Here is a 54,885-nt window from a genome sequence, read left to right on the forward strand (position 1 = left end):
GACGCCGCCGCGGCGGCGTCACGCGCCCGGGTCCTGCTCCGCCAGTACCCCTGGAGGTACGCGCCGACGAACATGCCGCCGAGCGCCCAGAGGATGGTGACGTTGCCGACGCCGAGGCTGGCGTACGCCGCGCCGGGACAGATGCCCGACAGGCCCCAGCCGACGCCGAAGACGGCGCCGCCGATCACGACGTTGCGGTCGAAGGGCTTCAGCCGCCGTTCGTACCGGTCGCCGGTCAGCGGCGCGGCGTCGCGGATCCGCGGCATCACCGCGAAGGCGACGCCGGAGACGACGGCCGCGCCGAACATCACGAACAGCAGCCCGAAGTCCTCGAACCTGAGGAAGTTCAGCACGACCTCCGGCCGCGCCATGTGGCTGAAGCCGAGCCCGAACCCGAAGATCAGGCCGCCGACGAGGATCAGCGGCATGAACAGGGGATGTCTCTCGTCGCTCACGCGTCGCTCCCTCCGGTCGCTCCCGTTCGCGCGGTTCGAGACGCGAGCGTCTCGCGGCTCACGTCCGTTCGCCGTTCGCCCTCCGAGGCGCTCACTCCGTTCGCGCCTCGCGTCTCGCACATCACGGACTCACCCCCAGCGCGGCGACGAGCTGTGCGGTCAGGATCGCGACCGCGAGGAACGTCGCCACGCCGACGAGCGACGTCTTCGACGCCGACCCGACGCCGCAGACGCCGTGCCCCGAGGTGCACCCCTTCCCGATTCGGGTTCCGATGCCGACGAGTATCCCGCCGAAGAACAGTCGCCACGGCTGGACGTCGGTCAGCCACAGGGTCACGCCCGCGAGCTCGTACGTCCGCCCGGTGGTTCCGGGCTGGTAGAGCGACGTCGTGATGACGCCCGACTGGACCGTCGCCGCGAACGCCGCGCCGCCGAGGACGATCCCGAGCGTGAACACGACGCGCCAGTCGCGAGAGCTCACGTACCGCCGGAACCGCGACTGCCCCGACACGTACGACAGCGTCGACTCGAGGAAGGTGCTCGCGCCGGCCGCGATCCCCGTCCCGACGTATATCACGACCGCGCCGAGGCCGACGAGCAGTCCGCCGACGGCGTACCGGCCGATCCCGTTCGGGAAGAGGTCGGCGGCCGCCTGTGCGACGAGTGGGTCAGGCATCGATGGCGGTCTCAGTCATCCGCGAGCGATTCCTGGCTCGCGGCGCAGTTGTTCGGGCCGAGTTCGAGGGTGAACGCCTCGTCGTCGTCGACGGCCTTCTGCCCGAGGTTCGTCGCGATGATGTCCTCGTAGTTGGCCGGCCGCGGCGGCATGTCCGAGAGGATGAGTTCGACGAACGCGTCCTCCTCCATCGTGAGCGCGTCCATCTCCTCGACGAGATCGCCGATCGGCGCGGTGTACGTGCCGTCGTCGGCCGGCACCGCGGCGTCGCTGAAGTGGGCGCCCCCGATCAGCGTGTCGTCGGGGAGCGGCAGGACGCGCTCCTGAAGCGATTCGTAGAGCGTCCGTGCCGCGTCCGGCGCGCCGTCGTCGCCCTCTTCGAGGTCCGGGCGAGCGACGCTCTCGATGAACAGCCCGTCGCCGGTCGCGAGCAGGCTCTCGTCGACGAGGTACGAGGTCATCCCGGTCGTGTGGCCGGGCGTGGCGACGGTCTCGATCACCGCGTCGCCGACCGCGAAGGTGTCGCCGTCCTCGGCCTGGGTCAGCTCGTCGGCGTAGGTGACGCCGCGGTCGACCGCGGCCGCGGGGATGACGCCCTCGACGCCCGCCTCGTCGAGGTCACGCACGCCCGAGATGTGGTCGGCGTGGACGTGGGTGTCGAACGCGTACCGCAGCTCGACGCCGAGGTCGTCGGCGTCGTCGAGGTAGCGGTCGGTGAACGCGCGGAGCGGGTCGATGACCGCCGCCTCGCCGTCGTCGTAGAGCAGGTACCCGAGACAGCCGGACGAGGGGCGCTGGTACTGCAGGAGCGTGCCGGCGCCGTCGTAGCCGGTGACTTCGACGGTCTCGTAGATACCGGCCCAGCCGTTCATGCCGTCTTCGAGGTGGTTCACGTCGTAGCCGCGCTCCGCGAGCTCCCCCGCGACGTACTCGCTGGCGCCGCCCTTCGCGCACAGGACGGTCACCTCGCGGTCCTCGGGGATCCGGTCGAGGACGTCCTCGTCGATCTCGTCGTCGAGGAACTCGTAGTACGGGACGTTGATGGAGGTGACGTTCTCGCCGTCGATGCGCCACTCCTCGTAGTCGGAGCCCATCCGCGTGTCGAGCAGCGTCAGGTCTTCGCCCGCGTCGATGCGTCCTTTCAGCGCTTCCGGTTCGATCGTCTCGACTTCGACATCCGGGGTCGGGAAATCGTCTGCGTCCATGTTGTACACCTCACTGTACCGGACGGGAATACAAAAGAGTTCGCATAGTAATTCAACAACCACACAATATAGAGTCGGGAGACAAACCGAAATAATGCGCTTCACACGTTTAGGAAGCGGCTCATGTGTCACCGCGGAATTATCGGCGTAACTGGTTGTTCGCGTCAAACACAAAAAACAACATTCTTTTAACGGTGGCGGGGGTATTGTGCAATAGCTCCAATACAGACCAACGGAGCAGATAACCAATGAGTGCCGAATACGATATCGCGGAGACGTTAGACGTGAAAGGCGCATCGTGTCCCATGCCGGTCGTGAAGACGAAGGGCGCGATCGACGAACTGGCCGAAGAGCAGGTCCTCGAAGTGCTGGCGACCGACCCGGGAAGCATGAGCGACATCGACGGCTGGGCCTCGGGTACCGCCGGCGTCGAACTCGTCGGTCAGGAGGAAGGCGACGACGTGTACAAACACTACGTCCGCAAGACGGAGTGACGATGAGTACCGACACATCGTCCCCGGACGGCGCGGACGCGGCGGCGGACGACGCCCCCTCCCGCGCCGAACTCGCCGCGCGCGTCGACGAACTGGAGGCGTCGCTCGCCGAGGCCACGGCCGAGGACGACGCGAAGAAGATGAGCATCATCGCCACGAAGGGGAGCCTCGACATGGCGTACCCGCCGCTGATCCTCGCCAGCACCGCCGCCGCCTTCGGCTACGACGTGACCGTCTTCCACACGTTCTGGGGGCTCGACATCCTGCATGAGGAGCGGTCGAAGAGCCTCAAGATGAGTTCCGTCGGCAACCCCAACATGCCGGTCCCGAACGTCGTCGGCGCGCTCCCCGGGATGGACCGCGTGACGACGCGGATGATGGAAAAGCGGATCGAGGACAACGACACCGCCTCGGTCCAGGAGCTCTTGGAGACGAGCCTCGACATGGGCGTCGAGTTCCAGGCCTGTCAGATGACCATCGAGTTGATGGGCTACGACGAGGACGACTTCTACGACGGCGTCACCACCGGCGTCGGCGCCGCGACGGCCCTGCAGGACATGGTCGAGGCCGACATCCAACTGCTCGTCTGATCTGCTCTCCGGACCGGCGTTCCGTCCCCCGATACCCGTCGTCCCCCTTTTGCGTCCCGCTCCCGCGTTCCGGTAGGCTCCGCTGAACCGAGTCGTCCGAATCGAGTTCGATCAGTCGGAGCCGAACCCGTACGCGGCCGGGTCGTGCATACGAGAACTGTCGCCGGAGCCTGCGCCCCCTCAGCGCTCTCCGTCGGCGCGCTCCCGACCGATCGCCTTGGAGACGGCGAGCACGTAGCCCAGCCCGTACTGGATCTCGGGGTCGCGGATGCTCCGTGCCAGTCCGAGCGCGCCGACCGGCTCGGGATCGCTCCGGTGGGCGGCGCCGACTCCGTCGAGCATCGTCTTCACGCCGTCGCGGGCGTCGTCGTCCGCGGCCGTCTGCGCGACCTCGCCGAGCGCGGCCCCGGTGCCGGCCAGCGAAGTCACCATCTCGTCGTCGAGGGCGGCCGTCGCGAGCGACCCGACCTGCGCCAGCTCCGCCAGCTCGTCCAACGCGCCGCTCCGCTGGAGCTCGGTCAGCGTCTCGAGCGCCTCGCGCAGTTCGTCGCCGTTCTCGCCGACCGCCGCGGCCAGCCCGACCGTCTCGTCGGTCGCGATCCCGTCCGCGGACTCCGCGAGGGTCGCGCCCGTCGCCGACAGCTCGCGGACCATCTCGTCGTCGAGCGCGTTCTCCCCGAGCGAGAGCACGTCGAGCAGCTCGTTGACGGCGTCGAGCCGCTCGACGAACTCGGCGACGGCCTCCGGGTTCTCCTCGATCGCCGCCTCGAGGTCGCTCCGCTCGGAGAACTGCTCTTCGGACATGGTCAGAGCAACCCCCGTGCGGTGAGCCAGTACGACTCGTTGTACGCCAGCTTCGACCAGTGGAGCTTCTGCGAGGGCGGCGCCGGCGACGGCGGGTTCTCGTAGTCGAACTCGACGAACGAGGCCGCGTCCATGCCCGTCTCGATGAAGCACAGCGTCTTGCCGTCGTAGGTGGCGGTCGCCGGCCGCCCGCGGACGTCGCTGGCGAGCCGCTCCCCGACGACCCCGGCCTGGTAGTGCGCCACGCTGCCGGCGTTCGGAACGCCGGTGGCCGCGGTGTCGCCGAGCGCGTAGACGTCGTCCGCGGCCTCGGCCTCGAGCGTGTGTTTATTCACGTCGACCCAGCCGTCGTCGCCGAGCCCAGCCTCCTCGATCAGGTCGACGCCGGCGTGCGGCGGGATCGACACGAGGAGGTCGTAGCCGAGCTCGGTCCCCTCCATCGAGGTGATCGTCCCCGCGTCGGGGTCGACCGACTCGGCGTTGAAGAACGTCTCCACGTCGATGCCGCGCTCGTCCATGATCGGCCTCGCCCACTCCGCGATGTGGGGGTTGCCGTGGACGCGCTGGATCGGGTACGTGTAGGTGACCTCGACGTCCTCGCGGAGCCCGCGCTTCCGGAACCAGTCGTCGATCATGAAGACGAACTCGAGGGGCGCCGCGGGGCACATGTGGGGCGTGCCGACGACGCTCAACACGATCTCGCCCTCGGTGAACGACAGCAGCTCGTCCCGGAGCTCGGTCGCGCCCGACTCGCTGTAGTAGTCGTGTCCGCCCTCCGCGAGGCCGGGGATCCGTTCGGGCTCCAGCGTCGACCCCGTCGCTAACACGAGGTAGTCGTACTCCATCGACGGGCCGTCGTCGAACCGGAGCCGCTTGGCGTCGGTGTCGACGTCGCTCACGCGGTCGATCCGGAGGTCGACCGCGTCGTCGACCAGCTCGTCGAGGCGCCGGCGGCCGTCCGCCGGCTCGCGCTGACCGAAGGGGACGTACAGCCACACCGGCTTATACACCTGCTCGGGGCCGTCGTTGACGAGGGTGACCTCCACGTCGCCGGCGTCGAGCTCCGGTTCGAGGCGGTCGGCGAGGTCGTTCGCGAGGACCGAACCGCCGGTCCCGCCGCCGACGATGACGATGCGTTCCGTCATGCTTTCTCCACGTAGAACGCGGCGTGGTCGTCGCGCTCTTCGACGGCGAGCAGCTCGTTCCCGGACTCCTCGGCCCACTCCGGGACGTCGGTGTGCGACTGCTCGTTGTCGCTCAAGAGCCGTATCACCGCGCCGGAGTCGACGCCCCGGATCGCGCCGATGAGGTCCATCAGAGGACCGGGGCAGGCGGCGCCTCTGGAATCGACGGTCTCGTCTGGTTCTATCTCCGTCATAGATGTGAGTTGGAGCCGGTTGGCATTAGTATTGCGCTTCAATTCCAAGTCCGTGAAAAACCGGTCGACAAGGCGCGCCGCGGACGACTCGTACGACGCGGACGCCCGCGTCAGATCACCTCGTGTCACCCGGCTTCACCCCGATTCGCCTCACCGCTCCGACGCCGCCGCCCACGCCGACGGGAGCCGCGCGTAGACGACGGCGTTGCCGACGAGCGCGTCGACGGGCACGTACTCGTCTGCGGCGTGGACGGTGTCGGTTCCGAGCGCGAACTCGACGGTCGGAATCCCGGCGTTTCGGAGCGTCTTCGCGTCCCCGCCGCCCGTCGCGCTCCGCCGGAAGACGGGCTCGCCCGTGACGTCGGCCGCCGTCGACGCCACCGCCTCGACCAGCGGGCTGCCGGAGGGCTCCGCGGTGCCGACGCTCCACGAGACGTCGGTGATCGTTATGCCCTCGCAGCCGGCGACGCAGGCCCGGATCCGGGAGAGCACGTCGGGCGTCGAGACGCCCGCGGTCAGGCGCACGTCGACCTCGGCCCGAGCCGACTCCGGGACGCTGTTTATCCCGTCGCCGCCCTCGAGGACGCCGAGGTTGATCGAGGGGTAGCGGAACAGCTCTCGGGCGGCCTCCTCGCCCATCGCCGGGGCGTAGTAGTCGACAGACTCCTCGACGATCGGCTCGACGTCGGCGCCGACGTCCAGCCGCTCGGAGCCGAAGCGGTCGCGCAGTTTCTCTACGGCGCCGTAGAGGCGGTCGATCGCGTTGACACCGAGGGTCGGCCGGGAGCCGTGAGCCCCCTCGCCGCTCGCCGCGAGCGTCAGCCAGATGCTGCCGCGGTCGGCGACCGTGACCGAGTGCCGGCCCGCCTCGCAGGTGGGCTCGCCGATCACGCAGGCGTCCGCGTCGAGGCGCCCGGCCTCCAACAACGCCGGCAGTCCCGCGTCGCCGCCGACCTCCTCGTCGCTCACGAGCGCGAACAGCAGGTCGACCGGCGGCTCGGCGTCGGTCACCGCGAACGCCCGGACCGCGAACAGCATCGACGCCACGGCGCCCTTCATATCGGTCGCGCCGCGGCCGTAGACGCGGTCGTCCGCGAGCTCGCCGAGCGGGTCGCGGGTCCACGCGCCGGCGTCGAACGGCACCGTGTCGAGGTGGCCGTTGTACAGCAGGGTCCGGTCGGACTCCCCGGCGACGCGAACGAGGAGGTTCGGCTTCGCCGGGTCGACCGCGAAGCGCTCGACATCGACCGGAAGGGGGTCGAGGAATCGCTCGATCGCGTCGACCACCGCTCGCGTGTCGCCCGGCGGGTTCGAACTGTCGACCGCGAGGAGGTCGAGCGCGAGGTCGGTCAGCTCGGCGCGGTCGTCTCGGACGTGCGCGACCGGCGGCGCGTCGCTCATCGGCGACCGAGCCCCCGACTCGGTTCGGATCCGTTCATCGGTCCGGACTGCTCACGCGTGCTCCTCGATCGCGGAGCGGAGGCGCGACTCGTCCTGCATTCCGACGAGGCGCTCGACCTGCTCCCCGTCGGCGAACAGCAGGAGCGTCGGGACGCCGCGGACGCCGTACTCGGCGGCGAGCCCCTGGTTCGCGTCGACGTCCACCTTCGCCACGGTCGCGTCGGTCTCGGCGGCGATCGACTCGACGACCGGTTCGAGCATCTGGCACGGGCCGCACCAGTCGGCGTAGAAGTCGACCAACACGACCGACCGCTCGGAGACGGTCTCGCTCAGTTCCGCCTTCCCGGCGACCGGAACGGGCTCGGAGGGACTCGTCGACTCCGTCTCGTCGGTCGCTTCCGTCCCGTCTCGGTTCCGAAGCTCCTCGAGCTTCCGTCGTCGGATCTCCTCGATCTCTTCGGCCATCGGCGCCACGTACGGTCCGTGCCGACTTAGATGTTTGCGTGATTAACACAATATTGGTCCGCTCGACCGAACCGCGCGCCGCGACGCTGCCGCGACGCCGCCCTTGCCGCCGGTCGGGGGCGGAGTCGGTCAGGCCTCCTCCGCGGTCGGCAGCGTGATCCGGAGGACGGTCCCGGTCGGCTCGTTCTCCAGCAGTTCGAACGTCCCGTCCGACGTCTCGACGGTCCAGTAGATTATCCAGAGCCCGAGCCCCTGCGTGTGGACGAGCGCCGTCTCCGCCGAGCCCTCGATCGCGTCCACCTCGTACCCCGGGATCCCCGCTCCGGTGTCGGCGACCTCCACGACCGCCGCTCCCGTCCGGTCGGTGCGGAGCGTGACGGTGACCGCGACGTCGGTCGGCGTGTGCTCGGCCGCGTTGCGGAGCGCCTCCTCGATCGCCGTCGGAAGCGCCGGGTGCGACGACACGCGCGGGTCGCCGTCGAACTCGGTCCCGATCGACACGTCCGGATACGCCGCCGCGACCGCGTCGATCCGCTCCTCCAAGAGCTCCCGGAGGCGGAACGTCTCGCGCTGGTCGGTGTTCCAGATCGAGACGATCTCCCGCGTGCGGTCGGTCGTCTCGAGGAGACCGTTCAGGTGCGTCCGCGCGGTTCGCACGTCCTCGGCCGTCTCCGGGCCGTGGTCGCGCCGTTCGATCCTGTCCAAGTTGCCGAGCGCGACGCAGAGCTCGTTGCGGAGGTTGTGCCGCAGCACGCGCTGGTTGATCGTCAGCAGCTTCGTCAGGTCGCGGGCCTCGCTGAGCCGCTCGTCGGCCTCGACCGCGTACAGCCCGCCCCGGATCCCGACCGCGGAGCCGAGCGCGGTCGCGAACGCGAGGAGGAAGGAGAGCTCCCCCTCCTGTCCCTCCACCGCCCATATCAGCCAGACGGCGAACGCGAGGAGGGCGAACGACCCGGCCACGGTGACCGCCAACCGCAGCGCCCGCCACTTCCCCGAGCGGGATATCGGCCGGTTCGGAAGCTTGTACGCCGTCGCGACCACCAAGAGGGCGATACCGCAGATCACGAACGCCTCCAGTCCCGTCCCGAGCCCCTCGCCCTCGGTCGCGAGGTGAGCGAGGCCAAGCCCGAAACAGAGCGCCCCCAGCGCGCAGACTCCGTGCTGCGGACGGATCCGAAGACGTGGGAGCGACACGGGTGGGTATACGAACAGTGGTATAAAGAATTTGGCCTGTCGGGCGGCGTACCCGCGAGCGACAGCGGATGAGTAAAAATCAGTCTAACGACACGTATCGGGCCAGACGCCACCGGGCCCCGGTGATCGGATCCCCGTCGTAGGCCGCCCGGGTCGCGCCTACCGGTCGGTCTCGTAGCCGTCGAGCCAGCCCGTCACGGCTCCCTTGAGCGCTCCGGTCGTACTCCCGAGATTCAGCAGCTGGTAGCCGTTCGCCGCCTTCTCGTCGACGTCGTCCGCGTCGAACCCGAGCCCGCCGAGGGGCACGTCCGCGGCGACGGCCTTCGACCGGACCGTCTCGACAGCCTCCCGGACCTCCGGATGGCCGATCTCGCCGGGATGGCCGAGCGAGACCGACAGGTCGAACGGCCCGACGAAGACGAAGCCGAGCTCCGGGACCGCGAGGATGTCGTCGAGGTTCGCGACGGCCGCCTCGGTCTCGATCGTCGCGCCGACGAGCGCCTCCGCGTCCTCGGTCGCGATGTAGCCGTCGGCGAGCCCCCAGCGGCGGGCCCGCGGCGAGCCCAGCCCGCGGTCCCCCGGCTCGCCGCCGTACTCGAACCGCGCCGACTTGACCGCCGCCCGCACCTCCTCCGGACCCTCGACGCGCGGGAGGAACACGTTCCGCACGCCCGGGTCGAGCGCCTTCCGGACGAGGGCCGGGTCGGTGCTCGGGAGCCGCACGAGCAGCTCCGTGTCGGTCGCCTCGGCCGCGCGGAGCAGGTCCTCGATCCGGCCCGCGTCCCACGGATCGGGGCCGCCGTGTTCGAGGTCCAGTCAGACGACGTCGAGGTCGAGGTCGCCGTCGAGCTCCACGAGCCGCGGGCTGTACGCGTTCTCGAGCGCGGCGAGCGCGACGTCGCCCTCGTCGAAGGCGGTCGCCAGATCGTTTGTCGACGGTGAGTCCGTCATCGCCCGTCGGTTCGCCTCGATTCGGCATACGTCTACCGACCGGGACGACTCCCGAACCGCACCCGCCGCGGCCGTGCCGTCCGATTGATTCTATCGCTCAGGTGAGTAATTTTATAATGACCCCTGACATGTAGTACTGTATCGTGTGTCGGGAGATGAAGCGCGAGCCGGCGTGGGTATCGGCGATCCGGTTGGCGATGTTAGAGGGGCGCGTCACCGTCGACGCCGTGATCGAGGAGGCGAACCTGATCGAGGGCCGCGAGCGCACCGTCAGCGACGTGTTGGAGACGATGTGTGAGCGCGACCTGCTCGCCGCCGTCGACGTCGGCGCGGACGCCGAGACCGACCTCTACGTCCCGGGGCCGGTACTGATCGAATCGGACCGGTTCGACTTGGACTTCGACCGGGCCTCCGAGGGGGGCGCCCACCGCTGGAACTCCGCCGTCTGACTTCCGAGCGCGTTCCGGAGGCCGCCACCCGATCTCCGCTCGTCGCCGCTACGCGCTACCGTAGCGTAAACTATGTCCCCGCTACGCCGTAAGGTGGAGATCGATGGGTAACCTCACGGACACCAAAGTGTCGGAAAAGAACCTGACGACGGTCCCGAAGCCCGTTCGAAACTTCCTCGACGTCGGCGCCGGCGACCGCGTGGAGTGGCACGTCGAGGACGGGAACATCGTGGTCAAGAAATCGACGCCCGAGGAGTAGACGCCGGCCGGTCGAACCGCGCTCGGAACCCGGGCGAGTCGCGGCCGTCGCCCGTCCCTCGGTCGGTCGATCAGCCGCCTCCCGCTCGGTCGATCAGCCGTCCCCCGAACCGCCCTCCGGGAGGTCGGTCGGCCGGTCCACGTCTCGGCGGACCCCCGGGTCGTCGACGGCGACGAGCGCGCTCGCGTCGTCCGCGAGCAGGATCTCGCGGCCCCCCACGTCCCCGTCGACGTCGGCGAGCCGGTCGAAGAACCGCCGGTCGAACAGCACGGGGTTCCCCCGGTCCCCCTCGTGGGCGGCCGCGAGGGCGTCGCCGGCGCCCGCGGCGTGCGCCGCGACGAGCGTCTCGACGGTCTCCGGGTCGACGAACGGCATGTCGCCGAGCGCGATGACCGCGGCGTCGACGTCCGCCCCTCCTCCGGTGCCGTCTTCTCCCTCCCGAAGCGCGTCGATCCCGGCTCGGACCGAGGTCGACTGCCCCGCCTCGTACGCGTCGTTGTCGACGGTTTCCACGGGGAGATCGGCGACGGCCGCCCGGACTCGACCGGCCTCGTGTCCGACGACGACGACCACCGGGTCCAGCCCGGCGTCGACCAGCGTCCGAGCGGCGCGTCGGACCACCGGCTCGCCGTCGACGGTCGCGAGGAGCTTGTTGGCGTCGCCGAAGCGGCTGCTCGTCCCCGCGGCGAGCAGCACGCCGGCGACTCGGGCCCGAGCGGTGCCCTCCCCCTGGAACGGCGGCGTCGCGAGCGGGAGCCCCTCGTCGGTCATCGCTCGACGACGGGGTACGGGACGACGTCGACCGCCTCGCCGGCCGACAGCGCCGACTCGGTGAGCACGAACCCGTCGGCGCGCGTCGCCCGCGTGCTCGACGAGAGCACGCTCGGGTCGAACGTCTCGTCGTAGACGGCGAGCGGCGAGTCGACGTGGCCGAGCGGCGTCGCCTCGCCCCCGTCGAGCGTCACCGGGACGGCGTAGGTGAACCCCGGGACGGAGATGCCGACGTCGCTCGTCACCGCGGCGTCGACGGTCGGGAGCGCGGTGTTCCCGGTGAAGAAGGGGCGCGCGACCAGCGAGGTCACGGCGTGCGCGCCGACCGGCTTGCCGGGGATCGCGAAGACGACGGCGTCGCGGTCGTCGAGCGTCGCGACCGCGATCGGCTTGCCCGGTCGCAGCGCGACCCGGTGGAAGTGCACGGTGCCGAGTTCGCGGAGCGCCCGGACGACGTAATCCTTGTCGCCGACGCTCGTGCCCCCGGTCGTCATCACGACGTCGTGGCCGGCGGCGAGCCCGGCGATCCGGTCCCTGACGCGCTCGTACTCGTCGGGGACGGTGCCCTCGTACGTCGCCTCCGCGCCCCACCCGCGGACGAGCCCCGCGAGCATCGGCGAGTCGAGGTCCGTGTGGCGCCCCTCGTGGATCTCCGTGCCTGTCGCCAGCAGGCCGACCGAGAGCCGCTCGACGACCGGGACCTCGTCGATCCCGAGGTCGCCGAGCAGGACCGCGTCCTTCGCGCCGAGCCGCTCGCCGGCCGCGAACAGCCGCTCGCCGGCCGCGACGTTGCTGCCGCGCTCGTAGACGTACGTGCCGGGCTCGGTCGGCGAGCCGTCGAGCCGGCCGTCCTCCACGGTCGCCTGCTCCTGCTTGAGGACGGCGTCGGCCCCGGCGGGAAGCGGCGCGCCCGTGAAGATACGGACGGCCTCGCCGTCGCCGAGCGCGGACGGGTCGGACTCCGGGAACACCTCCCGGTCGACCAGCTCGTACGGGTACCCCTCGGTCGCGTCGAAGGCGTAGCCGTCCATCGTGGCGTGGCTCCGGGCCGGCACGTCGTCGGGGGCGTCGACGGGCTCCGCGAGGGTGCGACCGGAGACCCGATCGAGCGAGACCGACTCGACGTCCCACCGGTCGAGCCACTCCTCGCGGAGGTCGCGGACGCGCTCCGCGGCGGCTCTCAGCGGGGTGATCTCGCCGTGACCGTGGCCGTTGTCCCCGTCGCCCCCGTCGTCGACACGCCCGTCTCCGTCGCCCTCGTCGTCGACACGCCCGTCGCCGTCAGGTTCGTCGTCGGTACCGTTCATCCGCTTCCTCCGCGTCGTTCGCGGTCGATATCGGCGCATCCGGGCGATCCTTCATGGTCAATAAGGTTTATTATGATGGTACAGAGTATCATTGCCGTGGTAATAGTATGCTCATAGTAGGGGGGTATAAAAGATGACGGTGACGGACGGTCGAACGACGGCGGAAGCGGCGACCGGGGGGTGTCGCTGATGGAGTTCGACGGCGAGTTCGAGCTCGACGGCGTCCCGCCGGAGAAGGCGTGGGTCGTCCTCTCGGACCCGGTCGCGGTGCGCGACTCGCTGAAGGGGTGTAAGTACATCACCCCGATGGACGACTCGTTCGAGTGGGACTCCTACGAGGCGGAGGAGGACGTCCCGACGCTGCCGGAGGCGGAGGCCGACGACGTCGCCGCCCGGGCGTTCCGGGCCGGGCAGGACTACGCGGCGCTGATGCAGGTCGGCGTCGGCAGCGTGAAGCCGAAGTTCGAGACGACGGTGACGATCGAGGACCGCGACGAGGAGACCTTCGAGATGACGGCCACCGGCTCCGGCTCCGCGAGCGGGAGCAGCTTCAGCATGAACTCCGGGATGCACATCCATCCCCAAGAGGACGGCGACGGCTCCCAAATCGAGTGGTGGACCGAGGCCGACATCTCCGGTCGGATCGCGCAGCTCGGCGGCCGCGTCATCAACCCGGTCGCCAACAAGATCGTGAACAACTTCTTCACCTCGATCGAGTCGCAGATGACCGACGTCGAGGAGACGGACTCGGGGGTCACGGACAAGATCCGGGGGATGTTCGGATGAAGTCCGCACCGTTCGAGCACCACGAACCCGAGACGGTCGACGAGGCGGTCAGCCTGTTGGAGAGCCTCGACGACCCGACGATCCTCGCCGGGGGACAGAGCCTCGTACCGATGCTGCGGTTCCGGCTCGCGAACCCCGACGTGGTCGTCGACATCAACGGCATCGACTCGCTCGACTACCTCCGCGAGGAGGACGGCTCCCTCCGGCTCGGCGCGCTCGCGCGCCACGCCGACGTCGAGGACTCGGACCTGATCGACGAGAAGTACGGCAGCTTCGCCGACGCCGCGCCGCTGGTCGCCGACCCGCAGATCCGGAACCGCGGCACGGTCGTCGGCTCCGTCGCGCAGGCCGACCCGAAGGGCGACTGGGGGAGCATCCTCCTCGCCCACGAGGGCGAGGTGATCGCCACCGGTCCGGACGGAGACCGGGCGGTCCCGGCGGACGAGTTCTTCCTGCTCCCGTACGACACGACGCTCGGCGAGCAGGAGCTGATCACCGAGATCCGCGTCCCCGAGCCCGGGCCGAACGAGGGGAGCGCGTACCACAAGCTGAAGCGCAAGACCGGCGACTACGCGATGGCGGGCGTCGGCGTCCGGCTCGTCTTCGACGACGACGGCGTCATCGAGTCGGCCGGGATCGGAATGACCGCCGTCGACATCACGAACGCGCGGGCGACGGACGCCGAGGAGCACCTCGAAGGCGAGCGGCCCAGCCCCGACCTGTTCGCGACGGCGGGCGAACTGGCCGCCGAGCAGTCGAATCCGGAGTCTGACGAACACGGCGGCGCCGACTACAAGGAGCGGATGGTCGACGTCCTCACCCAGCGCGCGCTGGGCGACGCCGCCGAGCGCGCTGGCACGGTGACGGTCGAACGGAGGGTCACACAGTGACTGACGAACGCGAGATCACGCTGACGGTCAACGGCACCGAGCACACGGTCGAGGTCGAGCCGCGGCGCCTGCTCGTCCACGCGATCCGAGAGGACCTGGACATGACGGGCACGCACATCGGCTGTGACACGGGCAACTGCGGCGCCTGCACCGTGCTGAAGGACGGCGAGCCGATCAAGTCCTGTCTGATGTTCGCCGCGCAGGCCGACGGGGCGGAGATCCTCACCGTCGAGGGGATGGAGGACCTCCCCGAGGCCGACGACATCCACCCGCTCCAGGAGGGGTTCCGGGAGGAGCACGGCCTGCAGTGCGGCTACTGCACCCCGGGGATGCTGATGGCGGGCAAGGCGCTGCTCGACGAGCATCCGGACCCGGACGAGGAGACGATCCGCGACGCGATCAGCGGCAACCTCTGTCGCTGTACCGGCTACCAGAACATCGTCCGCTCGATCGAGTACGCGGCCGCGGAGCTGGAGAACCGGGCCGCCGCCGACGGCGGCGCGGTCGCGGTCGACGGAGCGACGGACGGGGGGCCCGCGGCGTCGCCCGAGGGCGGCCACGCGGCCCCCGAGTTCGGCGGCGACGCGGACACGTTCTGCGGCCGCGAGGACTGCTGCGGCGGCCCCGACGAGGCGGACCCGTTCGACCGCGACGCGCTCCTCGATGACGCGGACGACGCGGACGGCACTGGCGACGCGGACGTCACGGGCGACGCCGACGCGGGCGCCGATGCGACCGACCGAGGTGACACCAAATGAGTAGCGAACCAGACACGCCGGACGCGGAAACGGAGTATCAGCACGACGAGGACGGCGGACCCGACCCGGAGAAACACTGCGGCCACGGCCGCGGCGGCATGGGCGAGGAGGTGACGCGCAAGGAGGACAAGCGCTTCATCACCGGCCGCGGCAACTACGTCGACGACATCAAGAAGCCGGGCATGCTCCACTGCGAGATCGTCCGGAGCCCACACGCCCACGCCCGGATCGAGGAGATCGACGGCTCCCGCGCCGAGGCGATGGACGACGTCGTCGCCGTGCTGACGGCCGAGGACTTACTGGAGCACGACCTCGCGACGATGCCGACGCTGATGGACGACACGCAGGACGTGCTCGTCAACGACAAGGTGAAGTTCCAGTCGCAGGAGGTCGCGGCCGTCATCGCGAAGGACCGCTACGCGGCGAAGGACGGGGCCGAGAAGGTCGAGGTCGACTACGACGTGCTCGACCCCGTCGTCGACGCCGAGGAGGCGCTCGAAGCGGACGCGCCGCTGGTCCGCGACGAGCTCGACGACCAGGAGGACAACCACATCTTCGACTGGGACACGGGCGACGAGGAGGCCACCGACGAGGTGTTCGACCAGGCCGACGTCACCGTCGAGGAGGACATGCTGTACCAGCGGCTTCACCCCGCGCCGATCGAGACGTGCGGCGCGGTCGCCGACTGGGACCCCGGGATGGACAAGATGACCGTCCACATGACGTCGCAGGCGCCCCACGCCCACCGCACCCTGTTCTCGCAGGTGTCGGGGATCCCGGAGCATAAGGTCCGGATCGTGAGCCCCGACGTCGGCGGCGGGTTCGGCAACAAGGTACCGATCTACCCGGGGTACGTCGTCGCCGCGGCGGCGTCGTACGTCCTCGAACAGCCGGTGAAGTGGATCGAAGAGCGCTCCGAGAACATCCAGACGACCGGGTTCGCCCGCGACTACGACATGACCGGCGAGCTCGCCGCCACCGAGGACGGCGTCATCGAGGGCGTCAAGGTCGACGTGCTCGCCAACCACGGCGCGTACAACGCGGCGGCCCAGCCGTCGAAGTTCCCGGCCGGCTTCTTCAACATCTTCACCGGCTCGTACGATATCGAGGCCGCGTACGGGTCGCTGACGGCCGCGTTCACCAACACCGCGCCCGGCGGCGTCGCCTACCGGTGCTCGTTCCGCGTCACGGAGGCGGTGTACCTCATCGAGCGCATGGTGAAGGTGCTCGCCGACGAGCTCGACCTGGACCCGGCGGAGATACGCCGGCGGAACTTCATCCCCTCGGACGCGTTCCCGTACGAGTCGGCGACGGGCTGGAACTACGACTCCGGGAACTACGAGAAGGCGCTCGACAAGGCCCTGGAGATGGCCGACTACGAGCACTACCGCGAGGAGCAGCAGCGACGGATCGACGAGGACGCGGACAAGCTCATCGGCATCGGCATCTCCTCGTTCACGGAGGTCGTCGGCGCCGGGCCCGGCAAGCAGTGCGACATCGCCGGCATCGAGATGTTCGACTCCGCGGACCTGCGCGTGAACCCGACCGGCAACGCCGTGTTGCGGGTCGGCGTCCAGACGCAGGGGCAGGGCCACGAGACCACCTTCGCGCAGATCGTCGCCGAGGAGCTCGGGATGGACGTGGACTCGATTACGGTCGAGCACGGCGACACCGACACCGAGCCGTACGGGCTCGGGACGTACGGCTCGCGGTCGACGCCCGTCGCGGGCGCGGCCGCCGCCGTCGCCGCGCGCAAGGTGCGCGACAAGGCGAAGTCGATCGCCGCCAACGAGCTGGAGGCCGCCGAGGAGGACATCGAGTGGGACCGCGAGTCCGGCGAGTTCCACGTCGCCGGCGCGCCCGACCGCTCGATCACCATCACGGAGATCGCGGCCGGCGCCTACATGAACCACCCCGGCGACGAGGAGCCCGGGCTGGAGGCCGTGAACTACTACGACCCGCCGGAGATGACGTACCCGTTCGGCTCGTACATCGTCGTCGTCGAGGTCGACCGCGAGACCGGCGAGGTCGACTTCGAGAAGTTCGTCGCGGTCGACGACTGCGGGAACCGCATCAACCCGATGATCATCGAGGGGCAGATCCACGGCGGACTCGCGCAGGGGATCGGCACCGCGATGTTAGAGAAGGTCACCTACGACGACAACGGCAACGTCACCGGCGGCGACTTCATGAACTACCTGCTGCCGACGGCCAACGAGATCCCGAACTTCGAGACGGGACACACCGTCACGCCGTCGCCGCACCACCCGATCGGCGCGAAGGGCGTCGGCGAGTCGCCCACGGTCGGGTCGCCGCCGGCGATCGTCAACGCCGTCGTCGACGCGATGAGCCACGCCGGCGTCTCCCACGTGGAGATGCCGATGACGCCGGACGTCGTCTGGGAGACGCTCGACGAGGCGGGACTGGCACACCAGCCCGCCCACAACGTCGAGTTCGACCTCGGCGACGGCGCCGAACCGGCCGACGACTGAGCCGCACGCAGCCAGCCGCGCGTCGCCCTCGGTCGCGCCGGCCCACCGACCGGCCGCGACGGCCGCCCGTTCGGCCGACTCGCCCGGGGGCGGCGGGACCGCTTCCACCAACTGATGACACACGACGAGACCGAACACGACGAGACCGAGCACGGCGAGGCCGACGAGCCCGCGATCGACGGGGGCGAGCGGCCCGAACGCGACGAACCGAGCGGGACCGCGACGGGGACCGACGACGGCGACGTCTCCGACCTGGAGGCGGCGCTCGCCGAGCGCGGCGAGCCGTACGCGCGGGCGACGATCGTCCGGCGCGAGCCGCCGGTGTCGGCCAACGTCGGCGACCGCGCGGTCGTCACCGCCGACGGCGAGATCCACGGGTGGGTCGGCGGCGCGGCCTGCGCGCAGTCGATCGTGGCGACGCAGGGCGCGGCGGCGATCGAGGAGGGGAGCCCCCGGCTCGTCGGGATCGCGCCCGACCCCGACACCGTCGACCGACCCGGGCTCGACGCCTTCCCGATGACGTGTCACAGCGAGGGCGTGCTGGAGCTGTTCATCGAGCCCGTGACGCCGACGACCGAACTCGTCGCAGTCGGCGACTCGCCGGTGACCCGGTCGCTCGCGCGGCTGGCCGACGAGCTCGCCGTCGACGTGACGCTCGTCGTCGCCGACGCCGACGCCGACCGCGACGTGCCGGCGTCGACGCGGGTGCTCGACACGGTCGACCACGAGGCGATCGCCGACGCCGTCGGCCCCGGGCCGCTCGTCGTCGTCGCCTCGATGGGCGAGTACGACGCGCGCGGCGTCGCCGCCGGGATCCTCGCGGACGCGCCCTACGTCGGTCTCGTCGCCAGCGACGAGCGGGCGGCCGAGGTGACCGAGCGCGCCGCGGGGCTGCTCGACAGCGACGTGGGTGACGTCGTCGCGGCGGTGACGAACCCCGCCGGCGTCGACGTGGCGGCCTACACCCCGGCGGCGATCGCGGCGAGCCTGCTCGCCGAGGTCGTCGGCGAGCGGTCGAAGGCGAGCTCGGTGCGGGCAGGCGGGGCGCGCGGCACGGGCGGCGCTGTCGGCACGGGCGATACCGCTGCAGTCGATTCGGCTGACGACGACGGAAGTGACGACAGGACCGCCGAGATGGATGACGGAAGCGACGACGAGACCGCCGCGGCCGACGACGCGACCGCGATCGACCCGGTCTGCGGCATGACCGTCGACCCGGCGACGGCGGACGCCTCGGTCGAGCACGACGGCGAGACGTACCACTTCTGCTGTCACGGCTGCGCCGACTCGTTCGCGAACGACCCGGCGTCGTACCTCGAGGGGGCAGAGGCGTGAGCGGGGAGCTCGACGCGGGCCCCTTCGACTCGCTCACCGAGGAGGAACTGCGCGAGCGATTCGAGGCGACCGACTACGTCGCCGACGACCGCACTGTGACGACGGTCGATCTGGCGCTCCGCTTGGGGCGCCCGCTCCTCGTCGAGGGGCCGCCCGGAAGCGGGAAGACGGAGCTCGGCAAGACGCTCGCGGAGGGGTTCGACACGGAGCTGATCCGCCTCCAGTGTTACGAGGGGCTCACCGCCGAGAACGCCCTCTACGAGTGGAACTACACCAAACAGCTGCTCGCCGTGCAGGCCGACGAGGGCACGGTCGCCGGCGGCGCCGCGACGAACGGCGACGCCGGAGCTGTCGGCGAGCGCGACGGGGGCGGCGTCGCCGACGCGGTCAGCGGCGGCGACGCCGCCGGCTCGGTGTTCGGCGAGGAGTACCTCCTCGAACGCCCCCTGTTGCGCGCGCTCCGCAGTTCGGAGGGGCGCCCGCCGGTGCTGCTGATCGACGAGATCGACCGCGCGGACGAGGAGTTCGAGGCGTTCCTCCTTGAGCTGCTCTCGGACTTCCAGGTGTCGATCCCGGAGTACGGAACCGTGAGCGCGTCGACGCCGCCGATCGTGATCCTCACGTCGAACCGGACGCGGGGGCTGAGCGACGCGCTGAAGCGGCGGTGCCTCTACCTCCACGTCGAGCCGCCGTCGTTCGAGACGGAGTACGAGATCGTCCGCCGGAAGGTGCCCGAGCTCGACGCCGCGGTCGCCGCCGAGGTGTGCTCGGTGGTCGAGCGCCTGCGCGAGGAGTCGTTCCTCAAGCGCCCGGGCGTCGCCGAGACGCTGGACTGGGCGCGCGCGGTCGCCGCGCTGCGCCACGACGACGCCGACGAGCCGCTCGCGCCGGACGAGATCGAGCGGACGATCGGCTGCCTGCTGAAGGAGGCGGAGGACGTCGGTCGCGTCGACGCGGAACTGCTCGAACGGCTCCACGACGCCGCGAGCGCGGCGGCCGAGCGGACCGAGTGACCATGGCGCGCTCCGACGGCACCGCGACGGAGACGCCCGACTTCCCGGCGGCGAGGGAGCACCTGCTCACGGAGCTGATCCGGTTCGTCGCCGTGCTTCGGCGCGACGGCGTCGCCGTGCCGGCCTCCGGCGCCCTCGACGCCGCCCGCGCGATCGCGGCGGTCGGCCTGACAGACGAGCGTCGGGTCGAGGCGGCGCTGCGAGCGAGCCTGCTCTCCGAGACCGCCGACGGCGACCCCTTCGCCGAGGCGTTCCCGACGTTCTGGCACCGCCTCCGGAGCGGCCTCGACCGGATCGCCACCGCCCACGACGGTCCGTCGCCGGAGTCCGAGGAGGGGGACGACGGCGAGGACCGAACGGGGGACGAGGCGGGGCCGACCGCCGGCTCCGACGCCGACGACGCGGAGGAGCCCGGCCTGCTCGACGGCGCGGAGCCGCCGGAGATGGACGCCGACGGCGACGGCGACCCCACCGTCCGGATCCCGACCGACCGCCGCCACGCCGCCGGCGATCGGCCGACCGGCGAGCCGCGCGAGGAGACGGACGGGCGCCGGTACAGCGCGGTCGGCGAGAGCGCGCTCGTCGAGGCGGACGTGCCGGCGCCGTCGAGCGCGGACCGCGCGGCCGCGGAGCGGTTCGTCGACGCGCTCTCGTCGCTGCCCGGGCGGCGCCGCCGGCGCTCCCCGACCGGACCGAACGTCGACGCGCGCGGCGCGCTGCGGGCGAGCCTGCAGACCGGCGGCGCGCCGATCGACCTCCCGCGCGACGCGCCGACGCCGAGCGAACTGCGGTGCTGTCTGCTGGTCGACGTCAGCGGGTCGGTGCTCGACACGATCGACCGGAGCGCGCTGCTCGGGCTCGGTGAGCGGGTCGCGGCGAGCGCCCGCGACGCCCGCGTCTTCCTCTTCGACACCGACCTCGCGGAGGCGACGGCGGCGTTCGCGGACCCGGGCGGCGAGCCGGCCGAGGCGCTCCGCGCCGCGCAGATCGAGTGGGGCGGCGGCACCAAGATCGGGGGCGCGTTCGACGCGCTGCGGCGGACCGCGCCGCACGCCGTCGACCGGCGGACGGTCGTCGTCGTCGTGAGCGACGGGCTCGACGTCGGCGACCCCGACCTGCTCACGGACGGGATCACGTGGCTCGCGGACCGCGCCGACGGCGTCGTCTGGCTCAACCCGCTCGCCGTCTCCCCGTCGTTCGAGCCGGCGTCCCGCGGGATGAGCGACGCGGCCCCGTACGTCGACGGACTGTTCGGCTTCGCCGAGGGCGCGGACCTCGCGGAGGCCGCCCGCCAGATCGAGCGGCGCGGGCTCGGCGGCCCGGTCGGCTACGAGCACGACCCGCGTCGGACCGGCGGCGCGCCCGGAGGCGGACGCGGTCGCACCGACGACGAGGCCCGGACCGGCGACGCCGGCGAGGAGGGCGTCGTATGACGCGCCGAAGCGAGGGAGCCGACGGGACCGCCGGCGTCGGCGCCGACGGCACCGACGCCGACGAGGAGTGGCCCGGTCCGGTCCTCCGGGCGACGCGCGACGCGCTCCGCGACCGCGGCGCGCTCTCGGGGGGTCGCCTCGACCGCGTCACGGTCGGCGACTCGGCCGTGCTGGTGGAGCTCACGGAGCGAGACGGGGGATACCGGCGGCCCCCGGCCGGACTCGCGCACCTCCCAGCGGGATCCGCGCCGACGGTCCCGGACGACGTCGAGGGACTGCTGGCGCCGGTCCGAGCGGGGGAGACTGCGACCGGCGCCGCGACCGTCGCCCTCGGCGACCGCGCGCTCGCGGTGGCGACGCTGAACGCCTGCGCGGCGCCGCTGCTCGACTGGCGGGACGGCGACCCGATGGCGCTGCTCGACCCCTCGGTCGAGACGGTCGTCACGGTCGGTCTGTTCCGGCCGGCGTTCCGGAAGTTCGACGGCGTGGAGGTCCGCGCGATCGAGCGCGAGCCCGTCGACTCGGATGCGGTGTCGACCCCCGCGGGCGTGTCGCTGCGGTCGTTCGCCCCGGCGGAGACGGCGGGCGCGATGGAGGGGGCGGACGTGGTGTTCGTCACCGGCTCGACGCTCGTGTACGGCGGGACCGAGCGGTACCTGGAGGCGGCCCCGGGCTCGGCGACCGTCGTCGTGGTCGGCGCGACCGCCTCGTCGCTTCCGAGTCCGCTGTTCGAGCGCGGCGTCGACGTCGTCGCCGGCGCGGCGGTGGACGACCCCGCTCGGACGCGGGACGCGGTGGCGGGCGGCGCCTGCGGCACGGACCTGCACGACCGCGGCGTTCGGAAGGTGTACGCGGCGCGCGACGCGCCGGCGACCATCGACCTGTGACCTGACATGACAGCAAGCAACTGGAGCGTACCGGAGACCGAAGTGGTACAGCGCGTTCGCGACCGACTCGACGCCGACGGCACCGACGTGCTCGCGACGATCGTCGACGTCGAGGGGAACGCCTACCGTCGCCCGGGGGCGAAGATGCTCCTCGACGACGACGGCTCGGGCGTCGGCTCGATCACGGCGGGCTGTATCGAGGACGACCTGCTCGCCGCCGCCGAGGCGGTCCGAGAGACCGGTCGCCCCGACCGGGTCACGTACGACCTGATGGAGGACGAGGACGACGTCTGGGGGCTCGGCGTCGGCTGTAACGGCGTGATCGACGTCCTCTTGGAACCGTTGACGGAGACGTACCGGCCGGCCGTCGAGGCGTTCGGCGCCGGCCGCGACGTCGCGGTGCTCACGGTGCTCTCCGCCGGCGGCGAGGGGGGCGAGGGGGGCGACGGCGGCGCGGGAGCCGGCGGCGACGGTGCGCACGCCGACCGAGACCGCCTCGGCGAGCGCGCCTACTACCGGCCCGACGAGGACCGGCTGACGCTCCCCGACGGGTCGCCCGCCGACGGGTGGCCGGTCGAGGCGCTCGCGGGGCCGGCGGCGGACCTCGCCGCGCGCGGCGCCGCCGACGTCGTCGCGGTCGAGGACGAGACGGGCGCGACGGTGGAGGTGTTCGTCGACGGGCTCGCGGCCCCGGACGACCTCGTGGTCTTCGGGACCGGCCACGACGTGGGGCCGGTGGTCGAACTCGGCGAGCGGAACGACTTCCGCGTCACCGTCGTCGGCTTCCGCGGCGGGGTCGACCTCGACGCGCGGTTCCCCGACGCCCACCGGACCGTGACGACGTCGCCGGCGGGGCTCGGCGACGCGCTCGACCTCGACGACCGGACGCACGCGGTCGTGATGACGCACAACTTCGTCGACGACCGGATCGCGGTGGAGGAGCTGCTCCGGTCGCAGGCGCCGTACGTCGGCCTGATGGGCCCGCGGGAGCGGTTCGAGGAGATGCTGGAGGCGTACGACGACGAGGGGACGACGTTCGGCGAGTCGGAGCTCGCGTCGCTGTACACGCCCGTCGGGCTCGACCTCGGCGGCGGAACGCCGTACCAGATCGCCCACAGCATCGTCGGAGAGGTCCTCGCGGTCAGCAACGACCGGACCCCGCGGCACCTGCGCGAGCGCGAGGGGCACATCCACGACCGCGTCGACGTCGAGACGCGCTCGGAGCCGGAGCCGCCGAGTCGGTGACGGCGGGCCCGAAGGCCGAAGGGCGGGCCGGCGGAGCGGCGACGCGGTCAGCGCTCGTCGGCCGACTCCCGAGCGATGACGAAGAACTGCTCCGGCCCGCGGAGGTCGACCCGCGCCACGTGCACCTCGACGGGGAGCGTCGATCCGTCGCGGCGGCGGTAGCGTCCGTCGAGCTCCCACATCTCGCCCGGATCCATCTCGCCCCAGACGCGCTTCGCCTCCTCCGGGTCGACCGCCTCGTCGATGTCCCAGACGCGCTTGCCGACGAGCTCCTCCTCCGAGTAGCCCAACTCGTCGCACAGCCGGCGGTTCACGTCCACGATCCGTCCGTCCGCGTCGTGGAGGTCGATGAGGTCCGGCGACTGCTCGAAGAGGATGTCCAGCTTGGCGGCCTTCTCCGCTAACTCCGCCTCGCGCTCCTTCCGGTCCGAGATGTCCCGGATGACGCAGACGTGTCCGCCGTCGTTGAGGGCGGCGAGCGAGAGCAGCTTCGGGTAGACGCTGTCGTCGACGCGCCGGCCGATCGACTCGTCTGACCACGGCTCCTCGGTGAGCGTGGGGATCACCTCCTGCTTGAGGCGTTCGACCTCCTCCTCCGGGACGGTCGTGACCCACGGTTCGCCGATCAGTGCCGCGGGCTCGACACCGTACAGGGCGGCGTACGCCTCGTTCATCTCCGTGTAGCGACCGTCTCTGTCGATGATTGCGATCCCCTCGTTGGAGGCCTCGATGGCCTTCGCCCAGAGGTCGGCCTCGCGCTCGGCGCGCCGCCGCTCGACCGCGTTGACGACGCGGTTCGCGAGGAGCTCGAAGCGGTCGGGGCCGCCGCCTTTCTGGAGGTAGTCGGTGACGCCCGCGGAGATGGCGCTGCTTGCGACGCCCTCCGACCCCTTTCCGGTAAAGAGGATAAAGGGTAGATTCGGTCGATCCGCACGGACGGTTTCGAGGAACTCGATCCCGTTCCGTCCCGGCATGTCGTAGTCCGACACGACGCAGTCGAACTCGGCGGCCGCGAGGGCGTCGAGCCCCTCGTCTACGTCCGCGGCCGTCTCCGCGACGATCCGGTCCTCGATGCGCGCGAGGTACGTGGCGGTGAGTTCCGAGAACTCCTCGTCGTCCTCCACGTGAAGCACCCGGATCGGAGCCTCCGTCTCCATGGATCCGGCGACTGGCTCGAACGACTTAGTTCACTTCCCATTCGCCTGCGGGGATCCGGCCCCGCCGACCCGTGCGGTCGGGACGCGGCCCGCGTCGATCAGAGCGAGAGGTGCGAGGTCGACCCGGGATCGTCGTCGTCGGTCCCGCCCTCGTGCCGGAACGAGTAGTCGCCGTCGGTCAGGTAGACGGCGCCCTCCTCGACGGCGACCTCGACCTCGCGGAGCGTCGTCCCGGCCGCCGGGCCGTTGTCGCACTCGCCGGAGCAGGCGTCGAACAGCGAGCCGTGGCGCGGGCAGATCACCTCGCCGTCCCGCATCGGGACGCCGTCGCCCGTGTCGAACCGCTGGTTCTCGTGCGGGCAGGTGTTGACCCACGCCCGCACCCCGGGCGGCTCGTCGCAGGGCACGAGGACGACCTCTCTGTCGTTCGTGAACGGGTCCGCCGCCGTGAAGCGGTGGGACCCGCGCTCGATGAGGGTCTCGACGTCGGCGAGCTTCGTCCCGTCCGGCATCGGCCGAGTCCACGATTTCCCGGGTGAAAAGCGTCGCGGCGAACTCGCGGTCGCGCTCCACCAAGACTTAGCCCCCGGTCGTCACACGTTCGGCCATGCACGCCGACGAGATCGACCCGCAAGCGAAGGCGGCCGTCGAGCGTCAGGAGCGGTTGCCGCTGCCGCACAGCAGGTGGGGGCTGAAGCTCGCCCGGCTCCTCACCCGGCCGGTGATGCGGATCCGGAACCGGAACCCCCCGCCGGTCGGGCGGACGGTCGACGGGACGGTCCCCGGCCCCGACGGCGCGCTCGACGCGCGGCTCTACCTCCCGGACGCCGAGGGGCCGTTCCCGACGGTCGTCTTCTTCCACGGCGGCGGGTTCGTGCTCGGGAGCGTCGCCACCCACGACTGGCTCTGTCGGGGGCTCACGCGGGAGAGCCGCTGCGCCGTCCTCTCGGTCGGCTACCGGCTCGCTCCCGAACACCCGTTCCCCGCGGCGGTCGCGGACGCGTACGCCGCCGTCGAGTGGGCCGCGGACAACCCGGACTCGCTCGCCGGGACCGGGGAGGTGGCGGTCGCCGGCGACTCGGCCGGCGGGGCGCTCGCCGCGGTCGCCGCGCTCATGGCGGCCGAGCGCGACGGCCCCGAGATCACGTACCAAGCGCTGTTGTACCCGAGCGTCGGCGTCCGGCCCGGACAGCCGTCGCTCCGGGAGCACGCCGGGACCGTCCTCGACGAGGCCGACATCGAGTGGTTCTCCGACTGCTACTACGACGACGAGATTCACCGGCGGAACCCGTACGCCGACCCGACGAACGCCGGTGACCTCGGCGGCGTCGCGCCCGCGACGGTGGTCACGGCGGGGTTCGACCCCCTCCGCGACGGCGGCCGGGCGTACGCCGAGCAACTGGTCCGGGACGGCGTCCCGACGCGGTACGAGAACTACGAGGCGATGGTCCACGGCTTCATGACGCTCCGCGAGGTCGACCGCGCCGAGGAGGCGATCGCGACCGTCGCCGACGACCTCGCCGGCGCGTTCGAGCGCGGCGCCAATCGATAGCGACCCGCGGGCGTCCGGCCGGTCGTCCGAGCGACGCTCGCCCGTCGAGAAGACGAAACGCGGCTGACCGATCGGGACGGCTCCGGACCGTTCAGGGTCGGTCGCGCTTTGTCGGCGAACGGTCGGCGGGCGCGTCGAAGCGCACGACGATCCGCTCGACGGTGGGCGCGTAGACGGTCATCTCTTTTCCCTTCTCGGAGTACCACGTGTTGACCGGCGCGATCAGGTCGGCGTCGCAGAGCCGATTGAGGTGGTAGGTGACGTTCTGGAGCGACGCGTCGACGTCGGCGGCGACGTCGGAGGCCGTGCCGGGACCGTCCGCGAGCGCGGCGAGGATCCGCTGAGCGGTGTCACACGAGAGGACGCGCAGCGCGTCGGTCGGCTCGTCGCGCCCGAGCACGACGTCCGTCTGTTCTCGGGGGGCGTGGTCGACTGTCGGTCGGTGTGGTAACGCGCTTGCCATGAGGTCTGGAGGGCGAACAACGGTTCTGTTTGTTCGGTTCGAGTCGAACAAGCGAATCAAACAGTTTAATACTTACGGAATGCCTACCTCTGGTATGGCTGTTCGACACGTTCATGCGTCGGAGCGACGAGGTCGCCCGTATGAGTGAGAACGCCGAGGCCGCCCGCGAGCGCGTCATCGAATCGCTCGAGCAGTCGGCCGAGGTGTACGGGCTGAGCCGCAGCGCCGGCCGGATATACGGCGTTCTCTACTTCGCGGACGCCCCGCTGTCGATCCCCGAGCTCGTCGACCGGACCGGGTACGCGAAGTCGACCGTCAGCAACGTCACTCGGACGCTCACGCGCGTGGGCCTGATCCACCGTCGGTCGTCCGACGGCGGCGGGCGGCGGGTTCGGTTCGCCGCCGAGCGGGAGATCTGGTACATCCTGCAGGACGTGTTCCAACAGTACGTGCAACGAGAGCTCCAGACCACCCACCGGACGATCAGACGCGCGGAACGCGGGCTGGACGACGGAGACGGCGTCGAGGCCGAGCGGATCCGCGAGCTCCGAGAGACGTACGAGGACCTCCAAGAGATCGTCGAACTCGCGTCGGAGCTCTCTGCCGCGGAGCTGCGCGACGCCCTGGACTCGTACGAGGGATAGCGCTCACCGAGCCGTCGGGGGCGCGAGCGAGCCCGTCCGCCGATCGAAGCCTCTTCTCCTCCTGCTTACCGATCGAAGCCTCTTCCCCTCCTGCTTACCGATCGAAGCCTCTTCCCCTCCTGCTTACCGACCGAAGCCTCCTACCAGTACACCGTGTACGTACACGCGTCGCCGCCCTCGCGTCGGCAGTCCGGCCCGGTCTCCTCGATGAACACGAACGCGTCGACCGGCGCGTGTTCCTTCGCCACGCCGCGGATCAGCCCGCGGTCGAACGGGCACGGATACGGCGTGTGACACGTCACTTCGCCGGCCCGGTCGTCCGTCCGCTCGAAGCGGTACTCGCCTATCTCTCCGCCGCGATGGTTCCGCCGGTACGCCTCGTCGATACCGCGAAGCCCGCCCGCGACGGTCGCGGACTCGCTCGGCCAGTCCGCGACGTCGGGAAGCTGCTCGCCGAGGCGGTCGAGGACGTGCGGCTGGAGGTCCGTCGCGATGGTCTCGAAGGCGTCTAGCCACGCCTGCTGCGGGTACCACTCGTCGGGAGAGGGGTCCCGGATCCCCTCCTCCGCGAGCGCCGCGAGCGCCCGTTCGCGGTACGCGTCGGAGAACCGTCCCATCCCCTCCTCGACGATAGAACGGACAGTTCGACCGTTCACTTCCACGTCGCGGTCGAACGGCTCGTACGGTGTCATGATAACTGTCTAACGAATTCGGAGTGATAAACCCAGCACATCGGACGACCGGGCGGCCGACGCCGGGCCGCGGCGCGGCGTTCGAGGTGACCCTCGCCCGCGGACATGTTTCAGATTATTTGACAAAAACATAATACTGGTGGGGGCGCCTCGTGGACGCATGGTGAAGAGCACGGTCCGGTTTCCCGAGTCGGTGGTCGGCGAGATCGAGTCGCTGGTCGAGAGCGGCCAGTTCGAGAGCAAGTCCGAGTTCTACCGTTTTTCGACCGACAACGTGCTGAATCAGGTGCTCGACGACTACGAACCGGAGACCATCGACTACGAGCAGATCAGGGAGGAGGTGATGCCGCAGGCGGAGCGCGAGCTGGGCGCCGACGCCGACGCGGATCACCCGCCGTTCTTCGAGTCGGTCGCGTTCGTCAGGAAGTTGGCCCTCCGCGGGAACGTCAGCGACGCCGAGGACTTCATCGACCACCAGTACGTCCCGGGCGACCGGCACGCGGTCCTCCTCGAGGAACTGCTCCGGCTGTACCGAGACGAGACGGCCCCCGCTCCGCGACAGGCCCCCCCGGACCGCGAGCCGCGCGCCGCGCCGGAGGAGCGACAGCACTGACCGGGAATCGCCGCCGCCTCACCGGTTCAACCGCCATCGGATCGCCGCGGCCGCGACCAGCACCGTCGCGAACGTGACGCCCCCGGATATCAGCGCCCCTCGGGCCCCCGTCGTTCCCGTGGTGATGACGCTCACCGACGCCCCACCGCCCGCGACGGCGGCGCCGCCGGCCACCCCGCCGAATCCGATACAACAGAGGCTCAACAGCCCAACGAGCGACAGCGACCCCAAGAGGCCGTCGTCGCTCACGGCTCGCTCACCCGCCGTCCGACCGCGTCGAACGCGGCCGAGGGCGACGCGTCGGTCGCAGTCGATGCGAACGCGATCACGGTCGCTCTCGTCGGCCCGCGTGTGAATAGCTGACGGGATCGGGCGCGGGGCGCGCCGGACCGCTACCTCGACGCGGGGACGGAGACGACCGTCGTCGACGCGTCGCGGAGGACGCGCTCGGTCGTGCTGCCGAGCAGGTCCCCCGCGGCGTCGCGGGCGCCGCGGGTCCCCATGACGATCGCGTCGGCGCCGATCTCGTCCGCGTACGCGACGATCTCCCGCGACGGGACGCCCTCCCCGATCGCGGTCTCGCAGTCCATCCCCGCCGCCGTCGCCTCGGACTCGATCCGCTCGACGGCCGCCTCGAGACGGACCCGCTGCTCCGGGTCGTCGTCGTCGAACGCGCCCGGCTTCCCGGACCGCTCGTAGGTCGGGAGGTCCTCCAGCACGCCGAGGACGTGGACCGTCCCGTCGGGCGCCGTGATCTCGACCGCGTCCTCTACGGCCGCGAACGCGGCGTCGCTACCGCCGGTCGGGATCAGGGTCGTGCCGTACATGCGGTCGGTGGTACGGGCGCGTTTCTGAAGAGGATTACCGTCGGGCGGGATCCGCTCTCGACCGTCGCCGCGATCGCGGCCCGGATCTCTCCCGGCGAACTCGCCGCGAACGGGCCGTTGAACGCTCAGTAAGATACTTTAGCGTTCGGAGCTTAACCGTTACCAAGTGTCATGGAGGCCGTGGACGACGTGTCGGATCGGATCCGATCCGACGGCGACTCGGAGGGGCGTCACGCGTATCGGACGGACCGGGCCGCCCGCGAGGGCGGTCGGTTCCTCGGCGAGGTCGACGACGAGCGCTTCCGCGAGGTGCTCGCGCGCCACCCCGAGGCGTGCGAGGCGTTCAGGATGATATCCGGGGCCGGATACCGGGACCCGGCGGAGGCGATGGGCACCTACTCCGCGGCGGAACACGCCGGGCGGGTCAGGACCGACGTCGAGTCGATCGCGGCGGTCCTGAGCGACGCGGACCACACCTGCGTCGTCAGGCTCGACACCGCCGACCCGCAGCTCGCGACGGTTCGGAACGGGGTCGAGCGGGCGCAGATCGAGTTCGACACCGCGCGGGTCCGCTGGGTCCCGCCGGACGCGGGAGAGCCCGGCGGCTGACTCGACGGTCGGATCGCGCGTCCGACCACCGTGACTACAGTCGCTGTTTGGGTAACGGACAGCCCTTTGCGAGCGGTGGCCCGTCTCTCCGTATGGACGACACTCCGATCTCTCGGCGTCGGTTCGCCGCGAGCGGGATCGCCGCCGCGGCGGTCGCCGCCGCGGGCTGTCTCGGCGGGACGTCCGGTGACGGCGAACCGGGATCGAACGGCGCGGACGGCGACCGCGTGCTCAGGCTGTCGCTCTCGGGACTCGGCGACGCCCTCCGTGACAGGTACGTCACCGATCCCGAGGAGGCCGATCCGAACTGGGCGGACGGGGCCTTCGAGGCCGTCAGGAACGGAACGACGCTGACGACGCAGTACCGGAAACCGTTCTTCTCGGACGCGGACGATCCGACGTACGCCCGACACGACGGGACGTACTACTGGCTCGACTCGGTCGTCGTCGACGAGGTCGCCGTCTCGCGTCCCGTGCTCAGACTGTTCGAGCCCGCGGAGACGAGCGACGGAGCCGCCGAGCCGACGAGCGCTGATGCGCTTCCGGCGATCGACCGGCGGGCCGTCGAGATCGCGCACCACGCGGCGCGGGCGCGGGGGAACGAGGGCGGGATGCCGGTGGGGCTGGTCCGGCGCGGCGGCTACGTGTACCGCCGGGACGACGCCGCGGCGGAGAGCGACCTGCTCGCGGCGGACGGCCCCGACCGCGTCACCGTTCGCGACACGGAGTATGTCGTCGAGATCACCGAGGAGGAGTTCCACGAACCGGTGTACCGAGCGACCGGTGAACGGGTGGCCGACACGCCGGAGCGGATGGAGGCGATACTCCGCGCCGAGTTCGTCGGCGCCCGGATCTCCCGCGACGACCTCTCCGCCGACGCGAGAGACCTCCTGCTGGAGGCCGAGGCCGACGAGTACCGCGAGTCGCACCCGTACTCGGAGGCGTACCGGGAGGTGCTCCGAGCGCTCCACGAGCGACCGTACATCGACGGGAACGTCCGGAAGGACGCCGGGGTGGACTCGAACCGGGCCGACCTGTGCCGGTACGACGACGTGTACTACGACTACCAACTCCGGTTCGTCTCCCTCTGACCGTCGATCGGCCGGTTCGATTCGTCGTTCTGATCGTATCGGCCGTTATTTCGGAGTTAGCCGATCTTTCTTTTGCCGTTCTGCGCCAGACTTATGATATCGTGGGCGATGTCGTATCATAACTGACGATGACACAACAGGATCCGTCGGACGGGATCGAACACCTCTTCGCCGATACCGTTCGCGACACGATGGGAAGCGCCGTGTACGGCGACTGGCGATCGATCCATAACGCGGACGCGGTGCCGCTCGCCTTCGGGTTCCCGTACCCGGAGTCGTTCCCGAACGAGGAGCTGGCCGCCGCCACCGATTCGCTGCTGTCGAGCGAGCCGGAGCGCGCGCTCCAGTACGGCGGCGGCGACCACGCCGACGGACTCCGCGACCTCGTCGTCGACCGGGCGCGGGACCGCGGCATCGACTGCGCCGCGGAGACGGTCCACGTCACGAACGGTGCGACGCGGGCGATCGACACGGTCTGTCGGACGTTCCTCGAACCGGGCGACGAGGTCGTCGTCGAGGCGCCGACGTTCATGGGCGCGCTGGGCATCTTCCGGAACCACGGCGCGGCGGTGACCGGCGTGACCGTGGACGAGGAGGGGCTCGACGTCGACGCGCTCGCGGACGACCTCGCCTCGCGCGCGCGGTGCGGCGCGGCCCAGCCGAAGCTCGTCTACACGATCCCCGACTTCCAGAACCCCACCGGGGTCACGATGGCGACGGACCGACGCGAGCGGCTCCTCGACCTCGCCGAGCGGTACGACTTCGTCGTGCTCGAGGACGACCCGTAAGGCCGGCTGCGGTACGAGGGCTCCGAGCGACCGCCCCTCAAGGCCCTCGACGTCGACGACCGCGTGGTCCGTGTAAACACCGTCTCGAAGACGATCGCGCCCGGGGTCCGAACGGGATGGATCGTGGCCGACGAGACGGCGACGGCGCAGTTCGATCGGATCGACGCTGGCGGCGAGCCGAGCTTCACCCGCGGGCTGATCGATCGCTACTGCACGGACGGGCGGCTCGACCGAGCCGTCGCTCGGCTGTGCGAGGGGTACGAGCGGCGACGGGACCGGATGCTCGCGAGCCTCGAAACGCACATGCCGCCGAGCGCGACGTGGAGCGAGCCGAGCGGCGGGTTCTTCGTCTGGGTCGAGTTCCCGGAGGGGACCGACGCCGAGGCGATGCTGCCCGACGCCATCGACGCCGGTGTCACATATCTCCCCGGGACGTTCTTCTACCCCGACGACGGCGGCCGGCGATTCGCTCGCCTCTCCTTCAGTTACGCGTCGCCGTCAGCAATCGACGACGGTATCGAGTCGCTGGCCCGGACCGTCCGCGACCGCGTCTCGGTGACCGGCGGGAAGAACGGGTAGACCGGCGGCGGCCAGCGAGTCGGACGCGGACCAGCGAACTGGTCGCTGTCTGGTGGGGATCGCCACCGAGCGACGAGCCGCATCACCGACCGCGAGACGCCGCTTAATATTGTATTAATAACTGGTAGTGTTGGTCACGCCCCCATGCAACAGCCTTATTATACACAAACAGCCAGTGCGGTCCGAGATGGTATCAGATTACTCCAACGATTCCGGAGTAAACTCGACGAGTATCGGGTTTCAATCCAGTATCGGTTCCGTTTGTGAGGTGAGTCATGACGGTTGAGACCTACGGGGCGATATCGCTGTTCCCGCCGCTGTTCGCGATCGTGCTCGCGATGGTCACCCGGAAGCCGGTCCTCTCGCTGTTCCTCGGCATCTGGTCGGGCGCGGTGATTTTCACCGCGAACGTCGGCGTGGTGCAGTCGCTCGACTGGGTGGTCTCCTCGATTGGGGAGAGCACGTTCAACGCGAAGATCATGCTGATCGTGCTGTTCCTCGGCGCCGGCGTCGCGCTCATCTGGCGGCTCGGCGGGGCCTCCGCGATCGCGAACGCCGCGACCTCGCGGCTCGACTCACAGCGGAAGGTCGGGCTCGCGACGTGGGTCTTCGGCATGCTGTGGTTCTTCGGCGACTACTCGAACACGGCGATCGTCGGCACGACGATGCGGGAGATGGCCGACGAGCTGCGCATGTCCCGCGAGAAGCTCGCGTACATCATCGACTCGACGGCCGCGCCGGTCGCCACGTTCGGGATCTCCAGTTGGGTCGTCTACCAGCTGAGCATGATCCGGGAGGGGTACTCGGCGGCGGGCATCTCGCCCGAATCGGAAGCGGTGCCCGGCGCGTTCGCGCTGTTCATCCAGAGCGTCCCGTTCAACGTCTACTGCATCCTCGCGGTGGCGATGGTCGGGATCATCGTGCTCAGCCAGCGCGACTTCGGCGAGATGCTCACGGCCGAGACCCGCTCGTGGACGGAGGGGAAGCTGCTCCGCGACAACGCGGTTCCCATGCAGAGCGCGGAGGACAGCCTCGGCGACCTCCTGACCGACTCGCCGCAGCTTCGGTTCTTCCTGGTCCCGGTCGGGGCGCTCATCACGGTCGTCATCGGCGGGGCCTTCTTCACCGGACTCTCGGCGTCCGACCCCGGCGCCTCGACGCTCGACGTCGTCGGGAACGCGCAGTTCGTCGACGCGCTGCTCTGGGGGACGTTCGCGATGGTCTCGGTCGCGATCGTGCTCGGCGTGGGCAGCGGCGTCGCCTCGCTCGACGAGGCGATGGAAACGGTCATCGACGGGTTCGGTATGATGCTGACCGCGCTGTCCATCCTCGTGATGGCGTGGACGATCGGGACGGTCACGACCGCGCTCGGGACCGGCGTGTACGTCACCAACGTCGCCGAGGCGTTCGTCACTCCGACCCTGCTCCCCCTCGTCGTGCTGTTCGCGGCCGCGGTCGTCGCGTTCTCCACCGGCACGTCGTGGGGCACGATGGCGATCGTGACGCCGATCGCGATCCCGCTGGCGTACAGCGTCGGCGGCGGCACCGCGGCGCTGTTGCCGGTGGCCGTCGGAACGATCTTCAGCGGGGCGATCTTCGGCGACCACTGCTCGCCCATCTCCGACACCACAATCCTGGCGTCGACGTTCACGGGATCGGACCACATCGACCACGTCCGGACGCAGATGTACTACGCGGTGACCGTCCTCGGCGTCTCAGCGCTGCTCCTGCTGACGTGGGGCGTCACCGGGATCACGCCGGTGATCCTGCTGCCGGTCGGCGCGGCCCTGCTGTACGGGATCGTCTACGTCCTCTCCGAGCTGGACGCCGGCCGGAAGGACGTCCTCGCGAAGCCGGTCGAGTCCGCACAGCAGACGCCGGCGTCGGCCCCGTCCGACGACTGACTCGTCCGGACGGCGTTCGCGGCGTCGCGACGCGTGACGGCTCGTCGACGCCGCGGCCCGTTCCTGTCGTCTCAGGGGTACTTTCATATTCGGCTCCGAACTATGCGTGTGTATGACTGGCAAAGGTAGCGATCCGGTCGAACGACTGAAACGCGTCGCCGATATCGACGTCGATGCGTTCGACTCCCGGGTCCGCGAGGAGGCCGACGCGATCCGGGCCCACGTCGAGGCGGGGACGTTCGACAACGAGCAGGTGACGACGGGGCTCGAGTACGAGTTCTACGCCGTCGACCGCGAGACGGACAACCTCCGTCGGATCCCGCGGTCGCTTCTGGGCTGCGTGGGGTTCGACCGGGAGCTCGGGCTCCACAACGCGGAGCTGAACTCGGCTGTCCACCCGTTCACCGGCCGCGGCATCGACGCCGTCCGGGCGGACGTGACCGGGAAGCTCGACGCGCTCCAGCGGCGCGCCGCCGCGGACGGGATCCGCGTGGTGAGCGACGGGATGTGGACGATCGGCCCGGCGGAGAGCGCGACGGACGACTACCTGACCGAGGCCACGCACGAGGAGGGGTTGACGCTGGGGATCAACGTCAGCAACGGGGTCCGATATCACGGGTTCGCCAGCGTCGGCGCGGACCGGTTGATCGGGAGCGAGATCGACGTCCCCGGCGCGAGGATCGACGCGGACAGCGCGGGACCGGTCAGTCTCACCACGTCGATCCAGCCCCACTACCAGCCCCGCCGCGCCGCGGACCTCCCGAGGTATCACCGGATCGCGACGCGGCTCGCCGGGCCGCTGCTCGCGCTCGCCGTCAACTCGCCGTTCCTGCCGCCCGCGCTCTACGACGACCCCGGCCCCGACCGCGAACTGCTCGTGGCGGACGGGTACGCCGAACACCGGATCCCGGTGTACGAGCAGATGATGAATCCGCCGGGACGCGATCGAAAGGTGAAGTTCCCCCGCGACATCGACAGCGTGGGGGCGGCCATCGACCGCATCGCGGCCGACCCGGTGCTCGTCCCGGCGGAGATCGAGGCGGAGGGCCGGTTCGACGACGAGTTCGTCCACTTCCGACACAAACACGGGAGCTACTGGCGGTGGGTCCGGCCGGTGTTCGACGGCGCGACCGAGGGGAGCGCGAGCGCCCGGATCGAGTTCCGCCCGCTCCCCGGCCAGCCGACGATCCCCGACGCGGTGGCGATCCTCGCCGCGTTCGGCGGGGCGATGCGGGGGATCGCGGAGCGCGGCCACCCGGTCGTCGACCTCCCCTGGGAGCGGGCGGAATCGAACTTCTACGCGGCCGCCCGCGACGGGCTCGACGCCGAAATGGAGTGGATCACGGCCGACGGTGCGACGACGACGGAGACCGCGGGACTGTACCGCGACCTGTTCGCCGCCGCGAAGGACGGACTTGAGGAGCACGGCTGTACGACCGACCAGATCGCCGCGGCGCTCTCCCCGCTCCGGAGCCGAGTCGAGACCGGCCGGACGCCCGCGGACTGGAAGCGGTCGGCCGTCGCCGTCGCCCTCGACGACGGGGCGACCCCCGCCGAGGCGATCCGGTCGACGCAGCGCGCCTATATCCGGCTCCAAGCGCGAACGCTCTACGACGAGTCGCTCGCCGACTGGCCGGGGCCCGAGTCCGTTCTCCTCGGGTGACTCGGGGGCGGCGCGTCGGCCGAGAGCGAGTCCGTCACAGAAGGGCAGCCGAGAGCGAGTCCGTCACGGCGGGGCGGTCCGGCCCGCGAGACGGGTCACTCGCGCCGCATCGATATCCCGGAGTAGCCGCAGGCGTCGCAGGAGAGCGTCTCGCGGGCGCCGAACCGGTACGTTACCAGCGGATCGCCACAGCGGGGGCAGGGGTCGCCGGCGGCCGGCGGCGGGGCGTGGCGGACCCCGGCGACGACGAGTCGGACGGCGAGCTCGTGGGCGGCGTCCTCGTCGACCGCGCCGCCCCAGATCACGTTGGCGTCGGCGCCGATCCGCTCTCTGACCGCCGCGATGACGTCGGTCGCGGCGGCGATGCTGGTCTCGGGGTCGACGACGACGTCCACGAGCACCGCGCTCGCGTCGGTCGCGTCGACCCCCTCGGGGAGCCCGTCGAACGCCGCCGCGACCGCGGCACCCGGGGCGTCGCGGTCGGCGGTCCCGGTTCCCAGCGCGGCGACGCCGGCCGAGAGCACCGTCTCGGCGTCGGTGAGGTCGAGGTTGACGAAGCCGGGCTCCTGGACCGTCGCGAGGAACGCGCGGATCGCCGCCTCGACGGCGTCGCCCTCCGCGAGCAGCACCGCGTCGACGGCGTCGCGGACCGCGGACAGCGCGTCGTCGTCGGCCGCGTTCGCGGGGACGACCGCGACCGCGAACGCGTCGAGCCCGCCGAGCGCCCGGAGCGACTCGACCGCCTCGTGGCCCTCGCCCACCTCGTCGGGATCGAGCGCGACGACGACCGCCGCGGGGGGCGACGCGTCTGCCGGCGCCGGCGCGGCGCCACGCTCGGTCGCGGTCGTCGCCTCCGCGAGGAGGGCCGCGACCGACGCGTACCGGGCGTTGCGGAACGCCGAGCCCGCGAGCCGGTCGCCGTGGGCGCCGAGGCCGCAGACGACGACGGAACCGCCGAGGGCGTCGGCCGCCTCGCGCAGGTCGTCCCGGTGAGACATCTGGAAGGGCCGTTTCGGCTCCGTCGACAAACCCCTTCCCACTCGCGGGCCGGACGGGCGACCGATCGCGGCCGGCGATCGATCGCTTCGGACGACCCCTCCCGAGGCGCCGCGGGTCGGATCCAAACCGCTAACCGAGCCCGATCACAACCGCTTCGCATGGACCGCTTCCGGAACACGGGACAGCCGGACTGGGACTGGTGGGGACGGATCTGGCCGACGCCGGGCGAGACGCTCCGGCGGCTCGGCGTGGCGCCGGGCGACCGCGTCGCCGAGATCGGCTGCGGCAACGGCTACTTCGCCCTCCCGGCCGCGCGGGTCGCCGACCCGGCGTCGGTGTACGCCGTCGACCTCGACGGGTCGCTGCTCGCGGAGCTCGAGGGGCTCGCGGCGGAGCAGGGGATCGAGAACGTCGTGCCGGTCCGCGGCGACGCGCGCGACCTCGCCGCGCTCCTCCCCGAGCCGGTCGACGTCGCGCTGCTGGCGAACGCCTTCCACGGGATCGACGACCGGGCCGGCTTCGTCTCGGGCGTCGCCGGCGCGCTCGCCGTCGACGGGCGGTTCGTCGTCGTCAACTGGCGCGACCGGCCGCGGGAGGAGACGACGCTCGCCGGCGAGCCGCGCGGCCCGCCGACCGAACTGCGAGTGGGTCCGGCGGAGACGCGGCGCGCGGTCGAGGACGCCAGCGACCTGCGGCTCGCCCGCGAGGTCGACCTCCCGCCGTTCCACTACGGGCTCGTCTTCGAGCGGTGAGGCGGGTCGCGGCGCGGCTCCCCGCGCGAGCCCTCCCGTCGCCTGCCCCCGGCGGCTTCCCCGGCGCGTATGCGGTCGATTTTTGACGAGGCGGCCCCGAACCGGGGTATGACCATCGAACCGGCCGAGATCGAGGAGCTCATCCAGGCGGGGATCCCGGACGCCGTCGCCCGCGTGACGAACCCCCGGATCCACGACGACGAGGACGAGGACGCGCACTTCGCGGCCGTCGTCGTCTCCCCCGCCTTCGAGGGCGAGTCGCTCGTCGACCAGCACCAGCGCGTGTACGACGCCGTCGGCGACCACATGACCCGGTCGGTCCACGCGCTGGAGATCAAGACGTACACGCCCGCCGACTACGCCGAGCACGGGAGCGGCAGCCTCGCGCCGGAGCTCCGCGACGCGGGGCTGTTCCCGGTCGACGAGGCGTAGACCCCGGCCGCGACGCGTAGACACCGACCCCGGTCCCGACCCCGGCCGCGACGCGCACCGCGCCGGTTCGGCTCCCCGCGTCCGCGTTCGACTGAGCGCTTTCAGTAGCTTTTACCCGGTCTCGCGGGAAGCGTCGCGCATGGGTGACGACTACCGCACGGAGGAGGACAGCCTCGGCGAGATGCAGGTGCCGGCCGACGCCTACTGGGGCGCGCAGACCCAGCGCGCGGTCGAGAACTTCCCGATATCCGGGATCCCGATGAGCCGGCGGTTCATCCGCGCGCTCGGCGTCGTGAAGAAGGCGGCCGCGCAGGCGAACCGCGACCTGGGCCTGATCGAGGACGACACCGCGGAGGCGATCGTCGCCGCCGCCGACGAGGTGATCGCCGGCGAGCACGACGACCAGTTCCCGGTCGACGTGTTCCAGACCGGCTCGGGGACCTCCTCGAACATGAACGCCAACGAGGTGATCGCCAACCGCGCCGCCGAGATCGCCGGCGCGGAGATCGGCGACCGCGTCGTCCACCCGAACGACCACGTCAACTACGGGCAGTCGTCCAACGACGTGATCCCCACGGCGATGCACGTCGCGTCCCTGGAGGCCGTCGAGAAGGACCTCGTGCCCGCTTTGGAGACGCTCCACGCCGAGCTGGAGGCGAAGGAGACCGCGTTCGACGGCGTCGTCAAGACCGGCCGCACGCACCTCCAGGACGCGACGCCGATCCGCCTCGGCCAGGAGTTCGGCGGCTACCGGACCCAAGTCGCGAAGGGGATCGAGCGGGCCGAGACCGTCCAGTCGAACCTGCGCGAGCTCGCCCTCGGCGGCACCGCGGTCGGCACCGGGCTCAACACCCATCCCGACTTCCCGGAGCTCGCCGCGGAGTACATCTCCGACGAGACGAACACGACGTTCCGCGAGGCCGACAACCACTTCGAGGCGCAGGCGGCCCACGACGCGATGGCGGAGGCGCACGGCGCGCTCCGGACCATCGCCGGGAGCATGAACAAGATGGCGAACGACCTGCGGCTGCTCGCCTCCGGCCCGCGCAACGGGCTCGGCGAGGTCGAGCAGCCGGAGAACCAGCCCGGCTCCTCGATCATGCCCGGGAAGATCAACCCCGTCGTCGCCGAGTCGGTCAATCAGGTCCACAAGCAGGTCGTCGGCAACGACGCCGCGATCTCGGCCGGCGCCGCCCGCGGCGAGATCGACCTGAACCTTTATAAGCCGGTCATCGCGCACAACTTCCTCGAATCGGCCGAGCTGCTCTCGAACGCCGCCGAGACGTTCGGCGAGCGTTTCGTCGCGAAGCTGGAGGCCAACGAGGAGCACTGCGAGACCCGCGTCGAGCAGTCGATGGCTCTGGCGACCGCACTGAACCCCGCGATCGGCTACGACAAGGCGTCGAAGGTCGCGAAGACGGCTTTAAAAGAGGGGAAAAGCGTCCGCGAGGCCGCGGTCGAGGCCGGCTACCTCACCGAGGCGGAGGCGGACGAGGTGCTCGACCCCGAGGCGATGACCCACCGCGTCATCCTCGGCGACGAGGACTGAGACCCGGGATCGTCGGGGGCGTCAGTCGACGACCTCACAGCCCAGTTCTTCGAGCCGCCGGACCGCGGCGGGGCGGTCGGTCTCTTTGATCAACACGTGGTCCGTCGCGTACGACGAGAGGACGAACACCGAGACTTCGACCTCGGCGAGCGCCGTGGCCACCGCCGCCAGGAACCCGACGAGCTCGAACGGGAGTTCCATCTCGAAGGTGAGGCGCTTCCATCCGGGCTCGACCGCGTCGGCGTCGACCGCGTCGACCTCGTCCTCCTCGACGACCACCGTCGTCTCGCCCGCCTCTCTGATCGTCGCGAACGCGGCGGAATGATCGCGGTCGGTCCGGCAAACCGCGTACGTCTCGTCCGACACGCTGACCGTTCCGCCGTCGAGGAACTCGGTCGGGTCCATGCCGACCGCAGTTGTTCGGCTGATAAAAATGCCCGTCGCCGTCTCCCACCGTCCCCGCCGCTCGCGCGGAATCGGCACCATTTAAGCCGCTCTCGGTCCCCCTTCGAGACGGATGAAACTACACGAATATCAGGCGAAGACTATCTTCGCGGACGCCGGGATCCCGGTCCCGGATTCCCGGCTCGCGACGACCGTCGACGAGGCGCTCGACGCCGTCGACGAGATCGGCTACCCGGCCGCGATCAAGGCGCAGGTCCACGTGGGCGGCCGCGGCAAGGCCGGCGGCATCAAGATCGCGACCGACCGCGACGAGGCCGAGGCGTACGCCGAGGAGATCCTCGGGATGGACCTGAAGGGGTACACCGTCGACTCGGTGCTCGTCGAGGCCGGCGTCGACTTCGTGGACGAGCTGTACGTCGGCGTCACGATGGACCGCGGCGAGGGGAAGCCCGTCCTGATGGTGTCGACCGAGGGCGGCGTGAACATCGAGGAAGTCGCCGAGGAGAACCCCGACGCGATCGCGCGCGAGCACGTCGACCCCGCGTTCGGGCTCCACCCGTACCAGGCCCGCAAGGTCGTGTACGAGGCGGGCGTCGACGCCGACGTCGCGCTCGACGTGGCGTCGATCCTCTCGACGCTGTACGACCTCTACGAGGGGAACGACGCCTCCGAGATCGAGGTCAACCCCGTCATGATCACGGGCGACCGCGAGGTCGTCGCGGCCGACGCCGTGATGAACATCGACGAGGACGCGCTGTTCCGCCAGCCGGAGCTGGCCGAGATGGCCGAGGCGTCCTACGAGGACGACCTCGAACGGAAGGCCGGCGAGTACGGCTTCGACTACGTCCGCCTCTCGGGCAACGTCGGCATCATCGGCAACGGCGCCGGGCTCGTGATGACGACGCTCGACCTGGTCGACTACTACGGCGGCAAGCCCGCCAACTTCCTCGACATCGGCGGCGGCGCGAAGGCCGAGCGCGTCACGAAGGCGCTCGACATGGTGTTCTCCGACCCCAACGTCGACAGCGTCGTGTTCAACATCTTCGGCGGGATCACCCGGGGCGACGAGGTCGCGAAGGGGATCAACGAGGCGCTCGCGGAGTTCGACGAGATCCCGAAGCCGGTCGTCGTCCGGCTCGCCGGGACCAACGCCGAGGAGGGGATGGAGATCCTGAACACAGACCTGATCGAGGTCGAGGAGACGCTGGAGGAAGCGGTCCAGCGCGCGGTGAAGAACGCGGAGGAGGTGACCCAATGAGCATTTTCGTCGACGACGACACCAGAGTGGTAGTCCAGGGGATCACCGGCGGGGAGGGGAAGTTCCACGCCGGCCAGATGATCGAGTACGGCACGAACGTCGTCGCCGGCGCGGTGCCCGGCAAGGGCGGCCAGGAGGTCACCGGCGTCCCCGTCTACGACACCGTGGACGAGGCCGTCGAGGCGGAGGACGCCGACGCGTCCGTCGTCTTCGTCCCGCCGGCGTTCGCGGGCGACGCCATCTTCGAGGCGCTCGACACGGACCTCGACCTCGCGGTCGCGATCACCGAGGGGATCCCGACCCAGGACATGGCGAAGGTGAACAAGCGGCTGGGCGAGACCGACACGCGCCTGCTCGGCCCGAACTGCCCCGGGATCATCACGCCGGGCGAGGCGAAACTCGGCATCCTGCCCGGAAACATCTTCGCCGAGGGCAACGTCGGGCTCGTCTCCCGCTCCGGCACCCTGACGTACCAGGTGGTCGATAACCTCACCGAGCGCGGGATCGGTCAGACGACCGCGATCGGCATCGGCGGGGACCCGATCATCGGCACCTCCTTCATCGACGCCCTGGAGGCGTTCGAGGCCGACACCGAGACCGACGCGGTCGTGATGTGCGGCGAGATCGGCGGGGAGGACGAGGAGCAGGCCGCGCGGTTCATCGGCGAACACATGGACACGCCGGTCGCCGGCTTCATCGCCGGACGGACGGCGCCGCCGGGCAAGCGGATGGGCCACGCGGGCGCCATCGTCTCCGGCTCCGGGACCGGCACCGCGCAGTCGAAGATCGACGCGCTCAACAACGCGGGCGTCCCCGTCGGCGACACCCCCGAAGAGGTCGCCGACCACGTCGAGGACTTCCTGTAAGCGACGACGGGGTGGGCCCCCGACTCGATTTCAGCCGTTCCGGTTCTCAGTCCTGACCATCGGAGCGAAAGCTAAACTTACCGGTAGTGTGACGGCCACCTATGGATACCGCTCCCGGGAACGACGGCGACGATCCCACCGCCGACGCCTTCCGCGGAGGGGAGCCGGCCGGCGGCGGGCCGCGACGGGTGCTCATCGTCGACGACGAGCCCGGCGCCGCGGACCTCGCGGCGACCCACGTCGAGCGACTGGTCGACGGGATCGAGACGGTGACGTACACCGCCCCGGACGACGCGCTCGCGGCGGTCGAGTCGGAGCGTATCGACTGCGTCGTCAGCGACTTCGACATGCCCGGCAGCGACGGGCTCGAACTGCTCACCGCGGTCCGCGAGGTCGATCCCGGGATCCCGTTCGTGCTGTTCACGGGGAAGGGGTCCGAAGAGATCGCCAGCGAGGCGATCTCCGCCGGGGTGACGGACTACCTCCAGAAGGGCGGCGGGAGAGACCGGTACGAGATGCTCGCGAACAGCGTCGCGAACGCGCTGGAACGGCGACAGGTCGAGCGGAACCTCCGGGAGGTGAACGCGAAGGTGACCGCGCTCCACCGGTTCGCGACGGAGGTCGCCGCCTGCGAGCGCGTCGACGAGGTGTTCGAACGGACCGTCGACGCCGCGGAGGGCATACTGGAGTTCGACCGGTGCGTCACGGCCCGCCGCCGCGGCGACACCCTCGTCCCCGCGGCGCTCTCGGAGAGCGTCACCGACGAGGAGGTCCGCTCGTTCGAGGTCGGCGAGGGGGTCGTCGGGACCACCGCCGCCGAGGAGCGGACGATGGTCGTCGACAACGTCAGCGTCGACCCCGCCGACCCGGACCAGCTGGAGGACCCGGAGAACTGCGACCCGCCGGGCGCCGGAGGAGCCGACGACCGCGAACGAGCCGACGATCACGGCCGGGCCGACGGCGCCGCGGTCGCCGACCCGGTCGCCGACGACATCCGCTCGGCGATCAGCGTCCCGATCGGTCCGTACGGCGTGTTGCAGGCCGTCTCTGACGGATACGCCGCGTTCGACGAGGGCGACGTCGAGTTCGCGGAGCTGCTGGCCGCCCACACCGCCGACGCGATCGAGCAGATCGAGACGGAGAACGCGCTGCGGGCCGAACGCGACCGACTGACGGCGCTGTTCGACGATCTCCCGCTGCCGGGAGTCAGAACGGTCGCGCTCGGCGGCGGCGAACGCCGTCTCGACGCCACGAACGAGGCGTTCGAGCGGACGTTCGGCTACTCGGCGGCCGACCACGGCTACCGCGAGATACGCGACGCCATCATCCCGGAGGGCGCCGCCCGGTTCGACCCCGAGACGGTCCTCGATCGGGACGGGACGCCGCGGCTCGAAGTGCGCCGCCGGTCGACCGACGGGCTCAGGGACTTCATCCTGCACGTGATTCCCGTGCGTCAGCACGACGAGACGGTCATCTACAGCGTCTACGCCGACATCGGCGAGCAGAAACGGGTCGAGCGGACCCTGCGGAACCTCCACGAGACGACCCGCGAGATGTTCCGCGGCGAGGACCGCGAGGAGATCGCGGCGCTCGCGGCGCGCGCGGCCATCGACATCCTGGAGTTCCCGAGCAGCGGGGTCCGCCTGTACGACCCCGAGAGCGGGACGCTGCTCCCCACGGCGATCAGCGAGGAGGCGACGGCGGCGCTCGGGGACCGCCCGGCGTTCGGCCCCGGCGACGGTCGCGTCTGGGAGGCGTTCGAGACGGGAGAACCGATCGTCGTCGGCGATCTCGACGCGGTCGACACCGCCGTCACCTACGGCGAGCACCGGAGCCTGCTCGTCGTCCCGCTCGGCGACCACGGCGTGATGCCGCTCGGCTCCCGCGAGCCGGACTTCTTCGACGACACGGCGATCCAGCTGGCGCGGGTGCTCGCGGCCAACGTCACCGTCGCGCTCGACGGGGCCGAGCGCACGGCGCAGCTGCGGAACCGCGACGCCGCGCTCCAGCGCGAGATCGACCGACTGGAGAAGTTCGCCGGGCTCGTCTCGCACGACCTCCGGAACCCGCTCAACGTCGCGGCCGGGCGGCTCGATCTCGCGCGGGGGCTCGTGGACGACGACGGCGCCCTCCACGAGCTCGACCGGATCGACGACGCTCACGAGCGGATGGAGGAACTCATTGACGACCTCCTCACGCTGGCGCGACAGGGCCGGACGGTCGACGAGTCGGAGCCGGTCTCGCTCGCCGAGGCGGCGGCAGAGGCGTGGCGCACCGTGGACACCCCCGCTGCGACGCTGGACGCGCCCGACGATGGGGTCGCGGTGGAGGCCGACCCGGAGCGCCTCCGGACGCTCTTAGAGAACCTGTTTACGAACAGCGTGGTGCACGGCACCGGTGGCAGTCGGGCGGAGCCCGACGACGTCGTCGAGCACGGCTCGACCGAGGCGGACCCCGGCGTCACCGTCACATTCGGCGGGCTCTCGGACGGGTTCTACGTCGCCGACGACGGCGCGGGATTCGACGTCGACCCCGACGAGGCGATCGAGTACGGCGTCTCGAGCGACCCGCACGGGACCGGCTTCGGACTCGCGATCGTCCGCGAGATCGCGGCCGCGCACGGGTGGACGGTCTCTATCGACGACGACGACGGGGCGCGGTTCGAGTTCCGTACGCGCGAGTAGAGGCGGACGAATCGAAGAGCGCCCCGCCGGCGACCGGACACGCTCTCGTTCCGTCGCGCCCGCGCGCTCATAATATATAAATCAATGGGGAGCTGTGCGACGGTGATACACACCCGAGCCACGGTTATGCACGGCTCGCCCGTATACGCTTTATATGGACGACAGTGCCCGCGAGCTGCTCGCGCCGCTCCCCCCGAGCGCCAAACTGGTCTACTACGTTCTCGACGAGGAGGGCCGGTTCGACCAGACCGGGCTCGCCGAGGAGACCCGCCTTTCGACCCGAACCGTCCGGTTCGCGGTCGAGAAGCTCACCGAGGTCGGACTCGTCGAGGAAGGCCTGTGTCCCCGCGACGCTCGTCGGTCGGTGTACGCGCCCGTCCCCGAGTCGGAGCGCTCGGGAGAGGCCGAGCCGGAGGCCGTCTCCGAGCCCGACGCCGAGACGCCCACGGCGACCGCGGTCGCCGAGGACTGAGACCGAGCGGCCGCACTCCCGCGTGCGTTCGTCGCTCCGCCGGAAAAACGGCGGCGGGTCGATGCGCTTCGAGCGGCCGACACACTTAGGCCCTCGGACGCGAGGGAGCAGACATGTCACTGGAGAACACACTGCGAGACGATCCGGGGCGGGTCGCGTCGATAATCGACCACACGAACGTCGACCCGACCGCGAGCGAGGCGGCGGTCCGGACCCTCTGTAACGAGGTCCTCGAATACGGATTCCGCTCGGCGGTCGTCGTTCCGTACCACGCGCCGCTCGCGAGCGAACTGCTCGGCGGGGAAGCCGACGTCGTCGCGGTGATCGGGTTCCCCTACGGGATACAGAACTCGGCGGCCAAACGGAGCGAGGTCGAAGCGCTCCGCGACCACGTCGACGAGTTCGACATGGTGATGAACAGGACCGCGTTCGCGAACGGCGATCACGACCTCGTCGTCGACGACGTCGAAGCGGTGAAGGACGCGGTCGGGGAGAAGACGCTGAAATGTATCATCGAGTCGCCGGCCTTGACGCCGCCCGAGATACGGCGGGCCGCCGAGCTCGTCGAGGCCGGCGGCGCCGACTTCGTCAAGACCGCCGTCGGATACGACGGGCCGACGGATCCAGCGGAGATCGCGGCGATCCGAGAGGCGGTCGCCCCGGAGACCGAAATAAAAGCGTCGGGCGGGATATCGACCTTCGACGAAGCCCTCGAAATGGTGGCCGCAGGTGCGACCCGGATCGGCGCCTCCTCGGGCGTGGCGATCTACGAGACGACGCAGTAGTGCGGCGGGAGCCGGTCGGAGGCCCCGCCGACGAGAGCGGGCCGGTCGTTCGTTTCCAGACGGTGAGAACCTTCTGCCCTATTGACATTCCCTCGGCGAGTACGCTCACGCATGAACTTCGACGAATTCACCGGCGACGTACAGCACCGACTCGAACTGCCCGGGACGGGCGAGACGGTACGGGCCATCCGGGCGACGCTCATGACCCTCGGCGAGCGCCTCCCCGAGGGGAACGCGGCGGACCTCGCCGCGTCGCTTCCGATCGAGATCAAGTGGTACCTGACCGGCGCGGTCCACGAACACGGCCAGCGCTTCGACTGGCAGGAGTTCGTCGAGCGGGTGAGCGAGATCGAGCGAACGGACCCGGCCGACGCGGCTTATCACGCCCGGGTCATCGTGGACGTCGTTCGGTCGCAGGTCCCCGAATCGGACTTCCAACAGCTCCGGGACATGCTCCCCGAAAGCGGCGACTCCGAGGACTGGGGGAGCCTCTTCGAGCTCGTCGACGCCGAGAACTGAGGCGAGCCGGCCGGCGGGTCGACCGGTGACGCCCCCGTCCGCGCTCGCGGCCCGTTCTCCGATCGGAGCGGCCAACTGGTGGGATGACGGAGCGGACGAACGTGCCTGCTTGGAACGCAGGTGGCCGGAAGGCCTCGTGGGTTCGAATCCCACTCCCACCGTACGCCCGGTGCGCACGCCGCGCCGCGCACCCCCGGTTCGGGCTTCGAATTCCACTCCCGCCGCCTCCCGTTCGGGCTTCGAATTTCACTCCCACAGCCTCCGGCGCGCTCGGCTCCGATCCGTCGCGTTTTTGGCCGCGGGACCGGTAGTGAGCACACTCGATGGCGACGTATCACATCGAAACCTACGGCTGCAGTTCCAACCGGGGTGAGAGCCGGGAGATCGAGCGCGCGCTCCGCGACGGCGGTCACCGCCCGGCCGACGGGCCCGAGGACGCCGACGTCGCCATCCTCAACACCTGTACGGTCGTCGAGAAGACGGAACGGAACATGCTCCGCCGCGCCGAGGAGCTCCAAGAGACGACCGCCGACCTCGTCGTCACCGGCTGCATGGCGCTCGCGCAGGGCGAGACGTTCGAGGAGGCCGGCATCGACGCCGAGATCCTCCACTGGGACGAGGTGCCGACGTACGCGCTCAACGGCGAGTGCCCGACGACCACGCCGGACGCCGATCCGGTCCTGGACGGCGTCGTCGGCCTCCTCCCCATCGCGCGCGGTTGTATGAGCAACTGCTCGTACTGCATCACGAAGTTCGCGACCGGCCGGGTCGACTCCCCGTCGGTCGAGGAGAACGTCGAGAAGGCCCGAGCGCTGGTCCACGCCGGCGCGAAGGAGATTCGCGTCACGGGACAGGACACCGGCGTCTACGGTTGGGATAACGGCGAGCGCAAGCTCCCGGAGCTGCTCGACCGCATCTGCGACATCGACGGCGAGTTCCGCGTCCGGCTCGGGATGGCGAACCCCGGCGGCATCCACGGGATCCACGAGGAGCTCGCGGAGGTGTTCGCCGAGAACGAGGAGCTGTACGACTTCATCCACGCGCCGGTCCAGTCCGGCTCCGACGAGGTGCTCGAAGAGATGCGCCGGCAGCACCGGGTCGACAAGTTCCGCGAGGTCGTCGAGACGTTCGACGACCGGCTCGACCACTGGACGCTCTCGACCGACTTCATCGTCGGCTTCCCCACGGAGACGGAGGCCGACCACGAGCTGTCGATGGACCTCCTCGCCGAGGTCCGCCCCGAGAAGATCAACGTCACCCGCTTCTCGAAGCGCCCCGGCACGGACGCCGCCGAGATGAAGGGGCTCGGCGGGACCCTCAAGAAGGAGCGCTCGAAGGCGATGTCGGCGCTGAAGATGGACGTCGTCGGCGAGGCGTACGAGTCGATGGTGGGCGAAGCGTTCGAGGTGCTCGTCGTCGAGGAGGGGACCGGCGACTCGGTGAAGTGCCGCGACTCCGCGTACCGCCAGATCATCGTGCAGAGCGCGACCGAGCGCGGCGTCGAAGTCGGGGACTTCCTGACGGTCGAGGTGACCGGCCACAACACCGTCTACGCGTTCGGCGAGCCGACCGACGAGGGTCACCGCATCGACGGCTCCAGGTCGCCGGCTGTGGGAAGCTCCCAGCCGTAGGCGACGGCCGCGAGCCGCGTGATGACGGTGACGGCCGCACAGAGCGCCGCGGCGGTGCTTCCGACGAACCCGACGGTTCCGGCGACGACGTAAGCCAGCCCGCCCAACACGGCACAGTTGGCGTAGAAGTCCTCGAAGAGGATGAACGGCGCGCGGTCGAGCAGCAGGTCGGCGAACGCGCCGCCGCCGACCGCGTTTATCATCGCGACCGCGACGACGCCGAACGCGGAGACGCCCGCGTCGGTGGCGACGATCGCCCCCGTCGTGGCGAACGCGGCGAGCCCGATCGCGTCCGAAACGATCGTGATCGGGTGGGTGTCCGGCGCGGCGAGCACGATCCGCACCCCATCGCCAGAGCGACGCCGAACAGTCCGAGCGCGATCTCGACCGGCGACTGGAGCGCCAGCGGCGTTCGCAACACGAGGAGGTCCCGCGTCGCCCCGCCGGCGAACGCCATCGCCAGCCCGACGATGGTGATCCCGAACAGGTCGAACTCCTCGCGGATCGCCTTCGTCGACCCGACGAGCGCGAACGCGACGAGCCCGATCGTGTTCATCACCGCGAAGGGGTCGCTGAACAGCGCTACGAGGAGTCCCCGCCTCACTGGCGGGTGCCCCGCGAGCCGAACGCTTGAATCTGCCGTCGACGGATCCGACGGCCGGGGGGACGCGCCGGCGTCGGCGTCGTCTCCGCTCGCGCCGTCGGATCCCGCCCTCGCGGGGGCGTCAGCTCTCGACCACGTTCACGTCGATCCGCGTCGGCACCAGGTCGGCGTCGAGCGACCGGGCGACGTACCACAGGACGGCCCCGATCGCGGGGAGGACGAAGACGGTCGTCGTGAACGCCGCGGAGACGAGATCGCCCTGGGCGTAGTGCATCCGACCGACCCGCGACCAGAACAGCGACCAACCGGCGAGGACGAGGCCCGCAAACAGCGTGGTCGCCACCCCGACGACGCGGGTCGTCACTGTCGACACGGTGCGCCGGATCGAATCGACGGTTTTTCGTATCGCAGGCATCATCGGCGCGGTAGCGGTTTGAGCCTTTTGAAAGTGTGATAAATTTAGGTATGTATACTAAGAATAAACTATAGAATTGATGCGAAAAACTTGCTCGCTGACGGGACGAACGGCTCGGAACCGCGGGCGTTCACGCCCGAGGCGGTCGGATACCTACGCGTCGGCGTAGATCAGCTCGACCTCGTCGGCGAAGCGGTCCAAGATGTTGCGCCGCTTCTTTTTCATCGTCGGCGTGAGCAGGTCGTTCTCCTCGGAGAACTCCTCCTCGACGAGCCGGAACTGCTTGATCCGCTCGTACGGCTCGAACTCCTCGTTCACGCGGTCGACCTCCGCTTGGATCCGCTCGCGGACCCGGTCGTCCCGGCAGACCGCACTGCGCGCGTGGGGCAGATCGATCCCGCGCGTGTCCGCCCACGACTCCACTTTCTCGAAGTTCGGGACGATGAGCGCCGAGACGAACTTCCGCCCGTCGCCGAGCACGACGCACTGCTCGACGAACTCGTTCGCGGCGAACCGGTCCTCGATCGGACCCGGCGCGACGTTCTTTCCGGTCGAGAGCACGAGCAGCTGCTTCGCGCGTTCGCGGAAGGCGACGTACCCGTCCGGCCGGAGCTGGACGATGTCTCCGGTGCGGAACCACGGCTCGTCCGGGTCGCCGTCGCGCTCCTCGGGAGGCGTCCCGGCCACGACGACGTCCTCGGGGAGCCGGTCCGGTTCGGTGAACGCCTCAACGGTCGCGTCCGGGCGGTTCCAGTAGCCGTCGGTCACCTGCGGGCCGCGAACGAGCAGTTCGCCCACGTCGCCCGCCAGACCGGCGACCTCTTCGCCGACGACCGTGCCGTCGATCGCGATCTCGGTGTCGACGACCGGCGGACCGATGGTGCCGACCTTCGGCTCCTCCGGCGGGTTCACGCTGATCACCGGCGACGTCTCCGTGAGCCCGTACCCCTCCAGGATCGGGAGGTCCATCGCGTGGTACAGCGCGCACAGCTCGGCCGACAGCGACCCGCCGCCGGAGATGAAGAAGTCGATGTTACCGCCGATCGCCTCTCGGACCGACGAGAAGACGAGCCGGTCGGCGACCGCGCGCTTCGCGTCGAGCAGGGCGCCGGGATTGTCGGCCTCGTGGTGGGACCGACCCACGTCGACCGCCCACTCGAAGATCCGCTCTTTCACCGGCGACTCACCGGCCTGATCGCGGATCGCGTCGTACAGCTTCTCGTAGACGCGTGGGACGCTCGTGGTCGTCGTCGGCCGCACGAGCCCGAAGTCGTCGCGGAGCGTGTCCGGGCTCTCGGCGTACGCGACCGTCGCGCCCGCCGCGAACATCATGTAGTGGCCCGCCATGCGCTCGAAGACGTGCGCGAGCGGGAGGAAGGACAGCGTCGTCGACTCGGCCGATATCCCCGGCGCGTCGGGGTCGCGGTCCGGTCGGTCCGCGAAGCGGCGGTAACACTGCGAGACGTTGTCCCGGAAGTTCGCGTGGGTGAGCCGGACCCCTTTCGGCTTCCCCGTCGTCCCGGAGGTGTAGATGAGGCTGGCGAGGTCGCCGACGCCGGTCGCGTCGAGCCACCCCTCATAGGCGTCGGGGTCGAACGCGTCGGCGCCCAGCGCGTGGAGCTCGCCGAGGGTGTACACGTCGTCGGCGGAGAGGGCGGGACCGTCGCCGTCGCCCCCGGTGTCGCCGCCGAAGTCGAGCTCGGCCGCGTCCACGTCATCGAACGAGACGATCGCGTCGAGGTCCCGCGAGAGGTCGTCGGCGACGGCGAGCAATTCGTCCAAGAGGTCGCGGTTCTCGACGACGGCGACCGTCGCGCCGGGGTCCTCCAGCAGGTACCGCACTTGGTCCGGCGAGGAGGAGGCGTAGACGGTCGTCACCACTCCGCCCGCGGCCAGCGCGGCGAAGTCCGTCTGCGCCCACTCCATCCGCGTCTCCGCGTAGAGGGCGACGCGGGTGTCGTCGTCGACCCCGAGTTCGCGGAACCCCGCGGCGAGGCGCCGAACGACGTCGCGCATCTCGGCGTAGGTGACGCCGGCGTACTCGCCGTCGGGCGCGGGCGGGAGGACGCCCTCCGTCACCAGCGACCGGTCGTATATCCCGCCCTTGTACCGCTGGGCGGTCCGGTCGGCGTTGCGCTCGGCGGACCGCTCGAAGGTTCGCGGGAGCGTCTCCCGAGCCACGACGTCGTCCGCGAACTCCCGTTCCGCCTCCTGCCAGTGCATACCCCCTTCGACCCGCCCGAACGATATAAACGATTGGGTAGTTTTGAGTTCACTCGACCGGTCGGAACGCGAGGGTTTAATCCCGGGAGGGAGCGAGGGACCCCTGTGGACCCCGACCGGATCCCCGCCGAGTTCCCCGCCCCGAGCTTCCGCGGCGCGCAGGAGCGGGCCCTCTCCGACATCCGCGACGCGTTCGCCGCCGGCAACGAGGTCGTCCTCGTGCGCGCGCCGACGGGCAGCGGGAAGTCGCTGCTCGCGCGGGCGGTGATGGGCGCGGCGGCGACGGTGGACGAGACGGCGCCGAGCGAGGCGACGGGCGCCTACTACACCACCCCGCAGGTGTCGCAGATCGACGACGTCGAGGCGGACGACTTACTCGACGACATAGCGGTGATCCGCGGGAAATCGAACTACGACTGCATCCTCCCCGGCGAGCACGACACGCCTGTCAACCGCGCTCCCTGCGTCCGGCAGCAGGGGTTCGACTGCTCCGTGAAACACCGGTGTCCGTACTTCTCGGACCGCGCGATCGCTTCGGGTAACCGGTACGCCGCGATGACGTTAGCGTACTTCATGCGCACCGCGGGCTCCGAGGTGTTCCGCAAGCGCGACGTCGTCGTGATCGACGAGGCGCACGGGCTCGCCGAGTGGGCGGAGATGTACGCGACGATCGAGCTCTCGCCCGAGCGCGTCCCCGTCTGGGACGACGTGCGCGTCCCGGACGTGGAGGCCGACGCCGGCCCCGAGGAGGACGCGCTCGACCGCACCGCCCGCTTCGTCGCCTCCCTTCGCGACGTCGCGAAGCGCGCGAAAGACGAGCTGACGGGCCGGGCCGAACTCGACCGCGAGGAGGTCGCGCGCCGCGACCGCCTCCAGGAGCTGAGTAGCGAGCTGGGTTGGTTCCTCGAGGACTACCGCGACCTCGACTCGCCGACGACGTGGGTCGTCGACCAGTCCGGCGGGGAGGGCTCGCCGCTCGCGATCAAGCCGCTGGACCCCGCCCGCTACCTCCGGCACACCGTGTGGGACCGCGGGAACCGGTTCGCGCTCCTCTCCGCCACCATCCTCTCGAAGGAGGCGTTCTGCCGCGGTATCGGCCTCGACCCGTCGAACGTCGCGCTCGTCGACGTCGAACACACCTTCCCGCTGGAGCACCGCCCGCTGTACGACGTGACGCGCGGGTCGATGACCTACGAGCACCGCGACGAGACGGTCCCGGAGATCGCCCGCCTGATCGTCCGGCTCATGGCCGAACACCCGAACGAGAAGGGGCTGATCCACGCGCACTCGTACGACATCGCCGGGCGGATCACCGAGCTGCTGGGCGAGTTCGGCGTCGCCGCGCGGGTCCGACGCCACGGCCGCGAGAATCGGGACGCGGAGCTCTCGGCGTGGAAGGCGAGCGACGACCCCGAGGTGTTCGTCTCGGTGAAGATGGAGGAGGCGCTGGACCTGAAAGGCGACCTCTGCCGCTGGCAGGTGGTGTGTAAGGCGCCGTACCGCAACACGAACGACTCCCGCGTCGCCCGCCGGCTCGCGGACGACCAGTGGGCGTGGTACCACCGGACCGCGCTGCGGACCGTGATCCAGGCGTGCGGTCGCGTCGTCCGCGCGCCCGACGACTACGGCGCGACGTACCTCGCGGACGACTCCCTGCTGGACCTCTTCGAGCGCGCGCAGGCCGACACCCCGCCGTGGTTCGGAGACCAGATCGACGCGATGACGACGCCCGACCTCTCCGACTTCGATCCCGCGGCCGCGCTCGCCGGGATCGACGCCGACCCCTCCGGACCGTCCCGTGCGAGGCGGAACCGGACGGTCGGTTCCGGCGGCGCGTCGGACCGCGGCGGCTCCGGCGCGGGCGGCTCAGGGAACGCCGCGGGCGACGCGGCCGACGCCGACGGGTCGGGCGGCGACACCGGGAGCGCCGGCGACGCGGGCGCGACGCGAACCCGCTCTGAGACCGACGCCGAGCGGCGAAGCGACCACCCGCTCTCCGACGTCTGGGGCGACGGCTGAGGCGGGAGCCGACGCTGCGACGAACCGCGGTCCGGGGCCGTACCGCGGTGTCGTCGGACCGCGCGACCGCCGCTTACAGCAGCGAGACGCCCCAGGCGGCCATGGAGCTCACCATGAGGAACGCGAAAAACAGCGCGAAGATCTGTTGTCTGTTCATACCTCCCCTGTGCCGCAGAGCGGCATAATTCCTGCGGGCCGCCCTCGGTAGTGATTATACGCCGCCGGACTGATCGAACGTCAATATATATCGTATAAGGTGTATCATGGCCCTCAATCAATTAGTAACCTTCATAAACCTACACGGGTCTACAGTAGGTATGGCAACGAAGGGCCTCTCGAGTGCGCTGACGCTGTACGGTGCGCGAACGTTGACACTCTCTCAGGCGGCCGCACAGGCGGGCCTCAGCGAGGCCGAGTTCGTCGAACAGCTCGAGCGCCGCGGCATCGACGTGACCGAGTCCGAGCGCGCAGCCGCTCTCGGAAACGAGTCGACCGCCCGCGCCGACTGAAGAATTCGACCGTTCGCGCCGACTGAACGCGCCAGCGCCCCTCCTTCCCGGCGGCGGAGTCTGTCTGCCGCCGTCTCCCCGTTCACCTCTCACACGCAGCGTCGCGCTCTTCGACGCCCGGTGTCAGTACTCGCCGCGGCGACGTCCTACTCCTCCGGGACGAGGTGCACGTCGCCCTCGTGTTCGAACGCCAGCACGCTGTCGGCGTCGTCGTCGACGAACTCGGGGTTCGGGACCGTCTTCGCCTCGTAGGTGACCGGGTCGAGCACCTGGATCGCGTTCTCGTCTTCCACCGTCACCACCGTCGTCTCCGCGGCGTCGCCGCGCGTTCCGAGGCGGGCCGCGTCCGGCGCCTCCGCGTCCTCGAACTCCGAGACGTACTGCTCGCCGGTCGCGAGCCGGACGCCCTGTAGCCGGCCGGAGACGCCCGTGACGAGCACGGGGCCGTCGCCGTCCTCCGGATCGATGACCTCGCCCTCGGCGTACCGGGGGAGCCGGACCGCGAACGTCACCCGGTACACCTCGTTGCCGTCGCCGTCCTCCGTGACGAGCGTCGGGTACGACTCGAAGCTCCCGCCGAGCGCGTCGGTGATCCGAGTCGCGACGTTCTGCGCGAGGCGGTTCGAGGAGAGCTTGACGTCCGGTCCGTCGTCGGTCTCTTTCACCTCCGTGATGAACGCCTCGCGGTCGCCGTCGGCCTCCTGGGCCGCGACGTACGACTCGGCGATGTCGAGCGCCTCGGCGCGCTCCTCCGGCGTCAGGTCGCGCTCGTCCGCGCGCACCTGCACGGTGCCGGCGTAGTAGCCGCCGGCGATCCGGCCGCAGCGGTCGCAGGTGCCCCGCGAGATCTTGACCGGAACGGTGACCTCCGCGGAGCGGAGCGTTCCGCGGACGACGCCCGAGAAGCGGCAGTGCATCCGGACGTTGTTCTCGTCGACCTGCT

General features: G+C 70.5%; 55 protein-coding genes, 1 tRNA gene and 3 pseudogenes (1 of these 59 only partly in view). 34 read left to right on the plus strand and 25 right to left on the minus strand.

All coding sequences use genetic code 11. The annotated features are described in order from the left end of the window. The 4 genes from DJ81_RS07230 to DJ81_RS07240 form a co-directional block, all read right to left on the minus strand. The coding region (locus DJ81_RS07230; protein WP_170938271.1) for a YeeE/YedE family protein at positions 1 to 428 on the minus strand (428 nt) is incomplete at its 3' end. 23 nt (positions 429 to 451) lie between these two features. Continuing rightward, a complete protein-coding gene (locus DJ81_RS19780; RefSeq protein ID WP_254921924.1) occupies positions 452 to 577 on the minus strand; it encodes a hypothetical protein in 126 nt (41 codons plus the stop codon). Beyond that, the gene (locus tag DJ81_RS07235; RefSeq protein WP_094526061.1) at positions 577 to 1,131 is read right to left on the minus strand and encodes a YeeE/YedE family protein; all 555 of its coding nucleotides are present in this window, start codon (positions 1,129 to 1,131) and stop codon (positions 577 to 579) included. The genes DJ81_RS19780 and DJ81_RS07235 overlap by 1 nt, the downstream gene beginning before the upstream one ends. 11 nt (positions 1,132 to 1,142) lie before the next feature. Further along, positions 1,143 to 2,336, minus strand: a complete 1,194-nt coding sequence (locus tag DJ81_RS07240) for an MBL fold metallo-hydrolase (protein WP_094557729.1) — start codon at positions 2,334 to 2,336, stop codon at positions 1,143 to 1,145. Between the two features lie 248 nt (positions 2,337 to 2,584). Between DJ81_RS07240 and DJ81_RS07245 the strand changes: the two genes are divergently transcribed. Together DJ81_RS07245 and DJ81_RS07250 are read left to right on the plus strand one after the other, a co-directional pair. Next, the gene (locus DJ81_RS07245; protein WP_094526060.1) at positions 2,585 to 2,830 is read left to right on the plus strand and encodes a sulfurtransferase TusA family protein; all 246 of its coding nucleotides are present in this window, start codon (positions 2,585 to 2,587) and stop codon (positions 2,828 to 2,830) included. 2 nt (positions 2,831 to 2,832) lie between these two features. Next, positions 2,833 to 3,420, plus strand: a complete 588-nt coding sequence (locus DJ81_RS07250) for a DsrE/DsrF/DrsH-like family protein (protein ID WP_094557726.1) — start codon at positions 2,833 to 2,835, stop codon at positions 3,418 to 3,420. Positions 3,421 to 3,600: 180 nt separating this feature from the next. Here DJ81_RS07250 and DJ81_RS07255 read toward each other — a convergent pair whose 3' ends face one another. The 7 genes and pseudogenes from DJ81_RS07255 to DJ81_RS07285 all read right to left on the minus strand — a co-directional run bounded on the left by DJ81_RS07255 (position 3,601) and on the right by DJ81_RS07285 (position 9,613). After that, positions 3,601 to 4,224, minus strand: coding sequence for a DUF1641 domain-containing protein (locus DJ81_RS07255; RefSeq protein WP_094524186.1), 624 nt, complete (start codon positions 4,222 to 4,224; stop codon positions 3,601 to 3,603). Between the two features lie 2 nt (positions 4,225 to 4,226). Continuing rightward, a complete protein-coding gene (locus DJ81_RS07260; RefSeq protein WP_094524187.1) occupies positions 4,227 to 5,369 on the minus strand; it encodes an NAD(P)/FAD-dependent oxidoreductase in 1,143 nt (380 codons plus the stop codon). Then, a complete protein-coding gene (locus tag DJ81_RS07265) occupies positions 5,366 to 5,602 on the minus strand; it encodes a sulfurtransferase TusA family protein (RefSeq protein WP_094524188.1) in 237 nt (78 codons plus the stop codon). Before DJ81_RS07265 ends, DJ81_RS07260 begins: the two co-directional genes overlap by 4 nt. Before the next feature lie 150 nt (positions 5,603 to 5,752). Continuing rightward, positions 5,753 to 7,003 (minus strand): M20 family metallopeptidase, encoded by a 1,251-nt coding sequence (locus tag DJ81_RS07270; protein WP_094589130.1) that lies wholly within the window; start codon positions 7,001 to 7,003, stop codon positions 5,753 to 5,755. Positions 7,004 to 7,054: 51 nt separating this feature from the next. Further along, positions 7,055 to 7,468: a thioredoxin gene (gene trxA / locus DJ81_RS07275; protein ID WP_094526056.1), complete on the minus strand. Its 414-nt coding sequence runs from the start codon at positions 7,466 to 7,468 to the stop codon at positions 7,055 to 7,057. 129 nt (positions 7,469 to 7,597) lie between these two features. Next, positions 7,598 to 8,662 (minus strand): HAMP domain-containing sensor histidine kinase, encoded by a 1,065-nt coding sequence (locus DJ81_RS07280; RefSeq protein ID WP_249269099.1) that lies wholly within the window; start codon positions 8,660 to 8,662, stop codon positions 7,598 to 7,600. A gap of 159 nt (positions 8,663 to 8,821) precedes the next feature. Beyond that, positions 8,822 to 9,613 (minus strand): annotated as a pseudogene (locus DJ81_RS07285) (HpcH/HpaI aldolase/citrate lyase family protein). 155 nt (positions 9,614 to 9,768) lie between these two features. On the opposite strand from DJ81_RS07285, the gene DJ81_RS07290 reads away from it, so the two are divergent. Continuing rightward, positions 9,769 to 10,062 (plus strand): hypothetical protein, encoded by a 294-nt coding sequence (locus DJ81_RS07290; RefSeq protein WP_198948045.1) that lies wholly within the window; start codon positions 9,769 to 9,771, stop codon positions 10,060 to 10,062. Between the two features lie 103 nt (positions 10,063 to 10,165). Further along, complete coding sequence (locus DJ81_RS18750; RefSeq protein WP_141212549.1) at positions 10,166 to 10,321, plus strand: AbrB/MazE/SpoVT family DNA-binding domain-containing protein; 156 nt, start codon at positions 10,166 to 10,168, stop codon at positions 10,319 to 10,321. A 93-nt stretch (positions 10,322 to 10,414) separates the two neighbouring features. Here the strand turns inward: DJ81_RS18750 and DJ81_RS07295 are convergent, their stop codons facing one another. Next, a complete protein-coding gene (locus DJ81_RS07295; protein WP_094526054.1) occupies positions 10,415 to 11,092 on the minus strand; it encodes an NTP transferase domain-containing protein in 678 nt (225 codons plus the stop codon). Continuing rightward, positions 11,089 to 12,399 carry a molybdopterin molybdotransferase MoeA gene (locus DJ81_RS07300; RefSeq protein WP_094526053.1) on the minus strand — a complete coding sequence of 437 codons (1,311 nt, stop codon included), beginning with the start codon at positions 12,397 to 12,399 and terminating at the stop codon, positions 11,089 to 11,091. Before DJ81_RS07300 ends, DJ81_RS07295 begins: the two co-directional genes overlap by 4 nt. Positions 12,400 to 12,588: 189 nt before the next feature. On the opposite strand from DJ81_RS07300, the gene DJ81_RS07305 reads away from it, so the two are divergent. From DJ81_RS07305 to DJ81_RS07345, 9 genes are all read left to right on the plus strand, one after another. Continuing rightward, positions 12,589 to 13,185 (plus strand): CoxG family protein, encoded by a 597-nt coding sequence (locus tag DJ81_RS07305; protein ID WP_094526063.1) that lies wholly within the window; start codon positions 12,589 to 12,591, stop codon positions 13,183 to 13,185. Next, entirely contained in the window at positions 13,182 to 14,075 is an 894-nt protein-coding gene (locus DJ81_RS07310) for a xanthine dehydrogenase family protein subunit M (protein WP_094589132.1), read from the plus strand. Before DJ81_RS07305 ends, DJ81_RS07310 begins: the two co-directional genes overlap by 4 nt. After that, positions 14,072 to 14,833: a (2Fe-2S)-binding protein gene (locus DJ81_RS19785; RefSeq protein WP_094524194.1), complete on the plus strand. Its 762-nt coding sequence runs from the start codon at positions 14,072 to 14,074 to the stop codon at positions 14,831 to 14,833. Before DJ81_RS07310 ends, DJ81_RS19785 begins: the two co-directional genes overlap by 4 nt. Next, positions 14,830 to 17,325, plus strand: coding sequence for an aerobic carbon-monoxide dehydrogenase large subunit (locus DJ81_RS07320; protein WP_094526052.1), 2,496 nt, complete (start codon positions 14,830 to 14,832; stop codon positions 17,323 to 17,325). The genes DJ81_RS19785 and DJ81_RS07320 overlap by 4 nt, the downstream gene beginning before the upstream one ends. A gap of 114 nt (positions 17,326 to 17,439) precedes the next feature. Further along, positions 17,440 to 18,660, plus strand: coding sequence for an XdhC family protein (locus DJ81_RS07325; protein WP_094589134.1), 1,221 nt, complete (start codon positions 17,440 to 17,442; stop codon positions 18,658 to 18,660). Next, positions 18,657 to 19,673, plus strand: coding sequence for a MoxR family ATPase (locus DJ81_RS07330; protein WP_094524197.1), 1,017 nt, complete (start codon positions 18,657 to 18,659; stop codon positions 19,671 to 19,673). Before DJ81_RS07325 ends, DJ81_RS07330 begins: the two co-directional genes overlap by 4 nt. Before the next feature lie 2 nt (positions 19,674 to 19,675). Then, positions 19,676 to 21,106, plus strand: a complete 1,431-nt coding sequence (locus DJ81_RS07335) for a VWA domain-containing protein (protein ID WP_094589136.1) — start codon at positions 19,676 to 19,678, stop codon at positions 21,104 to 21,106. After that, positions 21,103 to 21,993, plus strand: a complete 891-nt coding sequence (locus tag DJ81_RS07340) for a Rossmann-like domain-containing protein (RefSeq protein WP_094589138.1) — start codon at positions 21,103 to 21,105, stop codon at positions 21,991 to 21,993. The genes DJ81_RS07335 and DJ81_RS07340 overlap by 4 nt, the downstream gene beginning before the upstream one ends. A 6-nt stretch (positions 21,994 to 21,999) precedes the next feature. Then, positions 22,000 to 23,238 (plus strand): XdhC family protein, encoded by a 1,239-nt coding sequence (locus DJ81_RS07345; protein ID WP_094557714.1) that lies wholly within the window; start codon positions 22,000 to 22,002, stop codon positions 23,236 to 23,238. Between the two features lie 47 nt (positions 23,239 to 23,285). On the opposite strand, the gene DJ81_RS07350 is transcribed toward DJ81_RS07345, so the two are convergent. Next, entirely contained in the window at positions 23,286 to 24,395 is a 1,110-nt protein-coding gene (locus DJ81_RS07350) for a PAS domain S-box protein (RefSeq protein WP_094589140.1), read from the minus strand. A gap of 98 nt (positions 24,396 to 24,493) precedes the next feature. Next, positions 24,494 to 24,907, minus strand: coding sequence for a Rieske 2Fe-2S domain-containing protein (locus tag DJ81_RS07355; protein WP_094589142.1), 414 nt, complete (start codon positions 24,905 to 24,907; stop codon positions 24,494 to 24,496). Positions 24,908 to 25,002: 95 nt separating this feature from the next. On the opposite strand from DJ81_RS07355, the gene DJ81_RS07360 reads away from it, so the two are divergent. Then, positions 25,003 to 25,947, plus strand: coding sequence for an alpha/beta hydrolase (locus tag DJ81_RS07360; protein WP_094589144.1), 945 nt, complete (start codon positions 25,003 to 25,005; stop codon positions 25,945 to 25,947). 91 nt (positions 25,948 to 26,038) lie between these two features. Here the strand turns inward: DJ81_RS07360 and DJ81_RS07365 are convergent, their stop codons facing one another. Next, positions 26,039 to 26,410 (minus strand): winged helix-turn-helix domain-containing protein, encoded by a 372-nt coding sequence (locus DJ81_RS07365; protein ID WP_094524204.1) that lies wholly within the window; start codon positions 26,408 to 26,410, stop codon positions 26,039 to 26,041. 140 nt (positions 26,411 to 26,550) lie between these two features. Between DJ81_RS07365 and DJ81_RS07370 the strand changes: the two genes are divergently transcribed. Further along, a complete protein-coding gene (locus DJ81_RS07370; RefSeq protein ID WP_094526045.1) occupies positions 26,551 to 27,054 on the plus strand; it encodes a GbsR/MarR family transcriptional regulator in 504 nt (167 codons plus the stop codon). Positions 27,055 to 27,194: 140 nt separating this feature from the next. Here the strand turns inward: DJ81_RS07370 and DJ81_RS07375 are convergent, their stop codons facing one another. Further along, on the minus strand, positions 27,195 to 27,746 hold the full coding sequence (locus tag DJ81_RS07375; RefSeq protein ID WP_094589146.1) for a hypothetical protein: 552 nt from the start codon (positions 27,744 to 27,746) through the stop codon (positions 27,195 to 27,197). A gap of 160 nt (positions 27,747 to 27,906) precedes the next feature. On the opposite strand from DJ81_RS07375, the gene DJ81_RS07380 reads away from it, so the two are divergent. Then, on the plus strand, positions 27,907 to 28,359 hold the full coding sequence (locus tag DJ81_RS07380) for a hypothetical protein (protein WP_094524207.1): 453 nt from the start codon (positions 27,907 to 27,909) through the stop codon (positions 28,357 to 28,359). An 18-nt stretch (positions 28,360 to 28,377) separates the two neighbouring features. Here the strand turns inward: DJ81_RS07380 and DJ81_RS07385 are convergent, their stop codons facing one another. Together DJ81_RS07385 and DJ81_RS07390 are read right to left on the minus strand one after the other, a co-directional pair. Continuing rightward, positions 28,378 to 28,608: a hypothetical protein gene (locus DJ81_RS07385; RefSeq protein WP_094524208.1), complete on the minus strand. Its 231-nt coding sequence runs from the start codon at positions 28,606 to 28,608 to the stop codon at positions 28,378 to 28,380. Between the two features lie 143 nt (positions 28,609 to 28,751). Beyond that, complete coding sequence (locus DJ81_RS07390; protein WP_094524209.1) at positions 28,752 to 29,186, minus strand: universal stress protein; 435 nt, start codon at positions 29,184 to 29,186, stop codon at positions 28,752 to 28,754. A gap of 171 nt (positions 29,187 to 29,357) precedes the next feature. On the opposite strand from DJ81_RS07390, the gene DJ81_RS07395 reads away from it, so the two are divergent. From DJ81_RS07395 to DJ81_RS07415, 5 genes and pseudogenes are all read left to right on the plus strand, one after another. Beyond that, the gene (locus DJ81_RS07395) at positions 29,358 to 29,795 is read left to right on the plus strand and encodes a hypothetical protein (protein WP_094524210.1); all 438 of its coding nucleotides are present in this window, start codon (positions 29,358 to 29,360) and stop codon (positions 29,793 to 29,795) included. A gap of 92 nt (positions 29,796 to 29,887) precedes the next feature. Further along, positions 29,888 to 30,886: a hypothetical protein gene (locus DJ81_RS07400; RefSeq protein WP_094589148.1), complete on the plus strand. Its 999-nt coding sequence runs from the start codon at positions 29,888 to 29,890 to the stop codon at positions 30,884 to 30,886. Positions 30,887 to 31,077: 191 nt separating this feature from the next. Further along, positions 31,078 to 32,253 (plus strand): annotated as a pseudogene (locus tag DJ81_RS07405) (PLP-dependent aminotransferase family protein). A 275-nt stretch (positions 32,254 to 32,528) separates the two neighbouring features. Further along, on the plus strand, positions 32,529 to 34,157 hold the full coding sequence (locus DJ81_RS07410) for a Na+/H+ antiporter NhaC family protein (protein WP_094589150.1): 1,629 nt from the start codon (positions 32,529 to 32,531) through the stop codon (positions 34,155 to 34,157). 112 nt (positions 34,158 to 34,269) lie between these two features. Continuing rightward, positions 34,270 to 35,820: a hypothetical protein gene (locus tag DJ81_RS07415; RefSeq protein ID WP_094589152.1), complete on the plus strand. Its 1,551-nt coding sequence runs from the start codon at positions 34,270 to 34,272 to the stop codon at positions 35,818 to 35,820. A 95-nt stretch (positions 35,821 to 35,915) separates the two neighbouring features. Here DJ81_RS07415 and DJ81_RS07420 read toward each other — a convergent pair whose 3' ends face one another. Further along, a complete protein-coding gene (locus tag DJ81_RS07420) occupies positions 35,916 to 36,818 on the minus strand; it encodes a zinc finger domain-containing protein (RefSeq protein ID WP_094589154.1) in 903 nt (300 codons plus the stop codon). 159 nt (positions 36,819 to 36,977) lie between these two features. Between DJ81_RS07420 and DJ81_RS07425 the strand changes: the two genes are divergently transcribed. From DJ81_RS07425 to DJ81_RS07435, 3 genes are all read left to right on the plus strand, one after another. Then, positions 36,978 to 37,571 carry a class I SAM-dependent methyltransferase gene (locus DJ81_RS07425; protein ID WP_094524216.1) on the plus strand — a complete coding sequence of 198 codons (594 nt, stop codon included), beginning with the start codon at positions 36,978 to 36,980 and terminating at the stop codon, positions 37,569 to 37,571. A 108-nt stretch (positions 37,572 to 37,679) separates the two neighbouring features. Beyond that, positions 37,680 to 38,003 (plus strand): BolA family protein, encoded by a 324-nt coding sequence (locus tag DJ81_RS07430; protein WP_094524217.1) that lies wholly within the window; start codon positions 37,680 to 37,682, stop codon positions 38,001 to 38,003. Positions 38,004 to 38,142: 139 nt separating this feature from the next. After that, the gene (locus DJ81_RS07435; protein ID WP_094589156.1) at positions 38,143 to 39,552 is read left to right on the plus strand and encodes an aspartate ammonia-lyase; all 1,410 of its coding nucleotides are present in this window, start codon (positions 38,143 to 38,145) and stop codon (positions 39,550 to 39,552) included. Between the two features lie 21 nt (positions 39,553 to 39,573). Here DJ81_RS07435 and DJ81_RS07440 read toward each other — a convergent pair whose 3' ends face one another. Continuing rightward, positions 39,574 to 39,957, minus strand: coding sequence for an ACT domain-containing protein (locus tag DJ81_RS07440; protein ID WP_094524219.1), 384 nt, complete (start codon positions 39,955 to 39,957; stop codon positions 39,574 to 39,576). A 112-nt stretch (positions 39,958 to 40,069) separates the two neighbouring features. Here DJ81_RS07440 and sucC point away from each other — a divergent pair, with 112 nt between their 5' ends. The 8 genes from sucC (at position 40,070) to DJ81_RS07480 (ending at position 48,172) form a co-directional block, all read left to right on the plus strand. Further along, positions 40,070 to 41,215, plus strand: a complete 1,146-nt coding sequence (sucC, locus tag DJ81_RS07445; protein ID WP_094524220.1) for an ADP-forming succinate--CoA ligase subunit beta — start codon at positions 40,070 to 40,072, stop codon at positions 41,213 to 41,215. After that, positions 41,212 to 42,081: a succinate--CoA ligase subunit alpha gene (gene sucD / locus DJ81_RS07450; protein WP_094589158.1), complete on the plus strand. Its 870-nt coding sequence runs from the start codon at positions 41,212 to 41,214 to the stop codon at positions 42,079 to 42,081. The genes sucC and sucD overlap by 4 nt, the downstream gene beginning before the upstream one ends. A gap of 101 nt (positions 42,082 to 42,182) precedes the next feature. Beyond that, the gene (locus DJ81_RS07455; RefSeq protein ID WP_094589160.1) at positions 42,183 to 44,765 is read left to right on the plus strand and encodes a GAF domain-containing protein; all 2,583 of its coding nucleotides are present in this window, start codon (positions 42,183 to 42,185) and stop codon (positions 44,763 to 44,765) included. A 154-nt stretch (positions 44,766 to 44,919) separates the two neighbouring features. Continuing rightward, complete coding sequence (locus tag DJ81_RS07460; RefSeq protein WP_094524223.1) at positions 44,920 to 45,237, plus strand: ArsR family transcriptional regulator; 318 nt, start codon at positions 44,920 to 44,922, stop codon at positions 45,235 to 45,237. Between the two features lie 113 nt (positions 45,238 to 45,350). Next, complete coding sequence (gene deoC, locus DJ81_RS07465; RefSeq protein ID WP_094526037.1) at positions 45,351 to 46,022, plus strand: deoxyribose-phosphate aldolase; 672 nt, start codon at positions 45,351 to 45,353, stop codon at positions 46,020 to 46,022. 111 nt (positions 46,023 to 46,133) lie between these two features. Continuing rightward, positions 46,134 to 46,541, plus strand: coding sequence for a DUF2267 domain-containing protein (locus DJ81_RS07470; RefSeq protein ID WP_094524226.1), 408 nt, complete (start codon positions 46,134 to 46,136; stop codon positions 46,539 to 46,541). Positions 46,542 to 46,618: 77 nt separating this feature from the next. Further along, positions 46,619 to 46,702, plus strand: a tRNA-Ser gene (locus DJ81_RS07475). A gap of 162 nt (positions 46,703 to 46,864) precedes the next feature. Next, positions 46,865 to 48,172 (plus strand): tRNA (N(6)-L-threonylcarbamoyladenosine(37)-C(2))-methylthiotransferase, encoded by a 1,308-nt coding sequence (locus tag DJ81_RS07480; protein WP_094557703.1) that lies wholly within the window; start codon positions 46,865 to 46,867, stop codon positions 48,170 to 48,172. Here the strand turns inward: DJ81_RS07480 and DJ81_RS07485 are convergent. The 3 genes and pseudogenes from DJ81_RS07485 to DJ81_RS07495 form a co-directional block, all read right to left on the minus strand. Then, positions 48,121 to 48,728, minus strand: a pseudogene (locus tag DJ81_RS07485) (trimeric intracellular cation channel family protein). The gene DJ81_RS07480 and the pseudogene DJ81_RS07485 overlap by 52 nt on opposite strands. Positions 48,729 to 48,897: 169 nt before the next feature. Then, entirely contained in the window at positions 48,898 to 49,140 is a 243-nt protein-coding gene (locus DJ81_RS07490; RefSeq protein WP_141212550.1) for a hypothetical protein, read from the minus strand. A gap of 204 nt (positions 49,141 to 49,344) precedes the next feature. Further along, positions 49,345 to 51,414 (minus strand): long-chain fatty acid--CoA ligase, encoded by a 2,070-nt coding sequence (locus tag DJ81_RS07495; RefSeq protein WP_094589162.1) that lies wholly within the window; start codon positions 51,412 to 51,414, stop codon positions 49,345 to 49,347. A 105-nt stretch (positions 51,415 to 51,519) separates the two neighbouring features. Between DJ81_RS07495 and DJ81_RS07500 the strand changes: the two genes are divergently transcribed. Then, a complete protein-coding gene (locus tag DJ81_RS07500; RefSeq protein ID WP_094589164.1) occupies positions 51,520 to 53,433 on the plus strand; it encodes a helicase C-terminal domain-containing protein in 1,914 nt (637 codons plus the stop codon). Positions 53,434 to 53,750: 317 nt separating this feature from the next. Continuing rightward, the gene (locus DJ81_RS07505) at positions 53,751 to 53,942 is read left to right on the plus strand and encodes a UPF0175 family protein (protein WP_094524231.1); all 192 of its coding nucleotides are present in this window, start codon (positions 53,751 to 53,753) and stop codon (positions 53,940 to 53,942) included. A 146-nt stretch (positions 53,943 to 54,088) separates the two neighbouring features. On the opposite strand, the gene DJ81_RS07510 is transcribed toward DJ81_RS07505, so the two are convergent. Then, positions 54,089 to 54,885 carry the 3' portion of a 60S ribosomal export protein NMD3 gene (locus tag DJ81_RS07510; RefSeq protein WP_094526033.1) on the minus strand. It continues 310 nt past the right edge of the window, so 797 of the gene's 1,107 nt are visible here — the last part of the coding sequence; its start codon lies beyond the right edge, outside the window — the gene reads right to left on this strand; it ends in the stop codon at positions 54,089 to 54,091.

Source organism: Halorubrum sp. Hd13, from assembly GCF_002252755.1.
Taxonomy (GTDB): Archaea; Halobacteriota; Halobacteria; order Halobacteriales; family Haloferacaceae; genus Halorubrum.

Coding starts and splice junctions, on each gene's coding strand:
- DJ81_RS07290 (WP_198948045.1), top strand. CDS start 9,769: ATGAAGCGCGAGCCGGCGTGGGTATCGGCGATCCGGTTGGCGATGTTA.
- DJ81_RS07305 (WP_094526063.1), top strand. CDS start 12,589: ATGGAGTTCGACGGCGAGTTCGAGCTCGACGGCGTCCCGCCGGAGAAG.
- DJ81_RS07255 (WP_094524186.1), bottom strand. CDS start 4,224: ATGTCCGAAGAGCAGTTCTCCGAGCGGAGCGACCTCGAGGCGGCGATC.
- DJ81_RS07460 (WP_094524223.1), top strand. CDS start 44,920: ATGGACGACAGTGCCCGCGAGCTGCTCGCGCCGCTCCCCCCGAGCGCC.
- DJ81_RS07420 (WP_094589154.1), bottom strand. CDS start 36,818: ATGTCTCACCGGGACGACCTGCGCGAGGCGGCCGACGCCCTCGGCGGT.
- DJ81_RS07265 (WP_094524188.1), bottom strand. CDS start 5,602: ATGACGGAGATAGAACCAGACGAGACCGTCGATTCCAGAGGCGCCGCC.
- DJ81_RS07390 (WP_094524209.1), bottom strand. CDS start 29,186: ATGTACGGCACGACCCTGATCCCGACCGGCGGTAGCGACGCCGCGTTC.
- DJ81_RS07505 (WP_094524231.1), top strand. CDS start 53,751: ATGGCAACGAAGGGCCTCTCGAGTGCGCTGACGCTGTACGGTGCGCGA.
- DJ81_RS07300 (WP_094526053.1), bottom strand. CDS start 12,399: ATGAACGGTACCGACGACGAACCTGACGGCGACGGGCGTGTCGACGAC.
- DJ81_RS07355 (WP_094589142.1), bottom strand. CDS start 24,907: ATGCCGGACGGGACGAAGCTCGCCGACGTCGAGACCCTCATCGAGCGC.
- DJ81_RS19780 (WP_254921924.1), bottom strand. CDS start 577: ATGTGCGAGACGCGAGGCGCGAACGGAGTGAGCGCCTCGGAGGGCGAA.
- DJ81_RS07310 (WP_094589132.1), top strand. CDS start 13,182: ATGAAGTCCGCACCGTTCGAGCACCACGAACCCGAGACGGTCGACGAG.
- DJ81_RS07370 (WP_094526045.1), top strand. CDS start 26,551: ATGAGTGAGAACGCCGAGGCCGCCCGCGAGCGCGTCATCGAATCGCTC.
- DJ81_RS07245 (WP_094526060.1), top strand. CDS start 2,585: ATGAGTGCCGAATACGATATCGCGGAGACGTTAGACGTGAAAGGCGCA.
- DJ81_RS07270 (WP_094589130.1), bottom strand. CDS start 7,003: ATGAGCGACGCGCCGCCGGTCGCGCACGTCCGAGACGACCGCGCCGAG.
- DJ81_RS07260 (WP_094524187.1), bottom strand. CDS start 5,369: ATGACGGAACGCATCGTCATCGTCGGCGGCGGGACCGGCGGTTCGGTC.
- deoC (WP_094526037.1), top strand. CDS start 45,351: ATGTCACTGGAGAACACACTGCGAGACGATCCGGGGCGGGTCGCGTCG.
- DJ81_RS07235 (WP_094526061.1), bottom strand. CDS start 1,131: ATGCCTGACCCACTCGTCGCACAGGCGGCCGCCGACCTCTTCCCGAAC.
- DJ81_RS07415 (WP_094589152.1), top strand. CDS start 34,270: ATGACTGGCAAAGGTAGCGATCCGGTCGAACGACTGAAACGCGTCGCC.
- DJ81_RS07495 (WP_094589162.1), bottom strand. CDS start 51,414: ATGCACTGGCAGGAGGCGGAACGGGAGTTCGCGGACGACGTCGTGGCT.
- DJ81_RS07345 (WP_094557714.1), top strand. CDS start 22,000: ATGACAGCAAGCAACTGGAGCGTACCGGAGACCGAAGTGGTACAGCGC.
- DJ81_RS07455 (WP_094589160.1), top strand. CDS start 42,183: ATGGATACCGCTCCCGGGAACGACGGCGACGATCCCACCGCCGACGCC.
- DJ81_RS07360 (WP_094589144.1), top strand. CDS start 25,003: ATGCACGCCGACGAGATCGACCCGCAAGCGAAGGCGGCCGTCGAGCGT.
- DJ81_RS07295 (WP_094526054.1), bottom strand. CDS start 11,092: ATGACCGACGAGGGGCTCCCGCTCGCGACGCCGCCGTTCCAGGGGGAG.
- DJ81_RS07380 (WP_094524207.1), top strand. CDS start 27,907: ATGGTGAAGAGCACGGTCCGGTTTCCCGAGTCGGTGGTCGGCGAGATC.
- DJ81_RS07435 (WP_094589156.1), top strand. CDS start 38,143: ATGGGTGACGACTACCGCACGGAGGAGGACAGCCTCGGCGAGATGCAG.
- DJ81_RS07470 (WP_094524226.1), top strand. CDS start 46,134: ATGAACTTCGACGAATTCACCGGCGACGTACAGCACCGACTCGAACTG.
- sucD (WP_094589158.1), top strand. CDS start 41,212: ATGAGCATTTTCGTCGACGACGACACCAGAGTGGTAGTCCAGGGGATC.
- DJ81_RS18750 (WP_141212549.1), top strand. CDS start 10,166: ATGGGTAACCTCACGGACACCAAAGTGTCGGAAAAGAACCTGACGACG.
- DJ81_RS07340 (WP_094589138.1), top strand. CDS start 21,103: ATGACGCGCCGAAGCGAGGGAGCCGACGGGACCGCCGGCGTCGGCGCC.
- DJ81_RS07430 (WP_094524217.1), top strand. CDS start 37,680: ATGACCATCGAACCGGCCGAGATCGAGGAGCTCATCCAGGCGGGGATC.
- DJ81_RS07400 (WP_094589148.1), top strand. CDS start 29,888: ATGGACGACACTCCGATCTCTCGGCGTCGGTTCGCCGCGAGCGGGATC.
- DJ81_RS07325 (WP_094589134.1), top strand. CDS start 17,440: ATGACACACGACGAGACCGAACACGACGAGACCGAGCACGGCGAGGCC.
- DJ81_RS07335 (WP_094589136.1), top strand. CDS start 19,676: ATGGCGCGCTCCGACGGCACCGCGACGGAGACGCCCGACTTCCCGGCG.
- DJ81_RS07365 (WP_094524204.1), bottom strand. CDS start 26,410: ATGGCAAGCGCGTTACCACACCGACCGACAGTCGACCACGCCCCCCGA.
- DJ81_RS07395 (WP_094524210.1), top strand. CDS start 29,358: ATGGAGGCCGTGGACGACGTGTCGGATCGGATCCGATCCGACGGCGAC.
- DJ81_RS07320 (WP_094526052.1), top strand. CDS start 14,830: ATGAGTAGCGAACCAGACACGCCGGACGCGGAAACGGAGTATCAGCAC.
- DJ81_RS07240 (WP_094557729.1), bottom strand. CDS start 2,336: ATGGACGCAGACGATTTCCCGACCCCGGATGTCGAAGTCGAGACGATC.
- DJ81_RS07480 (WP_094557703.1), top strand. CDS start 46,865: ATGGCGACGTATCACATCGAAACCTACGGCTGCAGTTCCAACCGGGGT.
- DJ81_RS07350 (WP_094589140.1), bottom strand. CDS start 24,395: ATGGAGACGGAGGCTCCGATCCGGGTGCTTCACGTGGAGGACGACGAG.
- trxA (WP_094526056.1), bottom strand. CDS start 7,468: ATGGCCGAAGAGATCGAGGAGATCCGACGACGGAAGCTCGAGGAGCTT.
- DJ81_RS07375 (WP_094589146.1), bottom strand. CDS start 27,746: ATGACACCGTACGAGCCGTTCGACCGCGACGTGGAAGTGAACGGTCGA.
- sucC (WP_094524220.1), top strand. CDS start 40,070: ATGAAACTACACGAATATCAGGCGAAGACTATCTTCGCGGACGCCGGG.
- DJ81_RS07410 (WP_094589150.1), top strand. CDS start 32,529: ATGACGGTTGAGACCTACGGGGCGATATCGCTGTTCCCGCCGCTGTTC.
- DJ81_RS07425 (WP_094524216.1), top strand. CDS start 36,978: ATGGACCGCTTCCGGAACACGGGACAGCCGGACTGGGACTGGTGGGGA.
- DJ81_RS07440 (WP_094524219.1), bottom strand. CDS start 39,957: ATGGACCCGACCGAGTTCCTCGACGGCGGAACGGTCAGCGTGTCGGAC.
- DJ81_RS07250 (WP_094557726.1), top strand. CDS start 2,833: ATGAGTACCGACACATCGTCCCCGGACGGCGCGGACGCGGCGGCGGAC.